The organism is Achromobacter pulmonis (assembly GCF_002885955.2).
Lineage (GTDB): Bacteria > Pseudomonadota > Gammaproteobacteria > Burkholderiales > Burkholderiaceae_B > Achromobacter > Achromobacter pulmonis_A.
Genome location: NZ_POQS01000001.1, coordinates 1,000,549 through 1,054,067, shown reverse-complemented (window position 1 = coordinate 1,054,067; position 53,519 = coordinate 1,000,549). Strand labels below are relative to the sequence as shown.

Annotated in this window: 53 protein-coding genes, 1 tRNA gene and 2 pseudogenes (1 of these 56 running past the window's edge); 30 read left to right on the top strand and 26 right to left on the bottom strand. The window is 68.4% G+C overall.

Annotated elements, in window-relative coordinates:
* Positions 1–44 precede the first annotated feature (44 nt).
* Both C1I89_RS04925 and C1I89_RS04920 read left to right on the top strand, forming a co-directional pair.
* Positions 45–473, top strand: a complete 429-nt coding sequence (locus tag C1I89_RS04925) for a MerR family transcriptional regulator (protein ID WP_102771634.1) — start codon at positions 45–47, stop codon at positions 471–473.
* A 180-nt stretch (positions 474–653) separates the two neighbouring features.
* Positions 654–730: transfer RNA gene (locus C1I89_RS04920), tRNA-Pro, on the top strand.
* 162 nt (positions 731–892) lie between these two features.
* Here the strand turns inward: C1I89_RS04920 and C1I89_RS04915 are convergent.
* A complete protein-coding gene (locus C1I89_RS04915) occupies positions 893–2,077 on the bottom strand; it encodes an MFS transporter (protein ID WP_102771633.1) in 1,185 nt (394 codons plus the stop codon).
* Between the two features lie 254 nt (positions 2,078–2,331).
* Here C1I89_RS04915 and C1I89_RS04910 point away from each other — a divergent pair, with 254 nt between their 5' ends.
* Positions 2,332–3,609: a rhomboid family intramembrane serine protease gene (locus C1I89_RS04910; protein ID WP_102771632.1), complete on the top strand. Its 1,278-nt coding sequence runs from the start codon at positions 2,332–2,334 to the stop codon at positions 3,607–3,609.
* 4 nt (positions 3,610–3,613) lie between these two features.
* Here C1I89_RS04910 and C1I89_RS04905 read toward each other — a convergent pair whose 3' ends face one another.
* The gene (locus C1I89_RS04905) at positions 3,614–4,255 is read right to left on the bottom strand and encodes a hypothetical protein (RefSeq protein ID WP_102771631.1); all 642 of its coding nucleotides are present in this window, start codon (positions 4,253–4,255) and stop codon (positions 3,614–3,616) included.
* Between the two features lie 237 nt (positions 4,256–4,492).
* Here C1I89_RS04905 and C1I89_RS04900 point away from each other — a divergent pair, with 237 nt between their 5' ends.
* The 8 genes from C1I89_RS04900 (at position 4,493) to C1I89_RS04865 (ending at position 11,070) form a co-directional block, all read left to right on the top strand.
* Positions 4,493–5,257 carry a FadR/GntR family transcriptional regulator gene (locus C1I89_RS04900; protein WP_102771630.1) on the top strand — a complete coding sequence of 255 codons (765 nt, stop codon included), beginning with the start codon at positions 4,493–4,495 and terminating at the stop codon, positions 5,255–5,257.
* Between the two features lie 37 nt (positions 5,258–5,294).
* A complete protein-coding gene (locus C1I89_RS04895; RefSeq protein WP_102771629.1) occupies positions 5,295–6,656 on the top strand; it encodes an aromatic ring-hydroxylating oxygenase subunit alpha in 1,362 nt (453 codons plus the stop codon).
* Complete coding sequence (locus C1I89_RS04890; protein WP_102771628.1) at positions 6,653–7,222, top strand: 3-phenylpropionate/cinnamic acid dioxygenase subunit beta; 570 nt, start codon at positions 6,653–6,655, stop codon at positions 7,220–7,222. The genes C1I89_RS04895 and C1I89_RS04890 overlap by 4 nt, the downstream gene beginning before the upstream one ends.
* Positions 7,223–7,325: 103 nt before the next feature.
* Positions 7,326–8,318, top strand: a complete 993-nt coding sequence (locus tag C1I89_RS04885; protein ID WP_247747596.1) for a Bug family tripartite tricarboxylate transporter substrate binding protein — start codon at positions 7,326–7,328, stop codon at positions 8,316–8,318.
* A gap of 5 nt (positions 8,319–8,323) precedes the next feature.
* Entirely contained in the window at positions 8,324–9,508 is a 1,185-nt protein-coding gene (locus C1I89_RS04880; protein ID WP_258231330.1) for an NAD(P)/FAD-dependent oxidoreductase, read from the top strand.
* Between the two features lie 12 nt (positions 9,509–9,520).
* Positions 9,521–9,847, top strand: a complete 327-nt coding sequence (locus tag C1I89_RS04875) for a 2Fe-2S iron-sulfur cluster-binding protein (protein ID WP_102771626.1) — start codon at positions 9,521–9,523, stop codon at positions 9,845–9,847.
* 19 nt (positions 9,848–9,866) lie between these two features.
* The gene (locus C1I89_RS04870; RefSeq protein WP_102771625.1) at positions 9,867–10,076 is read left to right on the top strand and encodes a hypothetical protein; all 210 of its coding nucleotides are present in this window, start codon (positions 9,867–9,869) and stop codon (positions 10,074–10,076) included.
* A 16-nt stretch (positions 10,077–10,092) separates the two neighbouring features.
* The gene (locus C1I89_RS04865) at positions 10,093–11,070 is read left to right on the top strand and encodes a 2-hydroxyacid dehydrogenase (RefSeq protein WP_102771624.1); all 978 of its coding nucleotides are present in this window, start codon (positions 10,093–10,095) and stop codon (positions 11,068–11,070) included.
* Between the two features lie 51 nt (positions 11,071–11,121).
* On the opposite strand, the gene C1I89_RS04860 is transcribed toward C1I89_RS04865, so the two are convergent.
* The gene (locus C1I89_RS04860) at positions 11,122–12,114 is read right to left on the bottom strand and encodes a Bug family tripartite tricarboxylate transporter substrate binding protein (protein ID WP_246842404.1); all 993 of its coding nucleotides are present in this window, start codon (positions 12,112–12,114) and stop codon (positions 11,122–11,124) included.
* Between the two features lie 437 nt (positions 12,115–12,551).
* Between C1I89_RS04860 and C1I89_RS04855 the strand changes: the two genes are divergently transcribed.
* A complete protein-coding gene (locus C1I89_RS04855) occupies positions 12,552–12,986 on the top strand; it encodes a GNAT family acetyltransferase (protein WP_102771622.1) in 435 nt (144 codons plus the stop codon).
* A gap of 25 nt (positions 12,987–13,011) precedes the next feature.
* Here the strand turns inward: C1I89_RS04855 and C1I89_RS04850 are convergent, their stop codons facing one another.
* A complete protein-coding gene (locus C1I89_RS04850) occupies positions 13,012–13,965 on the bottom strand; it encodes a succinylglutamate desuccinylase/aspartoacylase domain-containing protein (protein WP_102771621.1) in 954 nt (317 codons plus the stop codon).
* Positions 13,966–14,197: 232 nt separating this feature from the next.
* Here C1I89_RS04850 and C1I89_RS04845 point away from each other — a divergent pair, with 232 nt between their 5' ends.
* Positions 14,198–14,452 (top strand): hypothetical protein, encoded by a 255-nt coding sequence (locus C1I89_RS04845; protein ID WP_102771620.1) that lies wholly within the window; start codon positions 14,198–14,200, stop codon positions 14,450–14,452.
* Positions 14,453–14,576: 124 nt separating this feature from the next.
* Positions 14,577–15,167, top strand: a complete 591-nt coding sequence (locus C1I89_RS04840) for a BPSL1445 family SYLF domain-containing lipoprotein (protein ID WP_102771619.1) — start codon at positions 14,577–14,579, stop codon at positions 15,165–15,167.
* Between the two features lie 64 nt (positions 15,168–15,231).
* Here the strand turns inward: C1I89_RS04840 and C1I89_RS04835 are convergent, their stop codons facing one another.
* Both C1I89_RS04835 and C1I89_RS04830 read right to left on the bottom strand, forming a co-directional pair.
* A complete protein-coding gene (locus C1I89_RS04835) occupies positions 15,232–15,465 on the bottom strand; it encodes a hypothetical protein (protein ID WP_102771618.1) in 234 nt (77 codons plus the stop codon).
* Positions 15,466–15,585: 120 nt separating this feature from the next.
* Complete coding sequence (locus C1I89_RS04830) at positions 15,586–16,056, bottom strand: Lrp/AsnC family transcriptional regulator (protein WP_102771617.1); 471 nt, start codon at positions 16,054–16,056, stop codon at positions 15,586–15,588.
* A 195-nt stretch (positions 16,057–16,251) separates the two neighbouring features.
* On the opposite strand from C1I89_RS04830, the gene C1I89_RS04825 reads away from it, so the two are divergent.
* The 5 genes from C1I89_RS04825 to C1I89_RS35570 all read left to right on the top strand — a co-directional run bounded on the left by C1I89_RS04825 (position 16,252) and on the right by C1I89_RS35570 (position 19,401).
* Positions 16,252–16,998, top strand: a complete 747-nt coding sequence (locus tag C1I89_RS04825) for a sulfite exporter TauE/SafE family protein (protein ID WP_102771616.1) — start codon at positions 16,252–16,254, stop codon at positions 16,996–16,998.
* A 39-nt stretch (positions 16,999–17,037) separates the two neighbouring features.
* Positions 17,038–17,262 carry a hypothetical protein gene (locus C1I89_RS04820; RefSeq protein WP_102771615.1) on the top strand — a complete coding sequence of 75 codons (225 nt, stop codon included), beginning with the start codon at positions 17,038–17,040 and terminating at the stop codon, positions 17,260–17,262.
* Positions 17,263–17,615: 353 nt separating this feature from the next.
* Positions 17,616–17,828 (top strand): hypothetical protein, encoded by a 213-nt coding sequence (locus C1I89_RS04815; protein ID WP_102771614.1) that lies wholly within the window; start codon positions 17,616–17,618, stop codon positions 17,826–17,828.
* 148 nt (positions 17,829–17,976) lie between these two features.
* Entirely contained in the window at positions 17,977–19,083 is a 1,107-nt protein-coding gene (locus tag C1I89_RS04810; RefSeq protein WP_102771613.1) for an AGE family epimerase/isomerase, read from the top strand.
* A 102-nt stretch (positions 19,084–19,185) separates the two neighbouring features.
* Positions 19,186–19,401, top strand: a complete 216-nt coding sequence (locus C1I89_RS35570; protein WP_102771612.1) for a hypothetical protein — start codon at positions 19,186–19,188, stop codon at positions 19,399–19,401.
* Between the two features lie 108 nt (positions 19,402–19,509).
* Here the strand turns inward: C1I89_RS35570 and C1I89_RS04800 are convergent, their stop codons facing one another.
* Positions 19,510–20,445, bottom strand: a complete 936-nt coding sequence (locus C1I89_RS04800; RefSeq protein ID WP_102771611.1) for a LysR substrate-binding domain-containing protein — start codon at positions 20,443–20,445, stop codon at positions 19,510–19,512.
* Positions 20,446–20,557: 112 nt separating this feature from the next.
* Between C1I89_RS04800 and C1I89_RS04795 the strand changes: the two genes are divergently transcribed.
* From C1I89_RS04795 to C1I89_RS04785, 3 genes are read left to right on the top strand one after another with little or no spacing between them, the layout of a single operon-like run.
* Positions 20,558–21,550 carry a Bug family tripartite tricarboxylate transporter substrate binding protein gene (locus C1I89_RS04795; RefSeq protein ID WP_102771610.1) on the top strand — a complete coding sequence of 331 codons (993 nt, stop codon included), beginning with the start codon at positions 20,558–20,560 and terminating at the stop codon, positions 21,548–21,550.
* A 2-nt stretch (positions 21,551–21,552) separates the two neighbouring features.
* Positions 21,553–22,422, top strand: coding sequence for an N-formylglutamate amidohydrolase (locus C1I89_RS04790; RefSeq protein ID WP_102771609.1), 870 nt, complete (start codon positions 21,553–21,555; stop codon positions 22,420–22,422).
* A 60-nt stretch (positions 22,423–22,482) separates the two neighbouring features.
* The gene (locus tag C1I89_RS04785) at positions 22,483–22,752 is read left to right on the top strand and encodes a hypothetical protein (protein ID WP_102771608.1); all 270 of its coding nucleotides are present in this window, start codon (positions 22,483–22,485) and stop codon (positions 22,750–22,752) included.
* 11 nt (positions 22,753–22,763) lie between these two features.
* On the opposite strand, the gene C1I89_RS04780 is transcribed toward C1I89_RS04785, so the two are convergent.
* Positions 22,764–23,606, bottom strand: coding sequence for a LysR family transcriptional regulator (locus C1I89_RS04780; RefSeq protein ID WP_102771868.1), 843 nt, complete (start codon positions 23,604–23,606; stop codon positions 22,764–22,766).
* Between the two features lie 103 nt (positions 23,607–23,709).
* On the opposite strand from C1I89_RS04780, the gene C1I89_RS04775 reads away from it, so the two are divergent.
* A complete protein-coding gene (locus tag C1I89_RS04775; RefSeq protein ID WP_102771607.1) occupies positions 23,710–24,720 on the top strand; it encodes a bile acid:sodium symporter family protein in 1,011 nt (336 codons plus the stop codon).
* Here the strand turns inward: C1I89_RS04775 and C1I89_RS04770 are convergent.
* The gene (locus tag C1I89_RS04770) at positions 24,669–25,058 is read right to left on the bottom strand and encodes a Rieske (2Fe-2S) protein (RefSeq protein ID WP_102771606.1); all 390 of its coding nucleotides are present in this window, start codon (positions 25,056–25,058) and stop codon (positions 24,669–24,671) included. The genes C1I89_RS04775 and C1I89_RS04770 overlap by 52 nt on opposite strands.
* Before the next feature lie 52 nt (positions 25,059–25,110).
* Positions 25,111–26,904, bottom strand: coding sequence for an ABCB family ABC transporter ATP-binding protein/permease (locus C1I89_RS04765; RefSeq protein WP_181390881.1), 1,794 nt, complete (start codon positions 26,902–26,904; stop codon positions 25,111–25,113).
* 149 nt (positions 26,905–27,053) lie between these two features.
* On the opposite strand from C1I89_RS04765, the gene C1I89_RS04760 reads away from it, so the two are divergent.
* A complete protein-coding gene (locus C1I89_RS04760; protein WP_102771605.1) occupies positions 27,054–27,893 on the top strand; it encodes an aldo/keto reductase in 840 nt (279 codons plus the stop codon).
* A gap of 4 nt (positions 27,894–27,897) precedes the next feature.
* On the opposite strand, the gene C1I89_RS04755 is transcribed toward C1I89_RS04760, so the two are convergent.
* Together C1I89_RS04755 and C1I89_RS04750 are read right to left on the bottom strand one after the other, a co-directional pair.
* Positions 27,898–28,080, bottom strand: coding sequence for a hypothetical protein (locus C1I89_RS04755; protein WP_102771604.1), 183 nt, complete (start codon positions 28,078–28,080; stop codon positions 27,898–27,900).
* Entirely contained in the window at positions 28,077–29,252 is a 1,176-nt protein-coding gene (locus tag C1I89_RS04750; protein ID WP_102771866.1) for a PepSY-associated TM helix domain-containing protein, read from the bottom strand. The genes C1I89_RS04755 and C1I89_RS04750 overlap by 4 nt, the downstream gene beginning before the upstream one ends.
* 214 nt (positions 29,253–29,466) lie before the next feature.
* On the opposite strand from C1I89_RS04750, the gene C1I89_RS04745 reads away from it, so the two are divergent.
* Positions 29,467–30,168: a metallophosphoesterase gene (locus C1I89_RS04745; protein ID WP_102771865.1), complete on the top strand. Its 702-nt coding sequence runs from the start codon at positions 29,467–29,469 to the stop codon at positions 30,166–30,168.
* 18 nt (positions 30,169–30,186) lie between these two features.
* Here C1I89_RS04745 and C1I89_RS04740 read toward each other — a convergent pair.
* From C1I89_RS04740 to C1I89_RS04730, 3 genes and pseudogenes are all read right to left on the bottom strand, one after another.
* Positions 30,187–31,206: pseudogene (locus C1I89_RS04740) on the bottom strand (penicillin-binding transpeptidase domain-containing protein); the annotation flags it as partial.
* A gap of 10 nt (positions 31,207–31,216) precedes the next feature.
* Positions 31,217–32,911, bottom strand: a pseudogene (locus C1I89_RS04735) (penicillin-binding protein 1A); the annotation flags it as partial.
* Positions 32,912–33,009: 98 nt separating this feature from the next.
* Positions 33,010–33,816, bottom strand: a complete 807-nt coding sequence (locus C1I89_RS04730) for an AraC family transcriptional regulator (protein WP_102771602.1) — start codon at positions 33,814–33,816, stop codon at positions 33,010–33,012.
* A 167-nt stretch (positions 33,817–33,983) separates the two neighbouring features.
* Here C1I89_RS04730 and C1I89_RS04725 point away from each other — a divergent pair, with 167 nt between their 5' ends.
* On the top strand, positions 33,984–35,222 hold the full coding sequence (locus tag C1I89_RS04725) for an MFS transporter (RefSeq protein ID WP_102771601.1): 1,239 nt from the start codon (positions 33,984–33,986) through the stop codon (positions 35,220–35,222).
* Between the two features lie 10 nt (positions 35,223–35,232).
* Here C1I89_RS04725 and pgaD read toward each other — a convergent pair whose 3' ends face one another.
* The 4 genes from pgaD to pgaA are packed head-to-tail and all read right to left on the bottom strand — an operon-like array spanning position 35,233 to position 41,555.
* The gene (gene pgaD, locus C1I89_RS04720) at positions 35,233–35,676 is read right to left on the bottom strand and encodes a poly-beta-1,6-N-acetyl-D-glucosamine biosynthesis protein PgaD (RefSeq protein WP_102771600.1); all 444 of its coding nucleotides are present in this window, start codon (positions 35,674–35,676) and stop codon (positions 35,233–35,235) included.
* A complete protein-coding gene (gene pgaC / locus C1I89_RS04715) occupies positions 35,673–37,010 on the bottom strand; it encodes a poly-beta-1,6-N-acetyl-D-glucosamine synthase (RefSeq protein ID WP_102771599.1) in 1,338 nt (445 codons plus the stop codon). The genes pgaD and pgaC overlap by 4 nt, the downstream gene beginning before the upstream one ends.
* Positions 37,007–39,043, bottom strand: coding sequence for a poly-beta-1,6-N-acetyl-D-glucosamine N-deacetylase PgaB (pgaB, locus tag C1I89_RS04710; protein WP_102771598.1), 2,037 nt, complete (start codon positions 39,041–39,043; stop codon positions 37,007–37,009). Before pgaB ends, pgaC begins: the two co-directional genes overlap by 4 nt.
* 10 nt (positions 39,044–39,053) lie before the next feature.
* On the bottom strand, positions 39,054–41,555 hold the full coding sequence (pgaA, locus tag C1I89_RS04705) for a poly-beta-1,6 N-acetyl-D-glucosamine export porin PgaA (RefSeq protein ID WP_102771597.1): 2,502 nt from the start codon (positions 41,553–41,555) through the stop codon (positions 39,054–39,056).
* 467 nt (positions 41,556–42,022) lie between these two features.
* Here pgaA and C1I89_RS04700 point away from each other — a divergent pair, with 467 nt between their 5' ends.
* Positions 42,023–43,231, top strand: a complete 1,209-nt coding sequence (locus C1I89_RS04700; RefSeq protein WP_102771596.1) for a GGDEF domain-containing protein — start codon at positions 42,023–42,025, stop codon at positions 43,229–43,231.
* Here the strand turns inward: C1I89_RS04700 and C1I89_RS04695 are convergent.
* The 3 genes from C1I89_RS04695 to C1I89_RS04685 all read right to left on the bottom strand — a co-directional run bounded on the left by C1I89_RS04695 (position 43,221) and on the right by C1I89_RS04685 (position 48,288).
* On the bottom strand, positions 43,221–45,137 hold the full coding sequence (locus C1I89_RS04695; RefSeq protein ID WP_102771595.1) for a S9 family peptidase: 1,917 nt from the start codon (positions 45,135–45,137) through the stop codon (positions 43,221–43,223). The two genes, C1I89_RS04700 and C1I89_RS04695, sit on opposite strands and share 11 nt — an antisense overlap.
* Before the next feature lie 111 nt (positions 45,138–45,248).
* Positions 45,249–46,214, bottom strand: a complete 966-nt coding sequence (locus C1I89_RS04690) for a Bug family tripartite tricarboxylate transporter substrate binding protein (protein WP_102771594.1) — start codon at positions 46,212–46,214, stop codon at positions 45,249–45,251.
* 31 nt (positions 46,215–46,245) lie between these two features.
* Complete coding sequence (locus tag C1I89_RS04685; protein ID WP_102771593.1) at positions 46,246–48,288, bottom strand: metallophosphoesterase; 2,043 nt, start codon at positions 48,286–48,288, stop codon at positions 46,246–46,248.
* A gap of 109 nt (positions 48,289–48,397) precedes the next feature.
* Between C1I89_RS04685 and C1I89_RS04680 the strand changes: the two genes are divergently transcribed.
* The gene (locus C1I89_RS04680) at positions 48,398–49,213 is read left to right on the top strand and encodes an IclR family transcriptional regulator (RefSeq protein WP_102771592.1); all 816 of its coding nucleotides are present in this window, start codon (positions 48,398–48,400) and stop codon (positions 49,211–49,213) included.
* Positions 49,214–49,275: 62 nt separating this feature from the next.
* Positions 49,276–49,734 (top strand): BPTD_2524 family lipoprotein, encoded by a 459-nt coding sequence (locus C1I89_RS04675; protein WP_102771591.1) that lies wholly within the window; start codon positions 49,276–49,278, stop codon positions 49,732–49,734.
* 9 nt (positions 49,735–49,743) lie between these two features.
* On the opposite strand, the gene C1I89_RS04670 is transcribed toward C1I89_RS04675, so the two are convergent.
* On the bottom strand, positions 49,744–50,166 hold the full coding sequence (locus tag C1I89_RS04670) for a PaaI family thioesterase (protein WP_102771590.1): 423 nt from the start codon (positions 50,164–50,166) through the stop codon (positions 49,744–49,746).
* 70 nt (positions 50,167–50,236) lie between these two features.
* Between C1I89_RS04670 and dinB the strand changes: the two genes are divergently transcribed.
* The gene (gene dinB / locus C1I89_RS04665; RefSeq protein WP_102771589.1) at positions 50,237–51,316 is read left to right on the top strand and encodes a DNA polymerase IV; all 1,080 of its coding nucleotides are present in this window, start codon (positions 50,237–50,239) and stop codon (positions 51,314–51,316) included.
* Between the two features lie 40 nt (positions 51,317–51,356).
* On the opposite strand, the gene C1I89_RS04660 is transcribed toward dinB, so the two are convergent.
* From C1I89_RS04660 to fabG, 3 genes are all read right to left on the bottom strand, one after another.
* Positions 51,357–51,818, bottom strand: a complete 462-nt coding sequence (locus tag C1I89_RS04660; RefSeq protein ID WP_102771588.1) for a GatB/YqeY domain-containing protein — start codon at positions 51,816–51,818, stop codon at positions 51,357–51,359.
* A gap of 69 nt (positions 51,819–51,887) precedes the next feature.
* On the bottom strand, positions 51,888–53,111 hold the full coding sequence (locus C1I89_RS04655) for a beta-ketoacyl-ACP synthase (protein WP_102771587.1): 1,224 nt from the start codon (positions 53,109–53,111) through the stop codon (positions 51,888–51,890).
* Positions 53,111–53,519, bottom strand: partial view of a 3-oxoacyl-ACP reductase FabG gene (fabG, locus tag C1I89_RS04650; protein ID WP_102771586.1) — the 3' portion only. 323 nt of this gene lie beyond the right edge of the window; only the last 409 of its 732 coding nucleotides appear in the window; its start codon lies off the right edge, out of view; the stop codon is at positions 53,111–53,113. Before fabG ends, C1I89_RS04655 begins: the two co-directional genes overlap by 1 nt.

Below are 53,519 nucleotides of genomic sequence, written 5' to 3'. Positions count from 1 at the left end.
TAATTGTTATCGGCACTCGACGTATCGCGGCATAAAATCCTCTTATGACACGTACAGAATCCACCGTTACCTTACCGCCCATTCCCGCCAAGCGTTACTTCACCATCGGTGAAGTCAGCGACCTGTGTGGCGTCAAGCCCCATGTCCTGCGGTACTGGGAACAGGAATTCACGCAGCTCAAGCCGGTGAAACGGCGCGGCAACCGCCGCTACTACCAGCATCATGAAGTGCTGCTGATCCGCCGCATCCGTTCGCTGCTGTACGAGCAGGGCTTCACCATCAGCGGCGCGCGCAACCGCCTGGGCGATGCGCGCGACGTGCCGCACGACCAGGACGCCGCCGTGCGCCTGTCGGGCGCCGAGATGCAGGCCCTGCGCAACGAGCTGGGCAACGTCTCGACCATGCTGGCCGAAGCCCTGGGCACTTCGGCTGGCGCCGGCGCAAGCAACAACGGCGCCGCGTCGGCAGCCTGAATCCGGACATGATGACGGCGCATCGCGCCGCCATCCGCAGTACCTCGCGCCCCGTGCGCAGCCGCAAGCAGGCAGTAATGCAATCGGCGCACACGGGGCGCAAATTTTTTTGAGTATTCAGCACTTTTTTTGCACGAATGCGTGCAAACATTTTTTAGGTCTGCTATACTCTTTTTCTTTCGGGGCGTAGCGCAGCCTGGTAGCGCACTTGCATGGGGTGCAAGGGGTCGCGAGTTCGAATCCCGCCGTCCCGACCAGTAGTTCCAAGGCCGTTAGTGAGATACTCACTAACGGCCTTTCTCATTGTGGGCCGGTCTGAGAGCAAACAGACGATTGAAGCAGCTTTGGGTCGCGCGTATTGACGCAAATGCGTGACGCAAATGCGTGAGGCAAATGCATGAGGCAAATGCGCTTGGCGATTATCGCTTTCCCGCCTTGAACGCATCCCACACCGTCAACCACACCCCCAGCACCACCCCGCCCATCAACACCCCAGCAGCCAGATACCCGTTGCCATTCGCAAGCAGCGCGGACGCCGGCGGTACGAAGACCAGTATGGAAACGTTGTTCAGCGTTTCCGCCGCGGCCAGCACCGCGCCTTTGTCGTGGTGCGCGCGATGGGCGAGCACGGTGGTCGATAGCGGGGCGCCGGCGCCCAGGGCAACGCCCCAGGCGGCCAGGCAGGCGAGGGCGGCGGGCAGCGGCAGGGCAAGAAAATGGAAGGCGCCGATGGCGGTGGCCAGCAGTGCGGTGGTGCAGACCAGCGCGCGTTCTTCGCTTGCGGCCAGGCGCCGCAGCCAGCCGGCCGAGAGGTTGCCGATGCCCAGGCCGATGCCGAATGCCGCCGCGCTCAGGCCCACGCCGGCGACGTCGAGTCGATAGCGCTGGCGCAGGACCTCGCCCGACAGCAGGAAAGCGCCTACGGCGGTGCCGTTCCACAGGCCTTTGGCGAGCATGGGGCGCACGATGGGCCAGCGGCGCAGCCATTGCAGGCCTTGCGGTCTGGGTGCCGCAACGGGTGCGCGGGTTTTCGGGATGGCGACGCGTCCGATCGCGAACGCGGCCAGGCATCCGGCGGCGGCCAGGATGAAGGGGGCGCGCCAGCCCAGCCAGCTGGTGAGCAGGCCGGCGATCGCCGGGCCGCTTGCGATGCCCAGCGTCATGCCGAGCATGACGGCGCCCATGGCGGATGCGTGGCGGGCGCGCGGCATGGCGTCGGCGATCAGCGCGAAGGCGTTGGGAATGATGACGGCGGAGGCCAGTCCGCCGAAGATGCGCAGCGCCACGGCGGCTTCGAAGCTGGGCGCGAAGGCGATGCCCAGGCCGTCGACGGAGAACGAGAGCAGGGCGATCAGCAACAGGCGGCGGCGGTCGACGCGGTCGGACAGGTGGCCGAGGATGGGGGCGGCGATGGCGTAGGCGAGCGCGTAGCTCGATATCAGCCACGTGGTCTGGGCGGTGCCGGTGCCAAAGGCGGCGCCGAGCGGGTTCAGCATGGCCGCAAGCATGAATTCGCTTGCGCCGACGAAGAACACCGAGAGGGAAAGCACGGACAGCAGCGCGCGCTGTCCGCCCTTGCGGGCAACAGTTTTGGAATCAGGCATGGTCGATCTCGCGGAAACGCGAAATGGATGAAGGAAAACGGAAGGGAGTTCGTCGCGTCGGGAAGGCCGCGAGGGCTTGCGACGTTGAGCGGCGCGCTGACAGCGCAGAGGCCGGGAGAGTCGGGCCGGCCGTTCGACCGGACCTGCGTGTGCATGATACGCGGTTTTGCGGGGCGGTTCCAGGCGCCGGCCGCGAACGCGGCGCGGCTTGGTTAAGATAGCGCTCGTCTCATCGATCCGTCCGGTCCGTACGCATGCCGCTAATCAAAAAACTGTTTGCCTGCAAGATCACGTTTCTGTTGATCCTCTCCAATCTCGCGGTCTACCTCGTGGCCGGATACCTGGATACACGGGCTTTCGAGAGCCTGAGCCAGGGGTCTTTCCTGATCGATTGGGGCGCGAACGTGCCGGCGCTGACCATGTCGGGCGAGTACTGGCGCCTGTTTACCAGCATGTTCCTGCATGTCGGTTTTCTGCATCTGGCGGTCAATATGCTGGCGCTGTGGTCGCTGGGGACCATACTGGAGGCGCGCATGCGTTCCCCGGTGTTCCTGGGGGTGTATCTGCTGTCGGGTTTGTGCGGCAGCCTGGTGACGGCGCTGTGGCACCGCGAGGATTTTTTCGTGAGCTGCGGCGCGTCGGGCGCGATCCTGGGGATTTTCGGGGCGGCGCTCGTCTATGGACTGCATGACCGGCGCATGGGGCGTGCGCACGTGCCGCCGGCCAATCTGCTGTTCAGTCTGGCGCTGACTTTCGGCGCGGGGTTTGTGTTCAACGTCGATAATGCGGCGCACGCGGGCGGACTGGTGGCCGGGGCGCTGCTGGCGGTCGTTGCGCTTTTCGGCGAACGGCTGCGGCCGGCGGCGCAGGCCGCCGTGCTGGCGGCCGCTGCCGTGATCGGCGCGGTGGCGTTGGCCGCGGTGGCGTACAGCCAGTACGATCGCGGCATGCAGGAACAGATCGCGGCCGCGCGCTTCCAGGACACGCTGGGCAAGATGGGCCTGCTGGGCATCGGGCGGGCGGCGGGCAATGTACTGTTGCTTGACGATTGCATCGCCGAGGCGCTGTCGGCGGCCTCGCGCGACGGCGCGCCCGCGCCGGACCTGCGCGGTTGCGCGGACCCGGGCGACAGGGAGCAGGCCTTGTTGGCAAGGTTCATGCCGCAGTGGTATCGGACGTGCCAGGTCCAGGCCGCCGGGCTGCGCGGGCTGTACCCCGACGCCGGCGCGCAGGAGGCGTTGGCGACGGTGGACCGTTACTGCGGGCTTCAGACGCGGATCTATGCGTCGATCTTCCAGCAGGCGCCGGCCGATTTCGACGTTAAAGAAGCGATGCAGACCCGGCTGGTGTTGCGGGTGCTGCTGGACGAAGGCGCGGGGTTCCTGCTGGATCAGGGCTGGAACTTCGGGGTGGACCCGGAAAAGCTGCGCGCGCAGGCGAATGCGCTGCGCGACATACTGGAGGCGCCGGGCGAGCTGGCGACCGCCGTCGTCGATGAGTCCGGGTGCCCGTACTGGAGTTGCGCGCGCTAGCCTGCTAGAGCCACACGGTGGTCACGAGCACGGCGCAACCCGCGGTGGCGGTGGCCGCCATGATGATGCCGAGCCGGCTTCCAAGCTTACGGTCCTTGCGGCCGACGTTGGGGTTGGCGTCGTTGGCCGATCGCAGTTCTTCCCAGGTCGAGGCGCTGCCGGCCTGGCGGCTGCGCGACTCGGCCGTGGCGCGGGTGCGGCTGCGGGCCTTGCGCACCAGCCGCAGCGCCGGGTAGGCCAGGATGGCGCCCGCCAGGAACAGCGCCAGGGCGCCGACCGCGCCGGCGGTATAGGCGGGGTCGCCGGGCGCCGCCAGCAGGATGGCCGCGGCCAGCAGGCCGATGAAGTTCAGGCCGGCCAGCGCCTTGAGCGCCTGCACGCCCCAGACACCGGTGGCTTCTTCCGAGAAGTCGCCGACGGATTGCCAATAGGCGGCGTCCTTGGACGCGGCCTGGAAAAAGAATTCGAGATCGCGCTGCAAGGCCTCGCCGTATCGGTCGGCGGGCGGGGTGTCGCGGTGCCATTGGATGGCGAAGTTGCGGCTGCGATCGGCATCCGCGTGGTGCCTGGCCGCCCAGGCGTTCGCCAGGCGGAGAGCGGCGTCGATCGTCAGTTCACCCAGGTGCGCGTCAACAGCGTCTTTCATCGTTGTCATCCCCATATATGGGACATTCTACCGGGCCTGAGGAGGACGGCAGGGGGCGTCGCATCAAGCCGCCGATGAAGTAATGAGCCTGTGCGCGGCGGCATCCGCGCTTTCCCTAGTATGCGGTGGAATTTTTATACGATTATCATATTTTCAACGCCGTCGCCCCGCGACCGGCGCACACAGCCGAGGCAACGCGGGCTGGCACTATGAACGTTTTCGGATGGAAACTTCTTTATGCCTACTTCAGCTTCTCGTTCACTGTTGAAAAGGGATTCGGTCGCGCCCGTCGCATCGGAACCCAATCTAACCGACCGCGTCACCGAAATGCTGCTGGAAGAGATTACCAGCGGCGACTACCAGATCGGCGAAGTGCTGCCGCCGGAGCAGATCATCGCCACCCGCATGGGCGTTTCCCGCACCGTGCTGCGTGAAGCGGTTTCGCGCCTGAAGGGCGACGGCATCGTGCAAAGCAAGCAGGGCCGCGGGCTGACCGTCATGCAGACGGCGCGGCCCTCGGTGCTGCGGATGCAGGCCGCCGATATCGGTGACGCCGAACAGGTGCTGCGCATCGTCGAATTGCGCCGCGGCTTCGAGATCGAGGCTGCGCAGCTTGCCGCGCAACGGCGCAGCGAGGAAGACCTGGCCGCCATGCGCCGGGCCCTGCACATGATGGCCGATGCGATCGCCACCGGCGACGTAGCGGCCGGCGTGGACGCCGATATGGAGTTTCACCGCTGCGTGGCGCGTGCGACCCGCAATGAACACTACCTGAATTTCTTCGATTTCCTGGCGGTGCTGCTCAAGAAGAACCTGCGCGTCTCGCGCTCGCGCTCGGCCAAGGTGGCCGGGCGTGGGGCGCAGGCGCAAAAGGAGCACGAGGCCTTGTTCGCCGCCATCGAAAAAGGCGATGTGGAGCTGGCGCGGCGGCAGGCGCGCAGCCATGTCGACAACACGGAAGCGCGACTGCGCACGGCGGCGGCCACGGCGGAAAAGCCGTAGCCCTCCGCCAGCGGGCAATCTTCAAGGGGAAGTGGCGATGGGGCAGAAAGCGATAGACGAACTGGTGCGCGCCGATGAAGGACTGATCAGCCGCTCCATCTTTGTCGACGACGAGATATTCCAGCGGGAACTGCGGCAGGTTTTCGCGCGGGCCTGGCTGTTCGTGGGCCACGAGAGCCTGGTGCCGAATCCGGACGATTATTTCGTCTCGCGGATGGGCACGGAATCGGTGATCCTGACGCGCGACCGGCAGGGCCAGATCCAGGTCATGCTCAACAGCTGTGCGCACCGCGGCATGAAGCTGTGCCGCTACGACCACGGCAATAACCGGACCTTCACCTGTCCGTATCACGGCTGGAGCTTTTCCACCGACGGCAAGCTGGTGGAGCGGCCCGGCGAACTGGTCGGCGTGCCGGGGCACGCCACGCACTACAAAGGCGAGCTGGACAAGAAGCAGTGGGGCCTGAAGACGGTGGCGCAGGTGGTCAACTACAAGGGCGCCGTGTGGGCGACCTGGGACCCGGACGCGCCGCCGTTCCTGGACTACCTGGGCAATATGCGGCTGTACCTGGACGCGGCGCTGGATCATCGCGACGGCAGCCCGGGCGGCTCCGAGGTCATCGGCGGCGTGCAGAAATGGCGGGTCAAGTGCAACTGGAAATTCGCGCCCGAGAATTTCATCGGCGATCTCTACCACGATATCAGCCATCGCTCCGTGGACATCGTCGGCATCGGGCCTGGCGGCGGCAGGGGCCGGCGCGATCCCTCGGTGACGCGGTCGGCGATCTGTTTTCCGGAACTCGGGCACGGGCTGCTGGGCCGGCTGCCATTCTACGAGGAAGGGCCTTACGCGCCGCAATATGCGCGCTATCCGGAAGTGGAGGCCTATTACCGCGAAGTGCATGAACGCCGCGTGCGCACGCTGGGCTCGGCGATGCGCGTGCAGACCAGCGTGGGCACGATTTTTCCGAACATGTCGTTCCACGGCCGCCAGCCGCGCACCCTGGCGGTGTTCCATCCGATCAGTCCCACCGAAATGGAAATGTGGCGCATGTACCTGGTGGACAAGGATGCGCCCGAAGCGGTCAAGGAGGCCGCCCGCCATTACTTCCTGCGCTATTCCGGCCCCGGGGGCATGACCGAGTCGGACGATATGGAGAACTGGACCGGCGCCACCGAGGCCAGCATGGGCGCCATGTCGCGCGAACTCTATTTCAACTACCAGATGGGCGTGGGCCACGCCGAGCCCGTGCCGGAGATTCCCGGGTGCGCGGTCAACGGCGAGTACACCGAGGAAAACGCGCGCATCTATTACCGCCGCTGGGCGCAATTCATGAACGGCTGGTCCTGGGACCAGCTGATGGCGGGCGCCGCGCGCGCCAAGGAGCAGGCGGCATGAACGCGCCCACCGACAAGACGCCCGAGGCGGCGCTGGATTGCAGCATCGACGATATGCAGATCTGGTGGCAGGTGCAGCGCTTCATGCACCATGAGGCCGATCTGCTCGACCACCGCGAGTTCGACGCCTGGCTGGAGCTGCTGGACGAGGACATCGCTTACCGCATGCCGCTGACGCGCAATGTGCGCCGCGACGCCCTGGCGCAGGAGTATTCGGGTGCGCGCGACGCCGCCTGGTTCGACGAGGGCATCGATACGCTGCGCCAGCGGGTCGCCCAGATCAGGACCGGCATTCATTGGGCCGAGGAGCCGGCCTCGCGCGTCTCGCACCTGGTGACCAATATCCGCGTGCTGGGCGTGACGCAGGATGCGGAAGGCGGCGAGCGCGTGCGGGTGCGCTCGCGCTTTCTGATCTACCAGAACCGCCTGCAGGCGGAGGTCAGCCTGTTCGTCGGCAAGCGCGAAGACGTGCTGCGCCGGCGCGACGGTCGCTGGAAGCTGCTCTCGCGCGAGATCCACCTGGACCAGAACGTTCTGTTATCCAAGGCGCTCACGATCTTTTTCTAGCGCCGCTTCGCGGTGCCGGCCCGACTGCCGGCGTTCGATGGTTTTCCTTCCGATCAGGGCCTGTCCGCTGAGGGCGCGGCACGCCCCTACCTGGAGTCGCAGCATGCATAGACGCACTGTATTGAAAGCCTTGGCCGCCGCGGCCGCGATGGGCGCGGCCGGCGCGCCGCGGGCGGGCGCGGCGGCCTTTCCTTCCAGGCCGATTCGCCTGATCGTGCCGTACCCGCCGGGCGGCGTGACGGATGTGGCCGGACGGCTGGCCGGCGAGATCCTGAGCAGGAAGTTCGGGCAGCCGGTGGTGGTCGAGAACCGTCCCGGCGCCAACGGCATGATAGGCAGCCAGCAGGTGGCGTCGGCGGCGCCCGATGGTTATACGCTGCTGCTCAACGGATTGGGCGGCATGGTCCTGCCGATGGCCACGGTCACGGGGCTGCCGCTGGACACGGCGCGCGCGTTCACGCCGATCGGGCAGATGGCGGAGTTCGTCAATGTGCTGATCGTGCGCGCCGATTCGCCGATCCGCAGCGTCGCCGACCTGCTCGCGGCGGCCCGGGCGCGGGGCGAGGAAGCGCTCAAGTACGGGTCGAACGGCGTGGGAACGTCGGTGCACATGACCACGGCGTTCTTCGCACAGCGCGCGGGCATCGACCTGCTGCACGTGCCGTACAAGGGCAGCGGCGAGATGCTCATCGACGTGGTCAACGGCAACCTGGACTTCAGCTTCAGCAACCTGCCGCCCGTGATGGGCCTGATCCGCAAGGGCTCCATCCGGCCGATCGCGGTCACCAGCGGCTATCGCAGCAAGCAGTTGCCGGACGTGCCCACCATGGCCGAGCAGGGCATGGCGGATTTCGACGTGACCAGTTGGCTGGGCCTGTACGGCCCGGCCGGCATGCCGGCCGACGTGGTGCAGGCGCTGAGCGCCGCCTTGGAGCAGGGCATGGGCCAGGCCGCCTCGCGCGAGACGCTGAGCGCCGCCGGCTTCGAGCCCAAGCCTTCGTCGGCGGCCGCCTTCGCCGAGCTCAATCGCGCGGAGCTGGTCCGCTGGAAGCAGGTCGCGACGCGCGCCAATGTATCCCTGAAGTTCGGAGCCTGAGTCGTATGGAAGATCTTTCCCGCTTGCGCCACGTGCATACGGCCATCGTCGGCGCGGGACACGCCGGCGTCGAATGCGCCTGGGCGCTGCGCGCGGCCGGCATCGAGGGCGACCTGGCGCTGTTCGGCGCCGAAGGGCACGCGCCCTACGAGCGCCCGCCGCTGTCCAAGGCCCTCTTGACCGGCTCGACCAGCGAGGAGCGCATCGCCTTGCGCGCCGGCGAGGCCTACGAAAAGTCGCGCGTGGCATTCGTGGCGGGCGATCCGGTGGAGCGCCTGGACACCGCCGCCCGCGTCCTGCTCACGCGTTCCGGTCGTCGCGTGAGCTACGAGCATTGCGTGCTCGCGACCGGTGCGCGGGCCCGGGACATCGCAGGCGTGGCGGGCGCAGGCGTGCATGCGGTGCGCGGGCTGGACGATGCGCGCCGCCTGCGCGCAGCGTTGCGCCCGGGCAGCCGACTGCTGGTGCTGGGCGCGGGATACCTGGGCCTGGAAGCGGCGTGCTCGGCGCGCAAGCTGGGCGCCGAGGTGGCGGTGCTGGAGCAGGGCGGCCAGGTCATGGGCGGCAAGGTGTCCGAGCCGACCGCGGCGCGCATCGGCGCCATCCACCGCGACGCCGGCATTGCGATACGGCACGGCGTGGCGGTGCAGCGCTGGGAGCGCACGGCGGCGGGCTGGCGCGCACACCTGGTCGACGGGTCCGTGGAGGAAGCGGAGCTGGTGCTGGTGTCCGTCGGCGCGGTCGCGGAGACGGGGGTGGCCGAAGCGTCGGGGCTGGACTGCCTGGACGGCGTGGTGGTGGATGAATGCTGCCGGACCTCCGCGCCCGGCGTATATGCGATAGGGGATTGCGCCAGCGCTTTCCGCAGTGAATTGCAGCGCCATGCGCGCATAGAAAGCGTGCAGAACGCGCTGGCCCAGGCGCGCATCGCCGCCGCCGCCATCGCCGGCAGAAGCGCCCCCGCGCCGCGTCCGCCGACCTTCTGGTCCGAGCAGCACGGGCGCCGGCTGCAGATGGCGGGACTGGTGAACCCGGCGCAGCCCTGCCGCGACGTGCTTTTGCCCACGGCCAAGGGTTGGCTGGTGGAGCGTTATCAGGGAGGCCGGCTGGCGGCGATAGAAGCCGTGGACAGCCCGGTCGAATTCATCAAGGGCGTGCCGCGCATCGGCACGCTGGAATCAGCCTCGTGAAAAGGTGGTCATATGTCTTCTGCAGTTTTTGAATTGCCGGATGGCGCCGAACTGGTGCTGGACGTTCCCGATGACTGGTCGCTGATGGAGGCCGCCAGGCGCGACGGCCTGGAAGGCATCGTCGCAGAGTGCGGCGGGGGCGCCATCTGCGGCACCTGCCACGTGCAGGTCGATCCGGCCTGGTTCGACCGGCTCGAACCGCCGGGCATGGCCGAGGAGGCGCTGCTGGAGGTGGTGCCCGAGCGCTGCGCGACCAGCCGGCTGTCCTGTCAGGTGATCATGAGGCCCGAGCTGGATGGCATCCGCCTGCGCGTGCCCGCGACGCAGCTCGCGCTGTAGCCCGCCGGGAGCCGCCGCCATGGCCGACAACAAATCCATCAACCTGGTCGATCTGCGGCCCGGCGTGCGCGTGCGCATGGCCGACGGCGCCGTCGCCGAAATCGTGGAGAACCCGCAGGACGGGTTCTGGCTGATCGTCCGCTACCTCAGTCATCCCGGGGATCCCTCCCTGGCCGACGCCGGAGAGCAGCAAGTGTTCGCCACCGACGTCGAATCGATCGAACCCTGAATCTTATGGAGCCGCAATGAGCCAAAAACCGAAAATCATCGTATCCGCGCCGGTGCCCGCCGATCTGCGCGAGCGTGTGGCCGCCGCCTGTGAAATCATCGACGTGCCCGTGGGGCAGAACCCCGCGCAAGCCGTGCCCGAGGCGCAGCGCGCCGAAGTCGCTGGCATGGTCTGCACGGTGCGCACCCGCGTGGACCAGGCGTTGCTCGACGCTTTTCCCGCGCTTGCCGTCAGTTCCAATTTCGCCGTGGGATTCGACAACGTCGATCTGGACGCGGCCAACCGCCGCCAGGTGCTCATCTGCAATACGCCCGGCGTGCTGGACGGCGCGGTCGCGGACGTGACCATCGGCCTGATGCTGTGCCTGGCCCGCAACCTGGTGGCCGGCGACGCGTTCGTGCGCAGCGGCGCCTGGACCAAGGGCGCGTTTCCACTGACCACGGACATACGCGGCAAGACGCTGGGCCTGCTCGGCATGGGCCGTATCGGCAAGGTGGTGGCGCGCACGGCGCAGGCTTTCGACATGAAGGTGATCTATCACAACCGGCGCGAGGATCCGTCGGTGCAAGGCCTGGCCGCCTACGTCGGGCGCGACGAGCTGTTCAAGTCCTCGGACGTGTTGAGCATCCACATCCCGTTGTCGGCCGAGACGCGCCATTCCGTGGGCAAGCGTGAATTCGAGCTGATGAAGCCTACGGCTTATGTCATCAATACGGCGCGCGGCCCGGTGCTGGACGAGGCGGCGCTGGTCCAGGCGCTGCGCAGCGGCACGATCGCCGGCGCCGGCCTGGACGTGATGGAGCAGGAGCCGCTGCCGCCGTCCAGCCCCTTGTGCGAGCTGCCCAACGTGGTGTTGCAGGCGCACGTGGGCAGCGCCACCCACGAGACGCGGCGCGCCATGATCGACCTGGCGGTGGCCAACCTGCTGGACGCGCTGGCCGGGCGCAAGCCGCAGGCCATGGTCAACCCGCAGGTGTGGGAAGCCCGCGGCTGAACTTCGCGGCGCGAAGCGGGACGCCCATCGGGCGTCCCGGCTTTCCAGGGGCTATTTGCCGCCGTAGGCGACCACGATGCCGGCCTTCTGGGCCACTTCGCTCCAGCGCTTGAACTCCGAGGCCGAGAAGGCCTGGAACTGCGCCGCGTCGCGCAGCTTGGGCTCGAACCCCGCGCCGATGATGCGCGACTGGAATTCAGGCGTGGCCAGGCCCGTGACGATGGCGTCCGACAGCTGCGCGATGATGGCCGGATCCACTTTGGCGGGCGCGTACATGCCCAGCCAACTGGTCACGTCGAAGTCCGTCATGCCTTGCTGCTGCATGGTGGGCACGTCGGGCAATTGCCGCGCGCGATAGGCGCTGGTGACGGCCAGGGCCTTCAGGCGCCTGCCTTCCACCATGGCCAGCGTGGGCGGAAGGTTCATGAAACAGATGTCGAGATCGCCGTTGGCCGTGCCCACCAGTGCATCGGCGGCGCCCTTGTAGGGCACATGGTCGAATTTCAATCCGGTGCGCATGGCGAAGAGTTCCGCCGTCATTTGCGACGAGCTGCCGACGCCGTTGCTGCCGTAGAGCGGCTTGCGCTTGCTGGCGCGCAGGTATTCGATGAGTTCCGGCACCGAGTTGGCCGGGTGGTCGGTGCGCACCACCAGCGCATTGACGAATTCCGCGACCTGGGCGATGGGCAACAGGGCGGTGGGAATGTCCAGCGGCAGCCCGCGCAATGTCGCCGGCGGCAGCACATTGTGTCCCAGGCCTCCCGTCGTCAGCGTGTAGCCGTCCGGCCTGGCCGCCGCGGCGGCCTGCATGCCGATCACGCCGCCTGCGCCGGCGCGGTTTTCGATGACCACGCTTTGCCCGTACCTGGCGTAGAGCAGGTCGCCGACCAGCCTTCCGGCCAGGTCGGTCGCGCTTCCGGGGGTGGAAGAGACAATGATCTTGATCGTTCGCGACGGGTAGGGCCCGTCTTGAGACCAGCTTCTGCCTGCCAGGGCCAGGCCGGCCGCGCTACCCATCAGTTTCAACGCACTGCGACGCTTCATGACGACTTCCCCTTGGGTTGGTTTTGCTAGACCACGTGCTGCTCCGGTTTCTGGTTGCGACTTTGTACGATAAACATATTTATGGAAAAGGTACGTGTAGCGTCCGGACGTGGAAATTGCGGCTAACCCTAGGATGCGGAAGCGACTGTTGCGGCTCCAATTTCGCTGAGCGGCCTGTTGGCGGCGGCCGTCTCCTTCGGTATGCTTGCGTTCATGCAAACACCCGATTGCGCGCCGCTGTCCGGCGCTTCCTGCCGACGAGTCACTCGACGCCTGCGTTGAGTGGCTGGTCGCATCCGGACGCTGAGTCTTCAGCGTCTTTCCCCGAAAGCCACGATATTCCTCGTGGCTTTTTCGTTCTTGTTCCGCTGTTTCCGCTATCGAGGCGTATCGCAAGGCTTTCGTTTCCCTCTTTTCCCTTATGGAAGGAACGAAGCATGAACTATCCAGACCTCGCCATCCGGCCTTACCACGCGCGCGACGAGGCCGCCGTCATCCAGCTGTGGCGCGACTGCGGGCTGACGCGTCCGTGGAACGATCCGCGCAAGGACATCGCCCGCAAGCTGACGGTGCAGCCGGAGCTGTTTCTGGTGGGCGAGGCCGATGGCGCGATCGTCGCGGCGCTGATGGGCGGCTATGACGGGCACCGCGCATGGATCAATTACCTGGCGGTGTCGCCGGCGCACCAGCGCCGCGGCCATGCGACGGCGCTGATGCGCGCGGTGGAGCGCAAGCTGCTGGAGATGGGCTGTCCGAAGATCAATCTGCTGATACGGTCGGGCAATCTGGCGGTGCAGGGTTTCTATGAAACCCTGGGGTTCCGTCAGGACGAGGTCATCAGCATGGGCAAGCGCCTGATCCCGGACCTTTGAGGTCCGCGGCCCGGCGCGGGCCGGGTCATGCCGCCACGGTCAGGTACACGGCTTCGCGGCCGACGATGGGCATGCGCGTGGGCATGAAGATGGTGCAGGCGTCGCATGGCGAGCGGATTTCCTCGGCGCCGTTGACGGCGATCAGCTCGCCCTTGTCGAAGGTCTCGAAGCCGATGACCGGCCGCGTGAAGCGGAAGTCCGGCGACTTGACCATGTGGACTTCGAGCAGCCGGTAGCGCCGCGGCGCCGGCGGCGGCGCCGCGTCGGCGGGCGCGTCGATCAGGCCCAGGTGGGCCAGGAAGCGCAGCGAGACCTCGGTGGCCAGCGTGGCGGCGGACTGGGCGAAGTGCTGGCCGCATTCCACCACCAGCGAGCCGCCGCTGTCGGAGTCCAGTTCGCCGTGGCGGCCATAGCTCATGACGCCGGTGCCGGGGAATATGCCCGGCGGCATGACCAGATGGATTTCGGGCGCGCCGACGGCGCTGGCCAGCGCGGTGTTGCGCGGCATTTCGGTGTAGACCCAGAAGGGCTGGACCGGGGCGCGCGTGGAATGGATGTCGAGCACGTAGTCGGCGGCGTCCAGCACGGGCCGCAGTTCGCGCGCGCGGCGCAGTTCGGGGCTGTCCTCGGCGCCGTCGAGCATGTCGGCCGACCAGATGCGGTTGAGGTTGTGCACCAGCTGGCGGTTTTCGTAGGGCTGCTCGATATCGAAGGCCTCGTAGGCTTCGACGTGGGCGAAGCTGACCGTGAGCGTGCCGATCTTGGGCCGTACGCCGCTGTCGAGCAGGTGGGTGGCGGCCACCATGCCGCAGATTTCGTTGCCGTGGGTGATGGCGTTGATCAGCGCGTGCGGGCCGGGGCGGCCCGATTCGAAACGGTGGACGTAAGGGATGCCGACATTACCGTCGCGGTAGGCGGAGAGATCGCGCGGCAGGACTTCCAGCGGCGCGGTGTCGGGTTCGAAAGCGGGATGGTTCATGGGGGCTCTTGTGGCTGCGGGTTTCGGCGTATTTTGCAGTACGCACTGCAGAAGTGAAATACAAGATGCAATGCACACTCGAACAGACGCGGTTTCGGCGGGTTTTCCGGCGCATGCAAGATGCGTTCGCACTAGGTCTTCTAGTGCTTCATAACCCCTTGAAAACATTGCTTTTCAAGCCGATTTATTTTTGGCATATTGCGCCCCGGTAAAGACACTTTCGGAGGATGGCATGGGCGCGTGGCCACAGCGTCATATCGATGGCTTTCAGGTGGAATGCCAGGTCGTCAGATTGGGCGACGGCGTGCTGGCGATCGAGGTGGCGGTGAGCCGGGCCGAAGGCGAGGATGCGCCGCGGCGCTGGTCGCTGCCGCGTTTCGTGACCTTCGCCGACGCCGGGCTCGCGCGGCGTCACGCCGAGCTGGTGCTGTCGGGCATCGTGTCGGTGGATGAGGCCACCGGCGAGCCGCGCTACGGAATTTTGTAGCGGCGCGTGTCGCCGGACGTTGGAGTCGGGCAGGTTTTGTTGCGTTTGGCACAATCATGTGCCTTGCGCTGGCCGATTTGCCCGGTACATTGATAGAACAGGTGACAACAACAAGGAGAGTTCCATGCTTGATACTTTTCCTGTCCTGCGCCGCGCGAGCGTGGCCGTGGCGATCGGCGCGGCCGGACTGCTGTTTGCCGGTTGCACGACCACCAGCCCCAAGTCCTCGGCCTCGGCGACCGAGCAGCGCCAGTCGCTCAATAGCGCGGCCGATGCGACGCTGGGCAAGCTTTATCAGGCGTCGCCCCAGTCCAAGGATCTGGTCGCGCGCGCCAAAGGCGTGCTGATCTTTCCCGACGTGTTGAGCGGCAGCTTCATCGTCGGCGCCGAACACGGCAAGGGCGTGCTGCGGGTCGGCGGCGCGCCGGCCGGCTACTACAGCACGACGGCGGGCTCCATCGGCTTCCAGGCGGGCGCGCAGTCCAAGGCCATGGTGCTGCTGTTCATGACCGACGAGGCGCTCAACAAATTCCGTAACAGCAGCGGCTGGACCGTGGGGGCCGACGCCACCGTGGCCGTCGTCAACATCGGCGCCAACGGACGCATCGACACCAATACGGCGCAGCAGCCCATTGTCGGTTTCGTGATGAACAATGGCGGGCTGATGGCGGGCGTGTCGCTGGCCGGCACCAAGATCTCGAAGCTGAATCTTTGAACGCAGCGCCGGCAATGCAGAACGCCGCGGAGGTTTTCCGCGGCGTTCTTTTTTGGGCGTCGGTTCAGCCGTTCAACGTATCTCCAGTGCCGCGCACGGCGTTTTCGCGCTGCATTTCGGCGGCTTCTATGCCGGGGTCCAGGCCGCGCCAGCGCTTGATCCGCCCGCGGTCCTGGGCGGGTTCCCAGCCCAGCAGGCCGTAGCGCGTGATTTCGGTTTCTCCGGTGTCGAATTCGACTTCGTAGTAGCCCTGACGATCGGGTAGCGTGCCGCCGGGGAACCAGTCGGTTTCAGGCATGGTCTGCTCCTTGCTAGACGATGGCAGGGTTGCGCGCGCCGGACGGCCCGCGCGGCGTTTTTTTTGGACCATTTTGGTCTGGGGCCGGCGATCCCGCAAGCATCGCGGGCGCCGTCTGTTTCAGGACAGCGGCACGGCGGTGGTGTAGAGCACCTGTTTGAGCGCGAAGCTGGAGCGGATGCTGGCCACGCCGGGAATGCGGGTGATGTGTTCGACGATGAGCCGTTCGAGCGCGTCGACGTCGGGCACCAGCGCGCGGATCAGGTAGTCGGCGTCGCCCGACATCAGATAGCACTCCATGATTTCCGGCAGCACGGCGATTTCGCGTTCGAATACGTCCAGCGCGGCCTTGCGCTGCTTGTCCAGCGAGATCTGGATGAAGACGTTGACCTTCAGGCCCAGCTTGCGCGCGTTCAGCAGCGTGACGCGGCGGTCGATCAGGCCTTCGGCTTCGAGCCGCCGGACCCGGGCCAGGCAGGGCGAGGCCGACAGGTTGACGCGGGCCGCCAGCTCGACGTTGGTCAGGCGCGCGTCGCGCTGCAGTTCGTTCAGGATACGGATGTCAGTGGCATCCAGGTTGATTTCCAGCATAAGTGGCTCAGGTAATGTCGATAAACGATTCGAATATGCTGAGTATACCGCGTACTGGAGTGAATGTAGACGAATTGTCCTGGGGTTTTCCCTGGCACCGTTGCTTTATCCGCCCGTCCGGCCGAATCCCGGACGGAACGCTCTAGAATGGCGTGCGCCGGGAGGGCCCGGCTTGCATGCGGACGTACGCGGGATATGGATTCCTTATATGTGGTGGTCGCGGCCGGCGCCATGACCGCCGGTTTCGTGCAGGGGCTTTCCGGTTTCGGATTCGGCATGGTGGCCATGTCGTTCTGGGCGTGGGCGGTGGACCCCAAGCTGGCCGCGGCGATGGCGGTGTTCGGCGCGCTGACCGGGCAGCTGCTGGCCGCCTTCACCGTCAGGCGCGGGTTCGCGCTGGGCCGGCTGCTGCCGTTCATCGCGGGCGGACTCGTCGGCATTCCGCTGGGCGTCAGGCTGCTGCCGCACCTGGACCCGCTGCTGTTCAAGGCGTTCATCGGCGGGCTGCTGGCGATCTGGTGTCCGATCATGCTGTTCGCCGCAAGGCTGCCGCGCATCGCCGTGGGCGGCAGGCTGGCCGACGCGGCGGTGGGCGCGGTGGGCGGCATCATGGGCGGCATCGGCGGCTTTACCGGCGTGATCCCGACGCTGTGGTGCACCTTGCGCGGCTTCGATCGCGACGTGCAGCGCGCGGTGATCCAGAACTTCAATCTGTCCATGCTGATCGTGACGATGGCGAGCTATGTGTTCACCGGCCTGGTCACGCGCGAGATGCTGCCGCTGTTCGCCGTGATCGTGCCGGCCATGCTGGTGCCCACGCTGTGGGGCACGCGGGTCTACGTGGGCATCAGCGACCTGGCGTTTCGCCGCGTCGTGCTGGGCCTGCTGACCATCTCGGGCCTGGCCTTGCTGGCCTCGTCGCTGCCCGGGCTGCTGGCCTAGCGGCGTGCTATCGTTAGAAGGTTCTATAGAGGTTCACGCATGGCATTGCATCGTTTCGAGAAAGGCGAACTGGGTCATTGGTTGCGCGTCGTCGCCGATAACGGCGAACCGGGCGCCGAGCAGACCGAGGTGCCGGAACACGTCGCGAAGGCGTTGGAAACGCTGCGTTGCATCCAGGCCGGCGCCGACGGCCAATGGCGCATCACCGACAAGGGCAGGCTGGCCCTGCGCATGGAAGAGCCGGGCGCCATTCATCTCAGATAGCCCGCGCAAACTCGCACCACACACATTGCGGCCGTGATCCGGCGCGTTCCGCAGGTTTTGCGGCGCGCCCGACGCGTTTTGTTGCGTCCTGATCGTTTGGTGACCTCCGTTGCCGCACATTTTGCGAACATTTGCGCAGTATTTCGCGGATTCGCGAGCATTGGCGACAGATGCGGGAATTTACCAAGCAAAAATGCTCGATTTGGTCGCTTTTTGGCGTATCGCTGGGACCCCGGCGCCAGTAAGATGAACTTGCGTGACGTTTGCGGGTCTATTCATTAGCGCGGGACTCGCTGCTCCCGCCAACGTCACGCGTGGTTCACGCGTTTAGGTAACCGACTGGGAGGTAGCACATGCAGCATCGTGACCAGGAAGTACTGATCGACGTTTCCACGGCGGCCATGGATACCGGCGGATATGGCGTTTTGCTGACGGTAACGGCCGAGGGCGGCACCGAAGTCGATGCCGCGTTTTCCCATCTGGGTAATTGCGCTTCGCTGGATGAAGCGCGTAACCGCGCGGAGATATTCGCGCAGAATTGGGTAGAGGAAAATATCTTCCGATAGGGCTTTACGCCCTGGACGGAGTTGATCGGTAGCACCGGTCTGTGCGTGCATGAGGCTGCGGAGATTGCTCAACGGTTTGCGGCGAAAATTTCGGTTATCGTTGCTGCTCCAAAAACTGGAGCCCCGACCGGGCAGGCGCCGTTCCAAGATGACTGCCGCACAGACCGATTCCAATCTCGCGGCGCACGTGCGCGCACTGCGCGAGCATTTCGATTCCATCATCCTGCCCATGTGGATGGGGCGGGGTTTCAATACCGCATTGGGCCTGCCGTACGAATCGCTGGATTCGGCTGGCGGCGCCGCGTTGCCGGCGACGCGTTATCGGGCCATGGCCTGCGCGCGCCAGCTTTATGTTTTCTCGGAGGCGCCGGGCGAGGCGGCCGGGCGGCACGCCGATATTCTGTTCGAGTCGCTGCGCCGCGTATTCCGCGACGAGGAGCATGGCGGCTGGCGTTATAGCGTGGACGCGCAGGCGCGCCCGCTCGACGCCACGCAGGATCTCTATACCCACGCGTTCATCGTGCTGGCTTGCGCGGCGTATTTCCGCCGCAGCCGCAATGGCGAGGCGCGCAAGCTCATGCTGGCCACGGCCGCGACCATCGAGGCGCGCTTCAAGACCGCCGATTCGCTCTATCACGCCGCGCTGAGCCCGGACCTGGGCCAGCCGCTGCGCGCGCCGGCGCAGAATCCCATGATGCATCTGACCGAGGCCTATCTGGCGGCCGCGCAGGTCGCGGAGCCGGCGCGGTTCGCCCAGCATCTGCGCAGCCTGGCGCAGGGCATCAGCCATCGCTTCGTGCACGCGCCGTCGCAGTGCATCTCGGAGGAGCGGCAGGGCACGGCCGGCAACCGGCTGGAGCCGGGGCACCAGTTCGAGTGGCTGTCGCTGGTGCATGGCTCGGCGGCGGTGTTCGAAGGCCTGGACCTGGCCGAATCGCTGCCGCGCGCGGTGCAATGGGCGCGCCGCCGCGGCGTGGACCAGGCGGGCGTGGTGGCGGCGCTGGACGAATCCGGCGCGGTCATCGACGACACGCGCCGGATCTGGGCGCAGACCGAATACCTGCGGGTGCTGGCGGTGCAGGGCGATCTGCCGGCGCTGGCCGCGGGCCTGGAGGTTTTCCGCAAGCGGTTTCTGCATGCCGGCGGCTGGTATGAATGCCTGAATGCGGACGGAGTTGTTACACGTCCGGACATGCCTTCGACGTCGCCCTATCACCTGGCGACCTGCCTGGCGGCGATGCCCGGCGTTGTTTAATTGTGGCGTTAACAATTTTTTGTGGCGATAGGGCCCGATTTAATAGAAAAGCATTGGTGAAATCCCTTACAATTTGGAAACACTGTTTGTGGGGAAGCATCAATGAGCGTTATGTGCTTGGCTTGCCAACGCATTAACCCGGGCCTTGCTGGCGTTGCGCCGCATGCTCAACTCGGACACCAGGGATTTACCAACCCGACGCAGAAAGGCCGCGAGGAAAGCCGCGAGGATCACTTCCGTTGCCTGAACTGCGGCGCCAAATGGCTGCGTGAAACCGATAAGTGGGGCGTGGACCTGGGATTCAAGCTCGCGCCTTGAGCGTTGCGCCGCGCGGTTGAGCCGGGCTCCGTAAGGAGCCCGTTTTGTTTTCTTTTGAAGCATTTTCCGGCCCTGCCGCGAAATGAAGTGTTTCGCGTACCTGGGCCTTCAGGCGACGTTGCCGGCGGCCAGCACGTCGGGGTCGCGGCCGGCGGTCTCCAGCAGCCATTGCCGGAAACAGGCCAGCGCGTAGTGGTCGCGGCGCTGTGCCGGCGCGCACAGATGGTAGCCGCGGGCGATGCGTATCGGCAGTTCGGGGAAGGGCGCCGCCACCGTTCCGGCAAGCAGGTCGTCGCGCACCAGGCAGCGCTGCAGCACGGCGATGCCCATGTCGGCCATCACCGCCCGCACCAGGATGGAGACCTGGTCGAAACCATTGGACAGCTTGACCGAGCCGCGCGGCACGCCGGCGGCGGCGAACCATTGCGCCCAGTTTTCGACGCCGTTGGTGTGATACAGCAGGGCTTCGCCGAGCAGGCCGGCGGGCGTGCTCCACAGCCCTTGCGCGCGGCGCGCGGCCAGCCGGGCAGGGTGGCAGATCACGACCATTTCGCGGCCGATGACGTAGTCGGCCTGCCAGCCGGGCCATTGCTCGGGCGTGCCGGAAAGAATGCTGGCGTCGGGCGTGGCGCCCGAAAAATCCTCGTTGCGCCGGTAGGCCGCGAAGCCGAGCTGGATTTCGGGGTGGCGCTGGTGGAAATCGGGCAGGCGCGGCACCAGCCAGGCGCTGGCCAGCGTGGGCACGGACGACAGGGTCAGGCGCAGGCGGCGGTCGTCGGCGCGCAGTTCGGCGCTGAGCGCCTCGATCGCCTGCAGGGGCGCATGCGCGCCGTCATAGAGCCGGCGGCCGGTTTCGGTGAGGGTCAGACCGTGGGCGTTGCGGTGCATCAGGGGCTGGCCGAAATGCGCCTCCAGGCGGGCGATGGCGCGGCTGACCGCGCCCTGAGTGACGCACAAGGTTTCGGCCGCCTGCGTGAAGCTGCCCAGGCGCGCGGCCGTCATGAACGCATGCAGTTCGGACATGGAGGGCGACTGCAAGCGCATCTAGCATGACCATTGGTAATGAAAGAGTGCAATATAGTCGTTTGAAAGGGGACCGTAAAGTTCGGACACTGGCGGCCTTGTCGATAGACCTTCCATTTTCGGAGCCATCCCCATGTCCCGCCGTTCTTTCGGCCGGTCCGCGCGCTTCGCGCTCGCCGGCTTGTTCGCCTCCCTGTCCTTCGCCGGCGCTGCGGCCCAGGCCGCCGACTATCCCTCCCGTCCGATCAAGCTGGTGGTGCCGTTCGCCGCCGGCGGCTCGACCGACATCGTGGCCCGCCTGATCGCCGAGTACGCCGGCCGCGACCTGAAGCAGACCATCGTGGTCGAGAACAAGGCCGGCGCCGGCGGTTCGCTGGGCATGGAGCAGGTGGCGCGCGCCACGCCGGACGGCTACACCCTCGGCATGGCCACGATGAGCACGCACGGCTCGAATCCGGCCGTGTTCCGCAAGATGAACTACGACCCGGTCAAGGACTTCGTGCCGGTGGCCAACGTGGTGGCCGTGCCCAGCATTTTCGCGATCAACCCCAATATCCCGGCCAAGAACATGGCCGAGTTCGTGAAGCTGGCCAAGGCCGAGCCGGAGCGCTACAGCTTCGCCTCGCCGGGCGTGGGTTCGCTGGGCCACGTGAACATCGAGAACTTCATGATGCTGTCGGGCATCAAGCTGCTGCACGTGCCGTACCGCGGCGCGGGCCCGGCCCTGAACGACGTGATGGGCGGCCAGGTCGACGCGATCACCGACAACCTGTCCTCGACCCTGCCGCAGGTGCAGGGCGGCAAGCTGCGCGCGCTGGCCGTGCTGGGCATGGAGCGCTCGCCGCTGCTGCCGGAGGTGCCCACCTATATCGAGCTGGGCTACCCCGACATGGGCACGGGCGGCTGGTTCGGCCTGGTGGCGCCGGCCGGCACGCCGCAAGCCGTGGTGGACCGCCTGAACCAGGCCGTGCGCACGGCCCAGCAGGATCCGGAGTTCCGCAAGAAGGCCGAGGAAGTCGGTGGTACGCTGATGCCCACCACGCCGCAGGAATTCCAGGCGCAGATCGAACAGGCCCTGGCCCGCTACGCCAAAGTGGCCAAGACCGCCAACATCCAGGCTGACTGACCATGACACACGCCGACTTCGACGCAGTTTCCGTGCACGAGCCCACGGCGCCGGCCCTGCCGCTGGTTTGCGATTCGCCGCATAGCGGCGAGCGCTATCCGGCGGATTTCGGGGCGGCGGCCAGCCTGGCCCAACTGCGCCAGGGCGAGGACACGCACGTCGACGCGTTGTGGTCGGCGGCGCCCGCCCTGGGCGCGACGCTGATCGCCGCGAACTTCCCGCGCGTCTATATCGACCCCAACCGCACGCTGCGCGACCTGGACCCGGAGCTGCTGGCCGAGCCCTGGCCCGAGCCGCTGGAGCCGGGCGAAAAGACCCGCCTGGGCAAGGGCCTGATCTGGCGCCGGATGGACAAGGCCACGCCGATCTACGACCGCCGGCTGACGCTGGCCGAAGTGCGCCACCGCATCCAGGCGTATTACCAGCCTTACCATGCGGCCCTGTCCGAGGCCATCCAGCGCACCGTCCAGCGCTTCGGCGCGGTGTGGCACCTCAATCTGCATTCCATGCCCAACGACGCCTACGAGCGCCTGGGCCGCAAGAGCGAACACCCGCTGGCCGACTTCGTGCTGGGCGACCGCGACGGCACGACCTGCGAGCCGGAATTCATCGCCCTGATCGAAACGGCGCTGCGCGACAAGGGCTACACGGTGGCGCGCAACGACCCCTACAAGGGCGTGCAGCTGATCGCGCAGATCGGCCAGCCGGAACTGAACCGCCACAGCCTGCAGGTGGAGATCCGCCGCCCGCTGTACATGGACGAAGCCACGCGCGAACGCAATGCGGGCTTCGCCAGACTGCAGGCCGACCTGTCGGACGTGCTGGCCCAGGTGGCGGCCTACGTGCGCACGCGCCAGGCCGCGGCGGCTTAAGTTTGGCGGCGGCGGGCCGTAGCCTGAACAGGGGCCGCGCCGCGGCCATACGGAGCCGCCATGGCTGAGAAGATCATCAACGGTTACTCGGTGGTCGCGTATGCGACCCAGCCCGAGGGCCGCACGCCGCCGCGCGCCTTTCTGGAAACGCGGCGGCTGGACCGCGCGCAGGACGGCGACGAGGACGCCGAGCCGGAGAACCTGGCGTTCGAAATCTACGCCAGCCGGCGTTTCCGCAGCACGGTGGAAGCCATGTCGGCCGCGCGCAACGCGCTGGACCGGGTGGCGCACGTGGACGCCGACGGCGTGCCCGACCACCTGCCCGGATAATCTGCGGCGCCTCAGGTCAGCGTGCTGCGCATCAGGATGTCGGTCAGGGCGCGCGTGGGCCGGTTGGGCGCGGGCGCCGAAATCACGATGAATTCCACTTGGGGCAGCGCAGGCAATTGCGCCGCCGCCGCGGGCGCGGCCAGTCCGGCGGTGGCCAGGTGCGAGGGCTGCACGGTAATGCCCAGGCCCGCCCGCGCGGCCGCCTGGCAGCCGGCGTAGCTGGTGCTGGTGCACACGATCTGCCAACTGCGCCCGGCGCGCGCCAGCGCGTCCAGCGCCAGCCCGCGCGTGACGCTGGGCTCGCGCAGCAGGATCAGCGGCAGCGGCTGGTCGGCCGCGAAGCGCAGGCCCTCGCGCGCCTGCCACAGCAGCGCTTCCTTGTGCAGGGTCTGGCCGCGGCGGTCGCCGCGGCGGCGCTTGCCTATCATGACGTCCAGCCCGTTGTCGTCCAGCAGCTTGTAGAGCTCGCTGGTGACGCCTATGGTCAGGTCCAGTTCGACCTCGGGGTGGGCCAGGCGGAAGGCGGCCAGCACGTCGGGCAGCGGGCCCATGGCCAGGTCGTCCGAGGTGCCCAGGCGCACGCGGCCGCGCAGGCGCGGCGCGTCGAACAGGCGTTCGGCGCGCTCGTGCGCGTCGAGGATGATCTCGGCATGCACCAGCAGGCTGCGGCCGTCGCTGGTGAGCGCGAGCGAGTGCGTGTCGCGCAGGAACAGGCGGCGCTTGAGCGCCAGCTCCAGCTGGCGGATGTGCTCGCTCACGGTGGGCTGGGCCAGGCCCAGCCGGCGCGCCGCTTCGGAGAAGCTGGGGGCGGCGGCCGCGGCGACGAAGGTGTTGAGCCACAGGGGGTTGAGCATGGCGGTCATAGGAATTACCGATAGCAGCTACAGTACCTAGCGGGCTTCACGATGACAAGAGGCGCGCCTATAGTGGGCTCCGATCATCACGGAATTCCCTGCCATGCGCCGCTTTCTTCCCGATTCGTTCACGCTCATCCTGATCGCCACCGTGGTCCTGGCCAGCGTATTCCCGGCCACGGGCCGGGGCGCGTCCTTCATGCTGGTGGCCAGCAACGTGGCGATCGCGCTGCTGTTCTTCCTGCATGGCGCGCGCCTGTCGACGCAGGCCATCGTGGCGGGCGTGAAGGACCTGCGGCTGCACGCGCTGATCCTGGCCTGCACCTTCCTGCTGTTTCCGGCGCTGGGGCTGGCCCTGCGCGCGCTGTTTCCCGGCCTGCTGACGCCGTCGCTCTGGTTGGGCGTGCTGTTCGTGTGCACGCTGTCCTCGACCGTGCAGTCTTCGATCGCGCTGACTTCGATGGCGCGCGGCAATATCCCGGGCGCGATCTGCGCGGCCACGGCGTCGAACCTGCTGGGCACCGTGCTGACGCCGCTGCTGGTGGCGCTGCTGCTGCACCGCCAGGGCGGGGGCCACGGCCTGGCCGACGCCGGCCGCATCCTGCTGCAGCTGCTGGCGCCGTTCGCGGCCGGCAGCCTGCTGCGGCCCTGGATAGGCGCGTGGGCGCAGCGCAACAACAGCAAGCTGGCCAAGGTGGACCGCAGTTCGATCCTGCTGGCGGTCTACACAGCGTTCAGCGAGGCCGTGGCGCAGGGCATCTGGCATACGTTTCCCGCCATCGACATGGCGGCGATGGTGCTGGTCAACGCCGTGCTGCTCGGTTCGGTGCTGCTGATCACGACCTGGGGCGCGCGCAGGCTGGGGCTGTCCAAGGAGAACGAGATCACCCTGGTGTTCTGCGGTTCCAAGAAATCGCTGGCCTCGGGCATTCCGCTGGCCACGGTGCTGTTCGGCACGGCGCAGATGGGCGTGGTGGTGCTGCCGCTGATGATCTTCCACCAGATGCAGCTGATGGTCTGCGCGGTGCTGGCGCGCCGCTATGCCGAACGGCCGCAAGCGCCTCAGGCGGAGGCGTCGTCCAGCGGCCGGATCTTGCCGGCGGGACGCCAGTAGACGGCGCCGTCGCGTTCCTCGACCGACAGCGCGGTCAGGCGGCCGTTTTTACAGGGGCCGCCCACGCACAGGCCGGTGTCGGGCTGGTAGGTCGCGCCGTGGCGCGCGCACATCAGCAGGTCGCCGGCGCGGGTGAAGAAGCTGCCCTCCCAGTCCAGCTCCACGCCCACGTGGGCGCAGCGGTTCAGGTAGCCATGCACGCGGTCCTGGTAGCGCACGAAGAACGCGGTGGTGCGTCCGGCGCCGTCGGAGACGGGGACTTTCACGCCCAGGCCGCCGTTGACGAGGTCGGCGGCGGCGCAGACGCGGATGGCGGGGGCGGCGGTGGAGTCCTGCATGGCGGGGCCTGGCGATCAAAGGGTGCGATAGTCGGGCAAGCGGCCGGGCTTGTCAATCGGCGCGGCCTTCCTGCTGGCGGGCCCACATGCCGGCGTAGACGCCGCCCTGCGCCAGCAGCGCCGGATGGCGGCCGCGCTCGACGATGCGGCCGTCGGCCAGCACGATGATCTCGTCGGCGTCGGCCACGGTGGACAGGCGGTGGGCGATGATCAGGGTGCTGCGGCCCTGGCTGACTTCGCGCAGATTGGCCTGGATCTCGCGTTCCGTGTGGGTGTCGAGCGCGCTGGTGGCCTCGTCGAACAGGAAGATGGCGGGGTTCTTCAGCAGGGTGCGGGCGATGGCCACGCGCTGCTTTTCGCCGCCCGACAGCTTCAGGCCGCGTTCGCCGACCAGGGTGCCGTAGCCGTCGGGCATGGCCATGATCAGGTCGTGGATGTGCGCCAGGCGCGCGGCCGCCTCGATCTCGGCGTCGCTGGCGCCCGGGCGGCCGTAGCCGATGTTGTAGCGGATGGTGTCGTTGAACAGCACGGTGTCCTGCGGCACCACGCCGATGGCCGCGCGCAGGCTGGCCTGGGTCACCTCGCGCACGTCCTGGCCGTCGACCAGGATCGCGCCGCCGTCGGCGTCGTAGAAGCGGAACAGCAGGCGCGCGATGGTGGATTTGCCCGCGCCCGAGGTGCCGACGACGGCCACCGTCTTGCCGGCGGAAATGGTGAAGCTCACGCCCTTGAGGATGGGCCTGCGCGCGTCGTAGCCGAAGCGCACGTCGCGCAGTTCGACTTCGCCGCCGGTCACGCGCAGCGGCCGGGCGCCGGGACGGTCGGCGATTTCGCGGTCCTGCCCCAGCAGCTCGAACATGCGTTCCATGTCCACGATCGCCTGCTTGATCTCGCGGTAGATGAAGCCGAAGAAGCTGAGCGGCGAATACAGCTGCAGCAGGTAGGTGTTGACCAGCACGAAATCGCCCAGCGTGTAGCGGCCGTCGGCGATGCCGCTGGCGGCCATCCACATCACCAGTGTCAGGCCGGCCGAGATGATGGCGGCCTGGCCGATGTTGAGGATGGACAGGCTGACCTGGCTGCGCACGGCGGCGCGTTCGTAGCGCGTGAGCGAGGCGTCGTAGCGGCGGGCTTCGTGCTCCTCGTTGCCGAAGTACTTGACCGTTTCGTAGTTCAGCAGGCTTTCGATGGCCTTGGTGTTGGCCTCCGAATCGGTTTCGTTCATCTGGCGGCGGAACTTGGTGCGCCACTCGGTCACGGCCAGCGTGTAGCCGATATACAGCAGGACGGTGGCGCCGGTGGCCAGCGCCAGCCAGGCGTCGAACATCTTCCACAGCACGATACAGACCAGCCCGATTTCGAAGAAGGTCGGCAGGATGTTGAAGAGCAGGAACGACAGCAGCGTCTGGATGCCTTTGGTGCCGCGCTCGATGGCGCGGTTCAGGCCGCCGGTCTGGCGCGCCAGGTGAAAGCGCAGCGCCAATGCGTGCAGATGCTGGAAGATCCGCAGCCCCACCGCGTGGATGGCGTGCTGGCCGACGCGCGCGAATATGGCGTCGCGCAGTTCGGAGAACAGCAGCGACAGCACGCGCGCCGAGCCGTAGGCCAGGATCAGCCCCACCGGCACCGCCACCGTGCCCGGCGCGCCCTGGCCCAGCTGGTCGACCGCCTGCTTGTACAGCAGCGGCACGTAGACGGTGGCCGCCTTGGCGGCGAACAGGCACAGCAGGGCCGCCACCACGCGGGCCTTCAGGCCAGGCTGGCCGGGCGGCCACAGGTAGGGAAACAGCGTGCGCAATGTGTGCAGATTGCCGCGGCGCGCGGGCCGCGTGTCGGGAGCGGGCATGGAGGGAGCAGGGTGGTGAGCAGGGCCGGCCGCGCTCGCGGCGCGCCGGGACACCGGCATTATCGGGCACCCGCGGCCATCCCGCCCGGCAGGGGCTTGCCGGCCCTGGGGGTATCATCGAGAGTCGATTGCTAGTTACGGAGGGTTTTATGGCGAACGTACCCGTAGTGGAATTGAACGGCGGCGGCAGGATTCCGCAGCTGGGCCTGGGCGTCTGGCAGGTGCCGGACGGGCAGGCCGCCGACAGCGTCAAGACGGCGCTGGCGGCGGGCTACCGCCTGGTGGACACCGCGGCGATCTACGGCAATGAGGCCGGCGTGGGCGCGGGCCTGCGCGCCGCGGGCGTGGCCCGCAAGGATCTGTTCATCACCACCAAACTCTGGAACGACCGGCATGGATACGACGACGCCCGCAAGGCCATGGACGAAAGCCTGCAGAAGCTGGGCCTGGCCTATGTGGACCTGTACCTGATCCATTGGCCGGTGGCCGGCAGCGACAAATACCTGGAAGCCTGGCGCGCCATGATCGAGATGCAGCGCGACGGACTGGCGCGCGCGATCGGCGTTTCCAATTTCACCCAGGCCAACCTGCAGCGGCTGATGGATGACTCCGGCGTCGCGCCCGCGGTGAATCAGATCGAACTGCATCCCGGCTTCGCCCAGCGCGCGCTGCGCGAGTTCCATGCCCGGCACGGCATCGCGACGCAGTCGTGGAGTCCGCTGTCCCAGGGCGGCGTGGCCAAGGAAAAGGCCATCGTGGACCTGGCGCGCAAATACGGCAAATCCCCCGCGCAGGTGACGCTGCGCTGGCATTTGCAGCACGGCCTGCTGGTGATCCCGAAGTCGGTCACGCCGGCGCGCATCCGGGAGAACATCGACGTGTTCGATTTCGAGCTGTCGGCGGCCGACATGGCCGCCATCGACGCGATCCCCGACGGCGAGCGCCTGGGGCCGGACCCGGAAACGTTCGCGTGGACGGGCGGGTCGTAGGCCGTTACGTCGCCGGAAACGCCCAATAGCGCACGATCACCGCCAGCAGGATGGACAGGGCGACCCAGGAAGCCCAGTGCCAGCCGCCGGTGCCCAGCAGCGCGGCGAGCAGGCCGAATACGCTGAGCAGGCCCAGGACGATGGGCGCGCCCCAGACGAACATGAAACCGCGGGTCGTCTTGGTCATGCGGGATTCCGTTGAGGTTGGGCGGCCGCCTGGTGCTTGCGCACGAGTTCGGCGATGCGGGCTTCGGTGGCGCGGCGGCGCGCCAGCCAGAGGTAGAGGCCGCTGGCCAGTACGATGATGGTGATGACGTCCAGCAGCGCCCAGATGATCTTCAGCGGCAGGCCGGCGTAGTCGCCGAAGTGCAGCGGGCGCGACAGCTCCAGCGCGGTCAGGTACCAGGGCATGCGGGCCACGGTGGTGAGCTCGCCGCTGCGGCCGTCGACCAGCACCGGCGTGTTCAGGCGCGAGGTCAGCGGCGTGTCGCCGCGCATCCAGACGATGTAGTGGTGCGGGCTGCCGAAGGCGTTGCCGGGGAAGGCGATGAAACCGGCGACGGTGCCCGGCACGGCCTTGAGCGCGGTGTCGGCGGCGCCCTGGACCGAGGCCAGCTCGGTGGGCACGCCCGCGCCCTTGTAGGGCTCCAGGATGCGCGGCAATTCGGTGGACTGCCATAGCCGGAAGAGCGGCGTGGACAGTTCGTTGATCACGCCCGTCACGCCCACCACGAAGGCCCAGACCAGCGTCACGATGCCGAGCAGGTTGTGCAGGTCCAGCCACTTCAGGCGGGTGGAGCGGGCGGCGCGGACCGTGCCGAACTCCAGCTTTTTCATGAAGGGGCCGTAGAGCACCACGCCGGAGACGATGGCCACGCAGAAAAGCAGGCCCATGAAACCCAGGAACAGTTCGCCGGCCAGCCCCGCGAACAGGTCCACGTGCAGGGCCAGCATGATGTTCATGAAGGTGAAGCGATCGTCCACGTACGGCGGGCCGTCCAGCAGCACGTCGCCGGTGCGCCCGTCCATGCGCACGGCATGGCCCGACACCAGGGCGTCGCCGGGCTTCTTGGCCATGCCGACGTAGACCTGGGGTTCGTCGGGGTCGACGTAGACGTAGTCCACGACTTCGCCCGGGTACATGGCGCGGGCGGCGCCGACCAGCTTGTCCAGGCTGGCCGGCGGGGTGGAGGCCGGCACGTCCGACAGCGGCTTGGCGTCGTCCAGCCAGTGCTCGATCTCGTGATGGAACACCAGCGGCAGGCCGGTCAGGCAGATGATGAGCAGGAAGATCGTGCAGACCAGGCTGGTCCACTTATGGACCAGATACCAGGTTTTGATGGTGGACGCGGCTGTCATGGTGTGAGGCGCGGGCAGCGCAGTCAAAGCGGTGCGGGAGCGGTTTCCGGAGGGCGGATTAAGCCCTGGGTAAGAAACATGCAAAGTTATCACGAATAAGACTGATTCGCGTCATCTATTTTTTCAGGGCCGGATAAGAACTGTGCGCGGGGGCCGCGCCAAAGCGGGTTAAAAAGGAAAGGTCGTGTATCGATAAAGTGGTGGTTTGCAGGCCATGGAGCAGCGTTTTCTCAAAGTTCCGCGCAATACGCAGGGCCGCGATTTCGCGGTGGGCGATCTGCACGGGCATTTTTCGCGCCTGGAGGACAGCCTGGGCGAGCTGGGTTTCGAGCCGTCCCGGGACCGGCTGTTCTCGGTGGGCGACCTGGTGGATCGCGGCCCGGAAAACGAGGCGGTGCTGGACTGGCTGGCGCGGCCCTGGTTCTATGCGGTGCAGGGCAATCACGAGGACTACGCCATCCGCCACGTGCGCACGGGGCGGGTGGATGTGAAGAACTGGCGGGAATACGGCGGCGGCTGGTTCCTGGATCTGCCGCGCGAGCGGCAGGAGGCTTTTGCCGAGGCGTTCGAGCGGCTGCCGATCGCCATCGAGGTCGAGACCGAGGCCGGCACGGTGGGCCTGCTGCACGCCGATTGCCCGGTGCTGTTCTGGCCGCGGCTGGAGTCGGCGCTGCAGGACCGCTACCGGCGCACCGCCGAGACCTGTCAATGGTCGCGCGAGCGGCTGCGCCAGATGAACCGCAGCGGCATCCAGGGCGTGCGCGCGGTGGTGGCGGGCCACACCCCGGTCGCCGCGCCGCTGGCGCTGGGCAATGTCTACCACATCGACACCGAGGGCTGGCGCTCGGGCTACTTCACTTTCCTGGAGCTGGAGTCGCTGCAGGCCTGGCCGCGCGACGTGGTGACGGAGCTCTGATCCCGCGCGGCGCGGCGATTACAGCGGCCGCGCAGGCAGCGCGCCGGGGCCGCTGACGGCGCCGGCCTGGGCCGGGGCCTCGGCGTCGACGCGCGGCACCGGGATGGGCGGGAAGGAGGCCGCGCCGGCCGGCGGCGCGCTGCGGGCCTGGGGCACCGGGATGGGCAGGGCCTGCGGCATCTGGATCGGCGCGTCGGCGCCGCCGCCCGGCGCCGGAGGAGGCGGCAGCGGCTTGACCGAGGTGTCCACGCCATCGGTGGAGCGGCGGTTGTTCAGGAAATCCGTCAGCTCGTCGCCGGACGACAGGTCCAGCGAGGCCACGGCCTGGCCCGGCGGGAATTCCGAGAAATAGTATTCGCCGTTGTCCACCAGCAGCCCGTCGGGCCGCGGCGCGGGCTTGCTTTCCGGCATGCCCTTGAGCGCCGGCTGCATGTAGTCCAGCCAGGTGGTCAGCGCCAGGCCGCTGCCGAATTCGTTGGTGCCCAGCGAGCGCGGCTGGTCGAAGCCCATCCAGACGGTGGTGGCCAGCTTGGGCGTGAAGCCGGAGAACCAGACGTCCACGGCCTCGTTGGTGGTGCCGGTCTTGCCGCCCACGTCGTTGCGCTTGAGCACCTGGTGCGCGCGGGCGCCGGTGCCGCTGACGGTCACGTCGCGCAGGATGTCGTCCATCACCCAGGCGGTGCGCGGGTCGATGGCGCGCGCCTGCTCGTCGCCGGCGACCACGGGCTGGGCCTGCATCAGCACGTTGCCGGAACGGTCGGTGACGCGGTCGATCAGGTAGGGCGTGACGCGGTAGCCGCCGTTGGCGAACACGCTGTAGGCGTTGACCACCTGCAGCGGCGTGGCGCCGCCGGCGCCCAGCGCCAGCGGCAGCACGGCGGGCCAGCGCGCCTTGTCGAAGCCGAAGCGGGTCAGGTAGTCCTGCGCGTACTGCGGCGTGATGGCCTGCAGGATGCGGATCGACACCATGTTCTTGGAGCGCACCAGGCCCTGGCGCAGCGTCATCATGGGTTCGTACTTGTTGCCGTCGTTCTNGGGTCAGGTAGTCCTGCGCGTACTGCGGCGTGATGGCCTGCAGGATGCGGATCGACACCATGTTCTTGGAGCGCACCAGGCCCTGGCGCAGCGTCATCATGGGTTCGTACTTGTTGCCGTCGTTCTTGGGCTGCCAGGCCTTGGAGCCGGTCTGCTCGGCGGTCAGCATGAAGGGCTGGTCCGAGACCTGCGTGGCCGGAGTCAAGCCGCGCTCCAGCGCGGCCGCGTAGACGAAGGGCTTGATGTTGGAGCCGGGCTGGCGCCAGGCCTGCGTGACCCGGTTGAAGCCGCCGCGGTTGTAGTCGAAGCCGCCGATCATGGCGCGGATGGCGCCGTCCTCGGGCTGCATGGACACCAGCGCGGCCTGCAGCGCCGGCATGTTGATGATTTCCCAGTTGTCGCCGTTCTTGTGCAGGTACACGACCGAGCCGCGGCGCAGGCGCTGTTTGTCGCCGGCCTTGGGGTTGAGCGCGCGCGCCACGACCGCCAGCGCCTTTTTGTCGGAGATCGTGATGATCTCGCGGGCGCTGCGGGCCACGGTGACTTCCGTGGGGCTGGCGGCCAGCACCACGGCGGCCAGCAGGTCTTCGCTGTCGGGCGTTTTTTCCTGCACGCCGTCGAGGATTTCGTCGAGCGCGACCGGGTCCTGCTCGACGTTGGCGGGCAGGTCGATCTGGTCCTCGGGGCCGGGATAGGGGGCGCGGCGCGTATAGGCCAGCACGCCGTCGCGCACCGCGAGATAGGCGGCCTCCTGGTCCCTGGAATCGATGGTGGTGTAGACGTCGATGCCCTTGGAATAGGTCTGTTCCTGGAACACCCCGTACATCAGCTGGCGGGCCAGTTCGGCGGGATAGTCGCCGTGGATGGCGAAGCCGTGCGCGCTGGCGCCGTCAGCGCCGCGGACGGTCAGCTGCTGGTTGATGGCCTCGTCGGCCTGTTCCGGCGTCAGGTAGCCCAGGGTCTTCATACGGCCCAGCACGTAGTGCTGGCGGATCTGGGCGCGCGCGAAATTGGTGATGGGGTTGTAGCGCGAGGGCGCCTTGGGGATGCCGGCCAGCATGGCGGCCTCGGCCGGGGTCACCTCGGACAGGGGCTTGCCGAAATAGGTGCGCGAGGCGGCGGCGAAGCCGTAGGCGCGGTGGCCCAGGTAGATCTGGTTCATGTAGAGCTCCAGGATCTGGTCCTTGGTGAGCTCGGATTCGATCTTGAAGGTCAGCAGCAGCTCATAGAACTTGCGCGAGTACGTCTTTTCCGACGACAGGTAGAAGTTGCGCGCCACCTGCATGGTGATGGTGCTGCCGCCCTGGGTCTTGGACTGCTTGACGATATTGGTCAGCACCGCGCGCGCCACGCCCATCCAGTCCACGCCGCCGTGGCTGTAGAAACGGTCGTCCTCGGCGGCCAGCACCGCCTGGCGCATGACCGGCGGGATTTCGTCGATGCGCAGCACGTTGCGGTGTTCTTCGCCGTATTCGCCGATCAGCACCTTGTCGGCGGTATAGATGCGCAGCGGCACGCGCGGACGGTAGTCCGTCATGGCGTGCAGGTCGGGCAGGCTGGGCCAGGCCAGGGCCAGCGCCAGGCCGAGCGCGACGGCGCCGCACACGGCCACGCCGGCGGCGGCGATGCCCGCCTTGACGAGGTGTCGTTTCCAGGGGAAACCCGGTTTGCCGCCCGGGGTGGCGGGAGATTGCTGGGGGGTGCTCATTGCAGGCGATTCTAGGACATAACCGTATAGACCGCCCAGCGGGCAATAAGGTTTCGGTAACGAAAAATGTAACTCGGGCGGCGCCCGCCGGCCGGCTTTCAGCCCAGGGCGGCCGGGCGCAGGTAGCGCTGCGGCGGCGCGCCCAGCGCGCGGTGGAACATGGCGGAAAACGCGCTGGCGCTACGGTAGCCCAGATCGGAGGCGATGCGCGCGACCGGCTCGCCCTGGGCCAGGCGGCATACCGCGTCGGCCAGCCGCACCTGCTGCACCCACTGGCGGTAGTTCAGGCCCAGTTCGGCCTGGAACAGCCGGATCAGGGTGCGGGCGCTGGCGCCGACCTCGCTGCCCCAGTCCTCGATGCCGCGCTGCAGGCCGGGCCGGTCCAGGATGGCGGCGCAGATGGTCTGCAGGCGGCGGTCGCGCGGCCACGGGATCTGCAGGGGCGCGACGCGGGCGGCGGCCAGTTCGGACAGGGCCAGCGCGGCGATCTGCTCGGCCCGCCCGCCCAGCGGATAGTCGATGGGTTCGGCGGTGAGCGCCAGGATCAGCTCGCGCAGCAGCGCGCTGACCTCGACCACCTGGCATTGCGGCCAGTAGCCGCGCGCGGCCTCGGCCTGCAGGTAGAGCGAGCGCATGGAGACTGCGCTCACCATGTCCACGCCGTGCGGCACCCCGGCGGGCACCCACAGCGCGCGCATCGGCGGCAGGGCCCACAGGCCGGTGGGCGTGGTCACGCGCATGGTGCCGCCGACCGCGTACACCAGCTGGGCGCGCGGATGGGAGTGAGTGCCCGTGCGCGCGCCGGCCGGGAATTCCTTGGCCATGGCCGTGACCACGCGCGGGCGGTCCTGGTAGTCCTGGGCGTTGACGCTGCGGCCGGGATCGGGAAGGGGGCGGGTCAGCATGGCTGTCACTTCCGGCATGAGAATGAGTCAGGCGACAAAAGGATGATTCACGCATTTTGTCACTTTCAAGACGAAAAATGGCAGATCGGGACGGGACGCGCTTCCTACACTGGCTACAGGTCCCGGCATCGCGCCGGGAAAGCCGTCCCCTTTATTTCCCGAGATCCATGAACCCCGCCCAGAATCCCGCGGCCGCGATGGCCGACGCCCAACCCGCCGCGCCCGCCGCTTCAGACCCGTCCACCGCCTTCAAGGTGCTGGGCGCGATCAGCGTGGCGCACCTGATGAACGACATGATCCAGTCGATCCTGTTGGCCATCTACCCCATGCTGAAGGAGTCCTTCACGCTGTCGTTCGCGCAGATCGGGCTGATCACGCTGGTGTACCAGCTGGCGGCCTCGCTGCTGCAGCCGTTCATCGGCTTCTACACCGACCGCAATCCCAAGCCGTATTCGCTGCCGGTGGGCATGGGCTTCACCCTGGCGGGGCTGCTGATGCTGGCGATGGCGCCGTCGTTCGGCTGGCTGCTGGCGGCCGCGGTGCTGGTGGGCACGGGCTCGTCGGTGTTCCATCCGGAGTCGTCGCGCGTGGCGCGGATGGCCTCGGGCGGGCGCCACGGGCTGGCGCAGTCGCTGTTCCAGGTGGGCGGCAACGTGGGCTCGGCGCTCGGGCCGCTCGCCGCGGCGCTGTTCATCATTCCGCACGGGCAGCGCAGCGTGGCCTGGTTTTCGCTGGCGGCGCTGTTCGGCATCGTGGTGCTGACCGGCATCGGGCGCTGGTACAGCGCCAACCGCGAGCGCCTGAAGCCGCGGGCGCGCGGCGCGGCGGCCGGCAATGCGCTGTCGCGCCGGCAGGTGCTGGGCGCGCTGGCGGTGCTGGGCGTGCTGGTGTTCTCCAAGTATTTCTACCTGGCCAGCCTGAACAGCTATTTCACGTTCTACCTGATCGACAAGTTCGGCCTGTCGGTGCGCGAGGCGCAGCTGTACCTGTTCCTGTTCCTGGCCGCGGTGGCGGTGGGCACGGTGGTGGGCGGGCCGGTGGGCGACCGCATCGGCCGCAAGATCGTGATCTGGGTGTCCATCCTGGGCGTGGCGCCGTTCACGCTGCTGCTGCCGTACGCCAACCTGTTCTGGACCGGGGCGCTGGTGGTGGTGATCGGCGTGGTGCTGGCCTCGGCGTTCTCGGCCATCGTGGTCTATGCGCAGGAACTGGTGCCGGGCAAGGTCGGCATGATCGCCGGCCTGTTCTTCGGCTTTGCGTTCGGCATGGGAGGCCTGGGCGCGGCGGCGCTGGGCAAGCTGGCCGACGCGACCAGCATCGCCCATGTGTACCAGGTGTGCGCCTATCTGCCCCTGCTGGGGGTGGTGGCGGTCCTGCTGCCGGACGTGGAGAAGAAGAAGGCGTAGTAGCCCGCGGTCAACCCGTGTGCACCGCGGTAAGCAGCGGGCTGCGCGTCTCGATGCCGGTGATGCGTCCGTCCGGCCCGTGGTGGATGACGGCCGTGCGCGATGCGCGCAGCTCCGCCAGCTGCGCCGGCGTGAGCCCGAAGCTCATGGCCAGCCGGCGGTCGCCAAGCGGCTTGATCGGCTTGCGCCGGTCCTTGCCCGCGAAGCGCCGGTGGTTGTAGACCGCCCAGGCCACCAGCAGGGCGGCGTTGGCCAGCGCCAGCAGCGCATAGCCCGACAGGGTGCGCAGCGTGGGCACGAAAGCCGGCAGCGGCGACAGCCCCGGGCCCTGCGCGTCGCGCAGGATGGCCAGGATGCCGGCGCCGAACAGGTACACGAAGGCGAACCAGCCCAGAGCGGTCAGGACGAGGTCGAACAGATAGCCCGCGCGCGAGCGTTGCGTGGTGATGATCATGATGCGTCCGGTGATTTGATGCCCCGGTCCGGGCTGACCCAGCGCGCGCGCCGGGCCTGCTTGCGGAGCATGACCTTGGGAAAGCTGACCAGGGTGGTGAACAGGCTCACCATCCAGAAGGCCAGCGGATACCAGATGACCCAGTACAGCGCGCGCGGCAGGCCGGGCTCGTAGCGGCGGTCGATCAGGATGCTGACGACGAACTGCAGCAGGCACACCATGGCCAGCATCATGCCGGTGAAGGCCGGCGGCATCAGGCTGGCGATGTACATGTTGTTGGGCAGCGCCACGACCTGGCTGACGGCCCACAGCAGCACCGAGATGCCGAAGGCGAAGGCCCAGGCGGTGGACAGACAGAATTCCGCCATCAGCGGCCACAGCCGGCGGTGGCGCCAGATCCAGATCGAGCGCAGGTTCTTCAGGAAGACCTCGGCGCCGCCCTGGGCCCAGCGCAGCCGCTGCTTCCACAGCCCGCGCAGGGTCTCGGGCATCAGGATCCAGCACAGGCCGCGCGGCTCGTAGAAGATGGACCAGTGGTCGCGCTGCAGCTTCCAGCTGATGTCGATGTCCTCGGTGATCATGTCCAGGCTCCAGTAGCCCACGCGGTCCAGCGCCGCGCGCCGGAACGCGGCGACCACGCCGGACACGGTGAACACCTGGCCGTAGACGCGCTGGGTGCGCTTGATCAGGCCGATGATGGAGGAGAACTCCCCGACCTGGATGCGGCCGATCATGGTCGAGCGGGTGCGGATGCGCGGGTTGCCGGTGACCGCGCCGACGCGCGGGTTCTGGATCAGCGGCGCCACCAGGTAGGCGGCGGCGTCCGGGTCCAGCGTGGCGTCGCCGTCGATGCACACCAGGTACTCGCTGCGCGCGGCCAGCGCGCCCATGCGCAGCGCCATGGCCTTGCCCTGGTTCTGCGCCAGGTGCACCACGCGCAGCCGGTCGTGGCGCGCGGCCAGGCGGTCCAGCATGTCGGCGGTGCCGTCGCTGGAGCCGTCGTTGATGGCGATGACCTCGATGTGCGGATAGTTCTGCGCCAGCGCGGCCAGCAGGGTCTCTTCGCCGTGCTCGGCCTCGTTGAAACAGGGCACCAGGATGGACACCAGGGGATTGCCGGGCAGCGCCGGCGGCTGGCGGTCCTTGCCCCATTTCCAGTGCCGCTCCCAGTGCCACCAGAAATAGAGGCCGCCGCTCATCCACAGGCCGGACATGAAGAGCGGGTAGAAGAACACGAAGCCCAGCAGCGCCTCGCCGGTCAGCATCAGCGTGAAGCCGAACGGCACGCCGAGCATGGCGCAGAGTATGAGCAGAGCGATCAGGCGGTCTATCATCGGACGGGGTACCAGGCTTCGGAGATGGCGGGCCGGATGTCTTGCAGCCGGGGCTGGTCTTGCGAGTAGTCGTCGGGGTAGTAGCCGAAGTTGCGGGCGCCGCGCAGCTGCAGCCGCTGCATCCAGCCGGCCAGCACGGCCGTGTCGATGGGCGTGGACTCGGGACGGTCCGGGCCGGTGCGCCAGTCGCGCGCCTGCAGTTCGAACACGGTCCTGTCCAGCGCGCCGGGGCGGCGCGCCACCGCGTCGACCATGCTGTCCAGCCAGGCGTGCTCGCCGGCTTCGGGCACGTTCTCCATGCGCGGCATCGCCATCGGGGCGGTCCAGTCGTAGGCCTGCAGGAAGTCGTCCAGGTTCTGCGCGAACCAGGTTTCGCTGGCGGGGTTCAGGATGGGCTGGGCGTAGATGTTGCGGGCCGTCTTGATGTGCGGGCCGCGCACCGCGCGCACGCGCCGGGTCAGCTCGTCCGTGAAATCGACCAGCGCGCGGCTTTTCAGGCGGGTCCAGCGCTGCAGCGTGTCGGGATCGGCGCGCAGCTCGGCGATGGAGCCGGGCAGGCCGGCGCGGCGGTAGGCCGCCAGCGCGCCGGGGCTGGCGTCCTCGAAATCGCTGAGCACCGCGTCGTCATGGAACAGCACGCCGTCGAACAGGGTGTAGCGCGACAGGTCCTCGTACAGGTCGCCGATGCGCTGGCGCGCCACCGGATCGAAGGGCGAGAGGCGGCGGTACTGGTCGGGATCCGGCGCCGGGGCGGCCTCGGGATGCGCGGGGTCCCAGCGCGTCACGCGCGCGATGGACGGGTCCAGGTCGACCGCCAGTACCGGCATCCAAGCGTAGACCGCCACGTGGGCGCGGTTCTGCAACTGCCAAGAGACGCGGTTGAACAGGTCGGCGCGCATGGGCAGCCAGCGGTTGGGAAAGTACACGGAGCGCACCAGGCCGTCGGCCTCGGGATCGGCAAAGGCCTGCAGGAACACCGTGTTGATCTGCATGTCGGCGATGCGCTGCACCAGTTCGCCCAGGTTGCGGTCGACCTGCGCCGGGTCGGGGTCGTAGATGTAGTCCAGGTCCACGTGCGCGACGCGCATGGTGGGCAGGGCTTCCATGCCGCCGATGCTGTCGGCGAACGGCCGCAGGTGCGGATCGTTGGCCAGCAGCAGGCGCGGCGCGGACATCAGGCGCGAGACCCGGCTGGGGCCGTCTTCCAGCGTCAGCGCCATGCGGTAGCCGTGCTCGCCGGCGATCTTCAGGGTGGAGCCGCCTTCGGCGCCGTAGGGCCAGACCCAGACGCGCGGCGCCTTGCCGGTGGCGCGGCGGATCTTCTCGCTGATGGCGGCGACGTCGCGCTGCATGCGGGCCTGGAACTGCGCCTCGGTTTCGTACTGGCGGGCGCCGGCGTCGTAGACGCGGATGGCGGCCGCCGGCTCGGTGTTGCCCTGCGGGTTGGCCAGGGCGCCGTAGTGCGAGGCGTTGGTGTGGGCGGCGATCTCCACCAGGCCGGAACGCGAGATCTCGCGCACCCCGTCCCAGTCCAGGAAGCGCTCGCGCGGCTGCGGGCTGCCGCCGAAATCCACCTTGCGGTCGGCCGGCGTGTCCATCCAGACGCCGACCGGCGCCAGCACGGCCGGCCAGCGGTAGGCTTCGAGGATGGGCAGCACGCGGGTCTGGAAGCTGCGGTAGCCGTCGTCGAAACTGAGCAGCACCGCGCGCTCGGGCAGGGGCTTGCCGCCTTCGCGCGCGGCCAGGATCTGGTCCACGGACACGGCCTGGTAGCCGTTCTCGCGCAGCCAGGCCAGCTGGTCGACCAGCCGGTCGGTGCGCACGCTGAGAAAGCCCTGGTCGGGGTCTTCGTCTTCCACGTCGTGATAGGCCAGGGCCAGGAACTGGCCGGACGGCCAGGGCCGGTCGGCCGGCGCGAGGCTGCGTTCGGCCGGCGGCGTGTAGACGGGAATGTCCTTGGCGCAGGCGGTCAGGAACAGGATCAGCAGCAGCAACAGGCCGGCCAGGAGGATGCGGGTATGGGTTCTAAGCATGGCGGCGGTCTCAGAAGCGGTAGGCGAGGTCGAACACGATGCGCAGTTCGCGCTCGCGGTCGCCGTCGTACGGGCGGCTGATGCCGGTGATCATGGCGCCCATGTCCAGCACGTCGTTGGCGCGGTAGCGCTGGCCGTAGCCCAGGGCGAACACGCCGCCGGTGCCGTAGCCCTGCTGCGTGTAGGCGCCGGCGCCGACGGTGCCGATCTGTTCCCACGCGGTTTCGTAGCGCCGGTACAGCGTGTGCGTCAGCCGCAGGCCGGGCACCAGCGTCAGGTCCGAGCGCGGGTTGAAATAGGGCACGTCGCTGCCGCCGCTGTTGTGCTGGGTGGAAATGTCGAATTCCAGGTCGGCCTTCAGGTGCGGGGCGGTGTAGACGCGTTCGCGTCCGATCAGGCCGAGCGACCAGCGGTTGTTGCCGTCGCTGAAGTGCGAGGGCGACAGCGCCAGGGTCCATTCGCGGCGCTCGTCGGCGCGCCAGCGCACGAAAGCGGACAGGCTGTTCGACGAGATGCCGCTGGCCAGCGCGCGCAGCGGCGTCTCGCGCGAGATCAGCTCGGCCGAGCCGCCGACCTGCCAGCGATCGTCCAGGTCGTAGGCGGCGCTCAGGCGCAGGCCGGGCTTGACGCCGTCGCCGTAGTCGTGGGTGGAGACTTCGCCCTCGACGGTGAGGTCGCGGCCGCGCCATTCGACGCCGGCGCGCACCCAGCGGTAGGTGCCGCGGCCTTCCTCGAAGTCGCCGGCCGCGTAGCCGCCGCCGCCGAACGCGCGCCAGTTGTAGTCCAGCGGCTTGGAGTACACCACCGCGTCGATGCCGAAGTCGCCGCTGCCCGAGACCGGGCTGTCCGAAGCCAGGCCGCGGTAGCCGGCGATGCGCAGCTCGGCCATGTTGTGCACCTGCCACTGGCGGGCCAGCCGGCGCGACACCAGGTCCTCGGGCGCGCGCGCCAGCGTGTCCTGGCTGAGCGCCTCGGCCTGGCGCCATTCCTGCAGGTCGAGCGCGGTGAATCCCTGGCCGTTCTCCACGCTCAGGCTGCGCGGCGACAGCGTCTCGGCCATTTTCAACGTGCGTTCCGAGGCGCGCGGCTGCGAGCGGGCGCGGTAGACGCCGGCAAGCTGGGCCTGCAGGCCGGAGTTGTTGGGCGCCTCGCGCACCATGTGTTCCAGGCTGCGCTGGGCGGCCGGGGTGTCGTCGGCCTGCAGGCTGGCGGCGGCCTCGGTCTGCATGCGCTCCAGGCGCAGGTCGTTGGGCAGGCGGCTGGGCTGGCCCTTGAGGTAGACCCAGTCCGGATAGTCCTGGCGGTTGGCGGCCAGGCTTTGCGAGGCCTGGTCGAATTGCTCGGCCTCGGCCAGGGAGTAGTACAGGCCGGTCTCGGTGTTCAGGCGGTCCTCGGGATCGTCGTTGCGGGCCGCGTCGTCGGCGGCGACCTGGCGGTAGATGTCGCGCGCCTTTTCCGGCTGGCGCAGGTACAGGTAGGCCGAGGCCACGTCGTTCAGCGCGTAGCGCGGCACCTGCGCGCCTTCGGCGCGCAGCGCCTCGTATTCGCGCACCAGGTCGGCCATGCGCGCGCGCGCATGCAGCGCGTGCAGGCGGTCGATGCGGGCGCGCAGCACGTCGTCGCGCGCGGCCTCGCCCAGCGCCTGCCAGGCCGGGATCAGCTCGTCGTAGCGGGCCAGGGCGCGGTCGGCGACGACGTAGCGTTCGGCTTCGTTGCGCGCCGGCATGGAGGCCAGGCGCACCTGCTGGGCCACGGCGTCGGCCTCGAAGCGCCGCATCTGGGCGGCGTCGAACAGGCCGGGATGCTCGGACGCGCGCGCCAGCGCCGCGCCCGACATACGGGCGCGGGACAGCGCCTGTATGTATTCGCGCTGCACGTAGGGCGTGTCGGGAGCGAGGGCCAGGGCGCGGTCGGCCTGGTAGAGCGCCTCGAAAGGGCGCCCCTGGCGGACGTGGACGTAGCCCAGCGCCAGGCGCGCGTCGACGTCGCGCGGCTGGCGCGCCACCCAGCGCTCGCCGGCCTGGAGCGCGGCCTGCGTCTGGCCGGCGTCGGCCAGCGTCATGATTTCGCCGGCCTGGAAAGCCGTGTGCCGCGGATGGCGGCGCAGCCCCGCGCGGTAGGCGGCCAGCGCCTCGGGCCAGCGCTGCAGGTCGCGGTAGGCGCGCGCGGCGGCCAGCTGCACGTCGGCCGGCGGATTGGCGCCGGCCGGCAGCGTCTCGAAGGCGGCCGCCGCCTCGGCGGGCCGGCCGGCCCAGCCGGCGATGACGATGTGGTCGTAGATGGCGCGTGGCCCGGCGGCGGCGCCTTGCCGGCGCAGCATCTCCAGCGCGGGCTCGTAGTCGCCGGCGCGGGCCCGGGCGATCAGACCGTCGTAATCCTCGGCGGGGGCGGCCAGCGCCAAGGCCGGCGCCAGGACCGCACAGGCGGCCAGCAGGCGCAGGCCCGCCGCGGCGTCAAGGCGCGATAGCGACCGGTTGGCGGCTTTTCCCGCAGGTTTTCCTTTGCATGGCATCTGTAGTACTTCCGCAGTTGCGACTCGGGACGTTCGCCGCCTCCGCCGGGCAGGCGCGCGCCGGCCGGACAGCCGGACGCCGCGCGGGCGCGCAGCGCCGGCGATGGAGGTGGGGAACATGGGTTCAGTTGCGCGGCGCCCGCTGCGGGGACCTTCGCACTCGCGCTATCGAAGTGCATGGCTAGTACGCGCCACGTCCGATGGACGTGGTTGCGGCACTCTGCGGTGCCGTCAACGGGATGCACTGTAGGACGTTTTGGATATTTCAACTGTCAAGTAGTGCAAAGGAGGCGCGCACAGGGGCCGGCGCTGGCGTATTCTTCGTCGCTCGGGCCGGGGCGAGTGCCGACGAGGATAGCGTGCCGGCTCGTCCTGACTGTAACAAAAGACGTCAAAAATGCTAGGGTGTAACGCGGCGCGAGCGGTGCGCAGTGCGGCAATCCCAACGAGGGCGCGCGGCAGGAGCCATGACGATTTCCTTATTCTTTCTGATGTGGGGACTGGCCACGGCGCTGGCGCTGCCCTTGTTCGTGCTGTTCCCTGCGCGCGACCTGGGCGGCATCCGCGCGTTCACCGCGGCCAATGCGCTGGCCGTGGTGTCGCTGCTGGCGTATGCCTCGTCCGGCCTGCTGGCGCCGGGCCCGGCCGTGATGGTCTCGAACACCGCCTGGGTCGGTTCGCTCGGCCTGGTCCATGTCGGCGTACGGCGGTTCTTCGGGCTGCCGCCGCAGGCGCAGGCCACGGCGGCGCTGGGCGCGCTGTGCATCCTGGCGTTTGCGCTGCTGCTGTTTGCCGGCGGCGAGCTGCGCGCCCGCATCCTGTTGTTTTCGGCCATGACCTGCGTGGCCATGCTGGCCACGGGGCGGGTGATTTTCCGCCAGCGCCGGCGCCTGCAGACCCGCGGCGTGATGGCGTACCTGATGCTGGCGATGTTCGGGCTGGCGGCCGTGCAGGGCCTGCGCCTGGCGGTCTATTCCATCGGCGGCGAGGCGCCCCATTCCTTGCTGGAACCGTCGGCCTGGGGGCTGTTCTTCATCGTCTGCGGAGCGGTCACGGTGCCGGCGCTGTTCCTGGCCCTGCTGCTGCTGGTGCAGACCAGCCTGTCCGAGCAGATGCAGGCGGCGCTGACCTTCGACAGCCTGACGCGGGCGCACTCGCGGCGCAGCATCCTCGACGAACTCGAACGCGAATTGCGCCGCTGCCATCGCGCTGGCGGCAAGCTGGCCGTGCTGTTGCTGGACATCGACCATTTCAAGTCCATCAACGACCGCTACGGGCATGCGGCCGGCGACGGCGCGCTGCGCCATTACGCGCAGGTGGTGCAGCGCGCGGTGCGGGCCAGCGACCGTCTCGGCAGGCTGGGCGGCGAGGAATTCGCGCTGCTGATGTATGACTGCGATCCGGCGCACGCGCTGGTGCAGGCGCAGCGGGTATGCGACGCGGTGCGCGACGCGCCGCTGGCCCTGCCGGACGCCGAGGTGCCCATGACCACCAGCGGCGGCCTGGCCCTGTACCAGCCGGGCGATACCGCCGACGGCATCCTGGCGCGCGCCGACGCGGCGCTCTACCGCGCCAAGCAGCAGGGCCGCGACCGCGTGGAGTTGGCCTCGATCGGGCGGGCCGCGGGCCGCGCGCGCCCGGACGGCGCGGCAGCCGAGGCGCGGTCTACGGCTTGAGGTGTTCCTTCAGGAAGCGTTCCATGGCCTCGTAGAACTCGAACTTGTTCTCGTCGTTGTGAAAGCCGTGGCCTTCGTTGTCCTTGACCATGTATTCGACCTCCACGCCGCGCGCGCGCAGCGCCTTGACCATCTGGTCGCTCTCGTCCTTGTTCACGCGCGGGTCCTTGGCGCCCTGCGCCACGAACAACGGCGTGACGATGCGGTCCGCGTGCAGCGCGGGCGAGGTCGCGGCCAGGCGTTCGCGGTCGCGTTCGGGGTCGCCCACCATGTTCTGCATCTTGGCCAGCATGGGCTTCCAGTACGGCGGGATCGACTGCATGAACGTGAACAGGTTGGACACGCCCACGTAGTCGACCGCCGCGGCGTAGAGCTCGGGCGTGAAGGCCACGCCGGCCAGCGTGGCGTAGCCGCCGTAGCTGGCGCCGTAGATGCCGATGCGCTTGGGGTCGGCGATGCCTTGCTGCACCAGCCACTGGACGCCGTCGGTGATGTCATCCTGCATCTTCAGGCCCCATTGCCCGAAGCCGGCTTCCCAGAAGGCGCGGCCATAGCCGGTCGAGCCGCGGAAGTTCATCTGCAGCACGCAGAAGCCGCGGTTGGCCAGGAACTGCACCTCCGGGTTGTAGCCCCAGCCGTCGCGGGCCCACGGCCCGCCATGCGGATTGACGATGCAAGGCAGGCCGGACGGCGCGCGGCCGGCCGGCAGCGTCAGATAGCCGTGCACGGTCAGGCCGTCGCGCGTCTGGTAGCTGATGGGCTGCACGCGCGACATGTCCGCCTCGGGAATGGCCGGGTTGATGTCGGCCAGCTTGGTCAGCGTGTCGGCGGCGGCGTCGTAGATGTAGCGCGAGCCGGGCGTGCGGTCGTTGTAGGCGGCGACGATGAATTTGTTTTCATCGCGGTCGTAGCCCTGGATGGCGAAATCGTAGCCCGCGAGCCGCGCCGACAGCGCCTTGAACAGCGCCTCGGTCTGCGCGTCGAAAAAGCGGTATTGCGGCTTGTCGGTCTGGTAGGCGGCCAGCGTCAGCACGCGGCGCTTGCGCGAGTACGCCGCGGCGTCCAGGTCCACGTCCTCGGGCGTGTAGATTTCCTCTTCGGCGTCGGGATTGGCCGGGTCGATGACGACCAGCGCCAGCTTGTCGCGGCCGCGGTTGGACAGGGCGTAGAACTTGCGGTCGTCGAAGGTGAAGAACGCCGGGCTGACGCTGGTGCGGTAGTCGGTGGTGATCAGCGGGCGGAATTCGGCGGCTTCGTCGTCGCGGTAGAGCAGGGTGGTGTTCAGGCCGTCGCTGGCGACGGCGGCGCGTACCTTGCCGGCGTGGTCGGTCTGCCAGCCGACGATGTTGCCGGGGTTCTGCGCCACCAGCACCGCCGCGCCGGTATGGACGTTGACGCGGTAGACGTCGAAGACTTCGGGGTCGCGCTGGTTGTGGCTGATGAGGACGTGGTCGGGGTCGTCCTCGAGGTCGTCCTCGATGCCGGCGCGCACGCCTTCGTAGGGAGTCAGGTCGGTGATCTGGCCGGTCTTGGCGTTGACCGCCAGCACGTGGAAATTCTCGTCGCCGCCGAAGTCCTTCTGGTAGAGCACCACGTCGGCGCCTTTCCAGAAGAAATTGCTGATGTCGCGCGCGGTCTCGCGCGTGAGCAGGCGCGGGTCGCCCACGGGCTTGCTGCCTTGCAGCGGCTGCACGTAGATGTTCATGCGGGCCGGGCTGCCGTCCACGCTGGTGGGCTGCATGAAGCCCAGGGTCTTGCCGTCGTCGGCCAGGCGGAAGAAGCCGCGGTCGGGGTTACGGAAGAAATCCTTCAGGGGATAGGCGCGCGGCGGCTGGGCGGCGCTGGCGCCCAGCGATGCGCCGACGATGCTGGCGGCCAGGACGGTGCGCTTGAGGAACGAGAACAAGAGAGGACCTCCGGGTTTGCTGCGGCCGCGGGCTGGGCCGGCAGCCGCCTGGTCCACCGATGATGCCATAGCGCCGCCGGCGGTGTCGAACCGCCTTGCGCATCGTCCCCGCTATTGCGGCGTCACCCCGGCCGTCTTGACGATGCCGGCGTATTTGCTCATTTCGGCGGCGATGAAAGCCTTGAATTCCTGCGGCGGCTTGTACGCGACCGTCAGGCCCTGGCCTTCGAGCCTGGCGCGCACGTCGGCGTCCTGCAGCGCGCGGGCCACGTCCGCCGAGATGCGTGCGACCAGCGCCGGCGGCATGCCGGCCGGGCCGAACAGGCCGAACCAGTTGGACAGGTCGAAGTCGTCCAGCCCCACCTCGCGCGCCGTCGGCGTGTCCGGCAGCACGGCCTGGCGCTGCGGGCCGGCCACGAACAGCGGATGCAGGGTGCCGGCCTTGATGTGGCTGATGATCGCCGGCGCGGTGGCGAAGAAGACGTCGATCTGGCCGCCGACCAGGTCGGCCACCGCCAGCGACGTGCCGCGATAGGGCACGTGCATCAGGTTCATGCCCGAGCGCACGCGCAGCAGCTCGCCGGCCAGATGCTGCTGCCCGCCCGTGCCCGGCGAACCGAATACCGCCGAGCCCTGCGCCGTGCGCCGCTTCATGTCGGCATAGGTGGTCACCGGCAGCTTGGGGCCGCTGACCAGGATCAGCGGCGCATCGGCCACCAGCGCGATGGGCTGCAGGTCCTTCATGGGGTCGTAGCGCATCTGCTTGAACACGAGCTTGTTAATGGACACCTCGGGCGTGTAGGCCAGCAGCAGGGTATGGCCATCGGGCTTGGCGCCCACCACCTGCTCGGCGCCTATCATCCCGCTGGCGCCGGAGCGGTTCTCGACCACGACCTGCTGGCCCCATTGCGCCGTCAGCTTCGCGCCCAGCACGCGGGCGATCACATCGGTGGCGCCGCCGGGCGCGTAGGCCACGATCAGGCGCACCGGCCGGTCCGGAAAGGGTTCGGCGCGGGCCGTCAGCGCGAGGCCGGCGGCGGCCAGCGCCGCCGCGATTTTCATTCCGATTCGAAGCATGGGATGGCTCCTTGGGATAGGGGATTCGGGATCAGCCGCGCTCGATCAGCAGCAGCGCATGGCCCGGCCGATCGTGGCTGGCCGAGTCCACCGGCGTCTGCGGGCAGAGCAGGTCGATGACGCGCCCAGCGCCCGCGGCATGGCCGTGCACCGCGGCGGCGGGGCCGTAGGCCAGTTCGTAGCTGCGGCCGTGCGTAAGAAAGCGGCACAGGCGCGTGTGCGCCGGGCCGTCCAGCCGTTCGACCGAGGCCGGGCCGGGCCGGTCGAACACGGCGTTCAGCGCCGCCAGCGCCAGCGCCGCGGGCCGCGGATCGTAGCGCCGGTCGATCAGGCCATTGCGCGGGAAGTAGCCGCGGTCCACGTCCATGAAGGTGTCGAAGGCATAGCTCACCGCGTCGCCCGTGCGCGAGGCCAGGAAGGCTTCGGCCACCAGGGCGGCGATCGCGGCGTCGTCGGTGTTGGCCGCCGCCAGGCGGTCGGCCAGCTTCACCCCCACGTTCACGCACATGCCCCAGTCCTGCGCGCGCCGCGCCAGGTCGGCATGGGCGGCGATGAGATCGGCGCCCCAGTCCAGCCGCACGGTGATGCCGTCGATGTGCTTCTGTTCCAGCCGCGCCCGCAGCAGGGGCGCGGCGGCGTCCAGTTCGGCGGCGCGCAGCCCGGTGTTGACGAAATGGCTGTAGTGCTTGCCGTCGAAATGCGCGTCGTCCTCGCCGGTGCGGATCTTGCCGTAGATGAGCCGCGCGTCGGTGTGGCCGCGCAGCCGGGCGAGCGCGGGCCCCGCGTCCTGCAAGGCCCGCGCGCTGAGGTTGATCTCGATGGCCGCGATGGGCACGCCGTGGGCGCGCGCCCGGTCCAGCAGGCCGGTATCGGGCACGCCCAGCGAAGTCAGCACGAAGCGATGCCCGACGTCGGCCATCAGGCGGGCGCGGCGCAGCGTCTGTTCGTCGTGCAGGTCCTGGGTGGGGATCTTGAGCGTGCGCAGCCCCATTTCCCACATGGCCATGAGCGGGTAGTCGTTGCGCGCCAGCTTGCGGCCGAATTCCTGCACGCCGCCGGTGCAGGGAATCTCGACAATCTCGGCCCACGGGTGGCGCAGTTCGACCGCGACGCCGTCGCTGACGGCGGTCTTGGTATGCACGGGGGGCAGGGGGCGCGCCGGAGGCCGGCCGCCGGCGGCTTCGCCGCGCATCGCGCCGTGGGTGCGGATCAGCTTGGCCACGTGGCCGCGCTCGTGCACGTCGACGACGAAGTAGCCGAATTTCTCGACGTCGCCGCGGCCGAACTCGTCGGCCGGCGGCACGCGGTAGAACTCGGAGTAGTCGTGCCGCAGGAAAGCGGTGGAGGGCAGCATGTACAGTTCCGCGCCGCCGATCACGTCGTACCAGAAATTGTGAACGTGGCCCGCGAATACCGCCTCCACCTTGGGATTGCCCAGCCGCGACAGCAGCCAGCCGCGGCCGGGCTCGTCGATGTTGTCGTAGGAGCCGCGTTCGGCCGGATCGTGCAGGTAGGGCGGATAGTGCAGCGACACGAACACGCGCCCGGGCGCGCCGGCCAGTTGCCCGTCGATCCACTCGCGCTGGGCCGCGTCGGTGTCCAGCCCGGAGTTGAACAGCAGCGCGTTGACGAACAGGAAGCGGACCCCGCCGTGGTCCACGGCGTAGTAGTCGGGGCCGAAGATCCCGCGGTACTTGTCCAGATAGCCGTCGCAGACGACGTCGGCCGGCATCCAGTCGATGCGCTTGTCGCCCACGTCGTGGTTGCCGGGCACCAGGTGCAGCGGCATGTCGATCTGGCTGGCGATGGCCTTGAAGCGGCGCGCGGCTTCCTCGAAGGAGGGCAGGCCGGGGACCGGGTGGACGATGTCGCCGAGGTGGATGGCGAAGGCCGGCGCCGGGTCCAGGCGCGCGATGTCGGCGAAGACGTGGCGAGCCCGCGCGTTGGCGCGCGCGTTGGTGGCGAACGGCGAGGCGCAGGTGTCCTCGGATTCGTTCACGTGGGTGTCGGCGACGACGGCGAAGCTGAACAGGCGGGCGCCCAGGGGCTGGCGCGGAAACTTGGGTTCGGTCACGGCGGTTATACTCCAATTTCAATAAATGGAATTCAAATGTATTTATCGGTCGGATAGTTTGTATTTCGGCCGGCGATATACTGTCAATGCTCCGCAACCCTAGGCCCCTATGCACTCGAAAACGCCGCTTCACTACGAACTCGAATCCCGTGCCTCGCTCGAGGCGCACCCGCGTTTCGCCTCCACGCTGTCGAACGGGCTGGACGTGCTGAAGTGCTTTTCGGCGGCCGAGCCGCTGCTGGGCAACAAGGAGATTTCCGAGATGCTGGGGCTGACGCGCCCGACCGTATCGCGGCTGACGTTCACGCTGGTGGGGTTGGGCTATCTGCGGCGCGACGAGCGCACCGGCAAGTACTCACTGGGGCCAGCGGTGCTGACGCTGGGCTATCCGCTGCTGGTGCACCTGACCCTGCGCCAGCTGGCCGCGCACGACATGGTGGAACTGGCGCGCTACGCGCGCGGCCCGGTGTCGATGGCGATCCGCGACCGCCTGCAGGCGGTGTACGTGGAAACGGTGCAGGACGGCGCTTCCAACGCCTCGCGGCCGGACATCGGCTCGGCCCGCCCGCTGCTGCGCACCGCGACCGGACGCGCGCTGCTGTATGCCCAGACCGCGGCCGAGCGCGAGCTGATCTGCGGCCGGCTGGCCGAGGAATTCCCCGATGAGTGGGAGCGGTTCGGTCCGGCCCTGCCGGCGGCCTACGAGGAAATCGAGGAGCACGGCTTCTGCGTGGTCACCAAGGACTGGCGCGCCGAGCTCTGCGGCATCGCCACGCCGATGCGCTTTCGCTCCAACGACCTGCCGCTGGCCTTCAACGTGACCATCCCGGCCGACGGCCTGGACCGGCAGTACGTGTACGAAACGCTGGGCCCGCGCCTGCGCACCCTGGTCAAGAACCTCGAATACCGCATCGGCATCCTGTGACGCCCCGCGGCCGCGCCGGGCCGATATGCGGGATAATCGCGGGCACTGATCTGGAGATACACATGTATAGGAATCTGGCCGCGGCTGCGGCACTGGCCCTGGGCCTGGCGGGATGCTCGATGGGCATCTCGCAGGACGGTTCGTCGCCGCACAGCGAATTCAAGGCGCCGGTGGCATTCAAGGACGCCTATGCGGCGGCGATCCGCCAATCGCGCGATTGCCTGCGCAGCACCGACAACGCCTACCGCGTGGTGGCCGACATCGACGAGCCGGCGCAGTCCGGCGTGGTGCGCGTGCTGGCGCCCTACAGCGACAACGTGATGTCGCGGGTCGACCTGAAGGCGGCCGGCCCCAAGAGCACCGACGTGCGCGTCGCGATGTGGGGCCAGGGCACCTGGGACGCGGCGGCGATGCGCGCCATGCAGGACGCCGTCTATTACGGCCTGGTGTCGTGCAGCAGCTATATGCCGCTGGACCCGCGCCCGCAGGTCCAGCCCAAGCGCGACCTGCCCAGGGACTGAGCCGGCCGGTCAGTCGCCGCCCGGGCGGCGGCGGATGATGCGGAACGTGGCGGTGGCGCGCGCCACCAGTTCGCCGTCGGCGCGGCGCACGTCGCCTTCGCAGAAGGCGATGGAGGCGCCGCGGCGCAGGCAGCGCGCCTCGATCTTCAGGTCGCCCGTGCCGGGCGACAGGAACGAGGTGTTCATGTCGATGGTGGCCATGCCTTCTTCGCCGTCGGCCGAGCCGCGCGCGGCGGCGCTCAAGGTGAAGTCGAGCACGCTCATCAGCGTGCCGCCGTGTATGTCGCCGCGGCTGTTGGTGAGGTCGGCGCGCCAGGGCAGCGAGGTGCGGGCATAGCCCGGCTCGATGTGCTCGGGCACCAGGCCGACGAAATGCATGAAGGGAATGGTGAGGCCGAAGTAATCGGTTTGCGCGGTTGCGGGTGCGGTCATGGAACGGTGATGGCGGGATTGGATAGCGGGTCGCCGGTCATAATATATGCTTTTGCCACGGGATATCAGGGTGTCTGAGGGGCGCAAGATCGTGCATGTGGACATGGACGCGTTCTATGCGTCGGTGGAGCAGCGCGACAATCCGGAGTTGCGCGGCCGGCCGGTGGTGGTGGCCTGGACCGGGCCGCGCTCGGTGGTCTGCGCCGCCTCGTACGAGGCGCGCCGCTACGGCATCCATTCGGCCATGTCGGCGGCGCGCGCCGAGCGCCTCTGTCCGCACGCGGTCTACGTGCCGCCGGACTTCAACCGCTACCGCGAAGTGTCGCGCCAGGTGCGCCAGATCTTCGCGCGCCATACCGATCTGATCGAACCGCTGTCGCTGGACGAGGCCTACCTCGACGTGACCGTCAACAAGTGCGGCCTGCCTTCGGCCACCGAGGTAGCCCAGGTCATCCGCCGGCAGATCCGCGAGGAAACCGGCCTGACCGCCTCGGCCGGCGTGGCCCCCAACAAATTCCTGGCCAAGATCGCCTCCGACTGGAACAAGCCGGACGGCCTGTTCGTGGTGCCGCCGGCCAAGGTGCTGGCCTTCCTGGAGCCGCTGCCGGTGCGCAAGGTGCCGGGCGTGGGCAAGGTGACCCAGGCCCGCCTGGAGCAGCTGGGCATCCATACCGTGGGCGACCTGGCCACCCACGGCGCGCAGGAGCTGGAGCATTACTTCGGCCGCTACGGACGGCGCCTGTACGAACTGGCGCGCGGCATCGACGAGCGCGCGGTGCAGACCGACGCGCCGCTGCAGCAGGTCTCGGCCGAGACCACGTTCTCGCAGGACGTGCGCCTGGAGGCGCTGGGCGAGGCTATCGAGCGCATGGCGCAGAAGGTGTGGGACCAGGCGCTGAAAAAGGGCGCGCTGGGGCGCACCGTGGTGCTCAAGCTCAAGACCGACCGCTTCCGCATCCTGACGCGCAGCCAGACCAGCGCCTATCCGCCGGGGTCCGCGGCCGAACTGGCCGCGGTGGCGCGGCTGCTGTGCGAAAGAGTGGAACTGCCGCCGCACACGCTGTACCGGCTGGCGGGGGTGGGAATGAGCAATTTCGCCGAACCGGGCGAGCAGGCGCGCCAGCCGGATCTGTTCGGCGGGGTGTTCTGATTCGGTGCACGGCGGCCCGCCGCCGGCGGGCCGCGCGGGATCAGCCCAGGCGGGCCTTCACCTGCTGCGACAGCGCGCTCATGTCGGCGCGGCCGGCCAGCGACTGCTTCAGCAGCGCCATGACCTTGCCCATCGCGGGCGCGCCCGTCACGCCCTGCGCGGCCACTTCGGCCAGCGCCGCATCGATGGCGGCGGCGACTTCCTCGGGCGTGGCGGCCTGCGGCAGGAATTCCTGCAGCACGGCCAGTTCGGCCTTTTCCTGCTCGGCGGTCTCGGTGCGGCCGGCCTGCTCGAAGGCGGCGATGGATTCGCGGCGCTGCTTGACCTGTTTTTCGATGATGGCGGTGATTTCGGCGTCGCTCAGGTCGCGGCGCTCGTCCACTTCTTTCTGCTTGACGGCGGCCAGCAGGAAGCGCAGCGTGGCCAGGCGTTCGGTGGCCTTGGCGCGCATGGCTTCCTTGACGGAGTCGGAGAGGCGGGTCTTGAGCGTAGCAGTGCTCATGGGGGAACCTTTTGAGGTGTTGCGGCAAACGGCTAGTTTAATCTCCCGGCCGCCGCCGCGGCGGCCGTTTCAGCGCCAGCGGCGGAAGATCAGCGAGGTATTGATGCCGCCGAAGGCGAAGTTGTTGTTCATGACATATTCGTTGCTCATGCGGCGGCCCTCGGTCAGATAGTCCAGCTCGCCGCAGCGCGGATCGACGTGGTCCAGGTTCAGCGTGGGCGCGTACCAGTCGCGGTTGAGCATTTCGATGCTGAACCAGGATTCCAGCACGCCGCAGGCGCCCAGGGTATGGCCCAGGTAGCTCTTCTGCGAGCTGATCGGCATGCGGCTGCCGAACAGGCTGTGGGTGGCCTGGGTTTCGGCGATGTCGCCCTGCTCGGTGGCGGTGCCGTGGCCGTTGACGTAGCCGATGGCCTGCGGCGCCAGGCCGGCGTCGGCCAGCGCCATTTCCATGGCCACGCGCATGGTGCGGGCCTCCGGGCGGGTGATGTGGGCGCCGTCCGAGTTGCTGCCGAAACCCACGATTTCCGCATGGATGCGCGCGCCGCGCGCCAGCGCGTGGTCCAGCGATTCCAGCACCAGCATGCCGGCGCCTTCGCCGATCACCAGGCCGTCGCGGTCGCGGTCGTAGGGGCGAGGGGTGAGGCCGGGCGTATCGTTCTTCTGGCTGGTGGCGTAGAGCGCGTCGAACACCAGCGCCTCGCTGGCGCAGAGCTCTTCGGCGCCGCCGGCCAGCATCAGTTCCTGGCGTCCGTAGCGCACGGCCTCGTAGGCGTAGCCGATGCCCTGGCTGCCCGAGGTGCAGGCGCTGGACGTGGGGATGATGCGGCCCTTGAGTTCGAAAAAGATGCCGACGTTGGCCGCCGTGGTGTGCGGCATCATGCGCACGTAGGAATTGGCGTTCAGGTCGTCGGTGACGCCGTTGAGCAGCATATTGCCGAAGGCGCGGATTTCCGCCGTGCTGCCGATGGACGAGCCGCAGGCCACGCCCATGCGGCCGTCCTTGATGGCGGGGTCGTCCAGCAGCGCCGCGTCGGCCAGGGCCAGCTCGGCGGCGCGCACCGCCAGCTGCGAGACGCGGCCCATGCTGCGCAGCTGCTTGCGGGTCCAGTGCGCCGGCGGGCGGAAATCCTCGATGGGCCCGGCCAGCCGGGTATTCAGTTCCGCGTAGCGCGACCATTCCGGCATGCAGCGGATGGCGCTGCGGCGCGCTTCCATCGCCGCGCGCACGCCGGCCCAGTCCGAACCCAGCGCGCTGATGCCGGCCATGCCGGTGACGACCACCCGCTTCATCAGCACAGCCCTCCGTTGACGCCGATGACCTGGCGCGTGATGTAGGCCGCGCCCGGCGACATCAGGAAGGCGACGGCGGCGGCCACTTCCTCGGGCCTTCCCATGCGCTGCGCCGGCACGGCTTTGAGGATCTCGTCGACCGGCACGTGCTCGTCCAGCATGTCGGTGTCGATCAGCCCGGGCGCCACGCAGTTCACGGTGATCTGGCGCTTGGCCAGCTCCACCGCCAGCGCCTTGGCCGCGCCGATCAGGCCGGCCTTGGACGCGCTGTAATTGACCTGGCCGCGGTTGCCCACCACGCCGGAGACGGAGGCGATGCAGACGATGCGGCCCGGCGCGCGGCGGCGGATCATGGGCATGGCCAGCGGACCCAGCACGTTGTAGAAGCCGTCCAGGTTGGTGCGCAGC

What these genes read in the sequence shown, in the direction of transcription:
- C1I89_RS04925 (WP_102771634.1), top strand. Translation starts at nt 45, where the DNA reads ATGACACGTACAGAATCCACCGTTACCTTACCGCCCATTCCCGCCAAG.
- C1I89_RS04915 (WP_102771633.1), bottom strand. Translation starts at nt 2,077, where the DNA reads ATGCCTGATTCCAAAACTGTTGCCCGCAAGGGCGGACAGCGCGCGCTG.
- C1I89_RS04910 (WP_102771632.1), top strand. Translation starts at nt 2,332, where the DNA reads ATGCCGCTAATCAAAAAACTGTTTGCCTGCAAGATCACGTTTCTGTTG.
- C1I89_RS04905 (WP_102771631.1), bottom strand. Translation starts at nt 4,255, where the DNA reads ATGAAAGACGCTGTTGACGCGCACCTGGGTGAACTGACGATCGACGCC.
- C1I89_RS04900 (WP_102771630.1), top strand. Translation starts at nt 4,493, where the DNA reads ATGCCTACTTCAGCTTCTCGTTCACTGTTGAAAAGGGATTCGGTCGCG.
- C1I89_RS04895 (WP_102771629.1), top strand. Translation starts at nt 5,295, where the DNA reads ATGGGGCAGAAAGCGATAGACGAACTGGTGCGCGCCGATGAAGGACTG.
- C1I89_RS04890 (WP_102771628.1), top strand. Translation starts at nt 6,653, where the DNA reads ATGAACGCGCCCACCGACAAGACGCCCGAGGCGGCGCTGGATTGCAGC.
- C1I89_RS04885 (WP_247747596.1), top strand. Translation starts at nt 7,326, where the DNA reads ATGCATAGACGCACTGTATTGAAAGCCTTGGCCGCCGCGGCCGCGATG.
- C1I89_RS04880 (WP_258231330.1), top strand. Translation starts at nt 8,324, where the DNA reads ATGGAAGATCTTTCCCGCTTGCGCCACGTGCATACGGCCATCGTCGGC.
- C1I89_RS04875 (WP_102771626.1), top strand. Translation starts at nt 9,521, where the DNA reads ATGTCTTCTGCAGTTTTTGAATTGCCGGATGGCGCCGAACTGGTGCTG.
- C1I89_RS04870 (WP_102771625.1), top strand. Translation starts at nt 9,867, where the DNA reads ATGGCCGACAACAAATCCATCAACCTGGTCGATCTGCGGCCCGGCGTG.
- C1I89_RS04865 (WP_102771624.1), top strand. Translation starts at nt 10,093, where the DNA reads ATGAGCCAAAAACCGAAAATCATCGTATCCGCGCCGGTGCCCGCCGAT.
- C1I89_RS04860 (WP_246842404.1), bottom strand. Translation starts at nt 12,114, where the DNA reads ATGAAGCGTCGCAGTGCGTTGAAACTGATGGGTAGCGCGGCCGGCCTG.
- C1I89_RS04855 (WP_102771622.1), top strand. Translation starts at nt 12,552, where the DNA reads ATGAACTATCCAGACCTCGCCATCCGGCCTTACCACGCGCGCGACGAG.
- C1I89_RS04850 (WP_102771621.1), bottom strand. Translation starts at nt 13,965, where the DNA reads ATGAACCATCCCGCTTTCGAACCCGACACCGCGCCGCTGGAAGTCCTG.
- C1I89_RS04845 (WP_102771620.1), top strand. Translation starts at nt 14,198, where the DNA reads ATGGGCGCGTGGCCACAGCGTCATATCGATGGCTTTCAGGTGGAATGC.
- C1I89_RS04840 (WP_102771619.1), top strand. Translation starts at nt 14,577, where the DNA reads ATGCTTGATACTTTTCCTGTCCTGCGCCGCGCGAGCGTGGCCGTGGCG.
- C1I89_RS04835 (WP_102771618.1), bottom strand. Translation starts at nt 15,465, where the DNA reads ATGCCTGAAACCGACTGGTTCCCCGGCGGCACGCTACCCGATCGTCAG.
- C1I89_RS04830 (WP_102771617.1), bottom strand. Translation starts at nt 16,056, where the DNA reads ATGCTGGAAATCAACCTGGATGCCACTGACATCCGTATCCTGAACGAA.
- C1I89_RS04825 (WP_102771616.1), top strand. Translation starts at nt 16,252, where the DNA reads ATGGATTCCTTATATGTGGTGGTCGCGGCCGGCGCCATGACCGCCGGT.
- C1I89_RS04820 (WP_102771615.1), top strand. Translation starts at nt 17,038, where the DNA reads ATGGCATTGCATCGTTTCGAGAAAGGCGAACTGGGTCATTGGTTGCGC.
- C1I89_RS04815 (WP_102771614.1), top strand. Translation starts at nt 17,616, where the DNA reads ATGCAGCATCGTGACCAGGAAGTACTGATCGACGTTTCCACGGCGGCC.
- C1I89_RS04810 (WP_102771613.1), top strand. Translation starts at nt 17,977, where the DNA reads ATGACTGCCGCACAGACCGATTCCAATCTCGCGGCGCACGTGCGCGCA.
- C1I89_RS35570 (WP_102771612.1), top strand. Translation starts at nt 19,186, where the DNA reads ATGAGCGTTATGTGCTTGGCTTGCCAACGCATTAACCCGGGCCTTGCT.
- C1I89_RS04800 (WP_102771611.1), bottom strand. Translation starts at nt 20,445, where the DNA reads ATGCGCTTGCAGTCGCCCTCCATGTCCGAACTGCATGCGTTCATGACG.
- C1I89_RS04795 (WP_102771610.1), top strand. Translation starts at nt 20,558, where the DNA reads ATGTCCCGCCGTTCTTTCGGCCGGTCCGCGCGCTTCGCGCTCGCCGGC.
- C1I89_RS04790 (WP_102771609.1), top strand. Translation starts at nt 21,553, where the DNA reads ATGACACACGCCGACTTCGACGCAGTTTCCGTGCACGAGCCCACGGCG.
- C1I89_RS04785 (WP_102771608.1), top strand. Translation starts at nt 22,483, where the DNA reads ATGGCTGAGAAGATCATCAACGGTTACTCGGTGGTCGCGTATGCGACC.
- C1I89_RS04780 (WP_102771868.1), bottom strand. Translation starts at nt 23,606, where the DNA reads ATGCTCAACCCCCTGTGGCTCAACACCTTCGTCGCCGCGGCCGCCGCC.
- C1I89_RS04775 (WP_102771607.1), top strand. Translation starts at nt 23,710, where the DNA reads ATGCGCCGCTTTCTTCCCGATTCGTTCACGCTCATCCTGATCGCCACC.
- C1I89_RS04770 (WP_102771606.1), bottom strand. Translation starts at nt 25,058, where the DNA reads ATGCAGGACTCCACCGCCGCCCCCGCCATCCGCGTCTGCGCCGCCGCC.
- C1I89_RS04765 (WP_181390881.1), bottom strand. Translation starts at nt 26,904, where the DNA reads ATGCCCGCTCCCGACACGCGGCCCGCGCGCCGCGGCAATCTGCACACA.
- C1I89_RS04760 (WP_102771605.1), top strand. Translation starts at nt 27,054, where the DNA reads ATGGCGAACGTACCCGTAGTGGAATTGAACGGCGGCGGCAGGATTCCG.
- C1I89_RS04755 (WP_102771604.1), bottom strand. Translation starts at nt 28,080, where the DNA reads ATGACCAAGACGACCCGCGGTTTCATGTTCGTCTGGGGCGCGCCCATC.
- C1I89_RS04750 (WP_102771866.1), bottom strand. Translation starts at nt 29,252, where the DNA reads ATGACAGCCGCGTCCACCATCAAAACCTGGTATCTGGTCCATAAGTGG.
- C1I89_RS04745 (WP_102771865.1), top strand. Translation starts at nt 29,467, where the DNA reads ATGGAGCAGCGTTTTCTCAAAGTTCCGCGCAATACGCAGGGCCGCGAT.
- C1I89_RS04730 (WP_102771602.1), bottom strand. Translation starts at nt 33,816, where the DNA reads ATGCTGACCCGCCCCCTTCCCGATCCCGGCCGCAGCGTCAACGCCCAG.
- C1I89_RS04725 (WP_102771601.1), top strand. Translation starts at nt 33,984, where the DNA reads ATGAACCCCGCCCAGAATCCCGCGGCCGCGATGGCCGACGCCCAACCC.
- pgaD (WP_102771600.1), bottom strand. Translation starts at nt 35,676, where the DNA reads ATGATCATCACCACGCAACGCTCGCGCGCGGGCTATCTGTTCGACCTC.
- pgaC (WP_102771599.1), bottom strand. Translation starts at nt 37,010, where the DNA reads ATGATAGACCGCCTGATCGCTCTGCTCATACTCTGCGCCATGCTCGGC.
- pgaB (WP_102771598.1), bottom strand. Translation starts at nt 39,043, where the DNA reads ATGCTTAGAACCCATACCCGCATCCTCCTGGCCGGCCTGTTGCTGCTG.
- pgaA (WP_102771597.1), bottom strand. Translation starts at nt 41,555, where the DNA reads ATGCCATGCAAAGGAAAACCTGCGGGAAAAGCCGCCAACCGGTCGCTA.
- C1I89_RS04700 (WP_102771596.1), top strand. Translation starts at nt 42,023, where the DNA reads ATGACGATTTCCTTATTCTTTCTGATGTGGGGACTGGCCACGGCGCTG.
- C1I89_RS04690 (WP_102771594.1), bottom strand. Translation starts at nt 46,214, where the DNA reads ATGCTTCGAATCGGAATGAAAATCGCGGCGGCGCTGGCCGCCGCCGGC.
- C1I89_RS04680 (WP_102771592.1), top strand. Translation starts at nt 48,398, where the DNA reads ATGCACTCGAAAACGCCGCTTCACTACGAACTCGAATCCCGTGCCTCG.
- C1I89_RS04675 (WP_102771591.1), top strand. Translation starts at nt 49,276, where the DNA reads ATGTATAGGAATCTGGCCGCGGCTGCGGCACTGGCCCTGGGCCTGGCG.
- C1I89_RS04670 (WP_102771590.1), bottom strand. Translation starts at nt 50,166, where the DNA reads ATGACCGCACCCGCAACCGCGCAAACCGATTACTTCGGCCTCACCATT.
- C1I89_RS04660 (WP_102771588.1), bottom strand. Translation starts at nt 51,818, where the DNA reads ATGAGCACTGCTACGCTCAAGACCCGCCTCTCCGACTCCGTCAAGGAA.
- C1I89_RS04655 (WP_102771587.1), bottom strand. Translation starts at nt 53,111, where the DNA reads ATGAAGCGGGTGGTCGTCACCGGCATGGCCGGCATCAGCGCGCTGGGT.